The sequence below is a fragment of the Paenibacillus sp. UNC217MF genome, from assembly GCF_000686865.1.
GTDB classification, from domain to species: domain Bacteria; phylum Bacillota; class Bacilli; order Paenibacillales; family Paenibacillaceae; genus Paenibacillus_B; species Paenibacillus_B suaedae.
Genome location: NZ_JMLT01000016.1, coordinates 1 through 57,671 on the forward strand (window position 1 = coordinate 1; position 57,671 = coordinate 57,671).

52 protein-coding genes, 4 pseudogenes and 1 other annotated feature (1 of these 57 running past the window's edge) are annotated in these 57,671 nt (G+C 42.5%); of the genes and pseudogenes, 14 read left to right on the plus strand and 42 right to left on the minus strand.

All coding sequences use genetic code 11. The features are described 5' to 3' along the window. The 10 genes from BP95_RS0109715 to BP95_RS32985 all read right to left on the minus strand — a co-directional run. On the minus strand, positions 1-4,508 hold a 4,508-nt coding region (locus BP95_RS0109715; protein ID WP_036666927.1), incomplete at its 3' end, for a non-ribosomal peptide synthetase. Between the two features lie 667 nt (positions 4,509-5,175). After that, entirely contained in the window at positions 5,176-5,742 is a 567-nt protein-coding gene (locus BP95_RS0109725) for a DL-endopeptidase inhibitor IseA family protein (protein ID WP_036666920.1), read from the minus strand. 152 nt (positions 5,743-5,894) lie between these two features. Next, entirely contained in the window at positions 5,895-7,061 is a 1,167-nt protein-coding gene (locus BP95_RS0109730) for an alanyl-tRNA editing protein (protein WP_028532027.1), read from the minus strand. A gap of 38 nt (positions 7,062-7,099) precedes the next feature. Then, positions 7,100-7,531, minus strand: a complete 432-nt coding sequence (locus tag BP95_RS0109735) for a hypothetical protein (protein ID WP_028532028.1) — start codon at positions 7,529-7,531, stop codon at positions 7,100-7,102. A 340-nt stretch (positions 7,532-7,871) separates the two neighbouring features. Next, positions 7,872-10,250, minus strand: coding sequence for a YecA family protein (locus BP95_RS30000; RefSeq protein ID WP_036666921.1), 2,379 nt, complete (start codon positions 10,248-10,250; stop codon positions 7,872-7,874). Positions 10,251-10,562: 312 nt separating this feature from the next. Further along, positions 10,563-11,357 (minus strand): hypothetical protein, encoded by a 795-nt coding sequence (locus BP95_RS0109745; RefSeq protein WP_036666922.1) that lies wholly within the window; start codon positions 11,355-11,357, stop codon positions 10,563-10,565. A 202-nt stretch (positions 11,358-11,559) separates the two neighbouring features. Continuing rightward, positions 11,560-11,889, minus strand: a complete 330-nt coding sequence (locus BP95_RS0109750) for a hypothetical protein (protein WP_051614040.1) — start codon at positions 11,887-11,889, stop codon at positions 11,560-11,562. 179 nt (positions 11,890-12,068) lie between these two features. Continuing rightward, a complete protein-coding gene (locus BP95_RS0109755) occupies positions 12,069-12,845 on the minus strand; it encodes an alpha/beta fold hydrolase (protein WP_028532031.1) in 777 nt (258 codons plus the stop codon). Positions 12,846-12,902: 57 nt separating this feature from the next. Beyond that, positions 12,903-13,253 carry a hypothetical protein gene (locus BP95_RS0109760; RefSeq protein ID WP_231515085.1) on the minus strand — a complete coding sequence of 117 codons (351 nt, stop codon included), beginning with the start codon at positions 13,251-13,253 and terminating at the stop codon, positions 12,903-12,905. 103 nt (positions 13,254-13,356) lie between these two features. Further along, positions 13,357-13,596, minus strand: a complete 240-nt coding sequence (locus BP95_RS32985; RefSeq protein WP_155987220.1) for a hypothetical protein — start codon at positions 13,594-13,596, stop codon at positions 13,357-13,359. Between the two features lie 240 nt (positions 13,597-13,836). Further along, positions 13,837-14,062, plus strand: a binding site (T-box leader). 307 nt (positions 14,063-14,369) lie between these two features. Between BP95_RS32985 and BP95_RS0109765 the strand changes: the two genes are divergently transcribed. The 5 genes from BP95_RS0109765 (at position 14,370) to BP95_RS30005 (ending at position 17,678) form a co-directional block, all read left to right on the plus strand. Further along, positions 14,370-15,707 (plus strand): sodium-dependent transporter, encoded by a 1,338-nt coding sequence (locus BP95_RS0109765; RefSeq protein ID WP_021255879.1) that lies wholly within the window; start codon positions 14,370-14,372, stop codon positions 15,705-15,707. A 148-nt stretch (positions 15,708-15,855) separates the two neighbouring features. After that, on the plus strand, positions 15,856-16,353 hold the full coding sequence (locus BP95_RS0109770) for a MerR family transcriptional regulator (RefSeq protein WP_021255878.1): 498 nt from the start codon (positions 15,856-15,858) through the stop codon (positions 16,351-16,353). A gap of 5 nt (positions 16,354-16,358) precedes the next feature. Further along, a complete protein-coding gene (locus tag BP95_RS0109775) occupies positions 16,359-16,799 on the plus strand; it encodes an SRPBCC family protein (protein WP_021255877.1) in 441 nt (146 codons plus the stop codon). A 31-nt stretch (positions 16,800-16,830) separates the two neighbouring features. Then, positions 16,831-17,301 carry an SRPBCC family protein gene (locus BP95_RS0109780; RefSeq protein WP_021255876.1) on the plus strand — a complete coding sequence of 157 codons (471 nt, stop codon included), beginning with the start codon at positions 16,831-16,833 and terminating at the stop codon, positions 17,299-17,301. Positions 17,302-17,327: 26 nt separating this feature from the next. Further along, positions 17,328-17,678: an SRPBCC domain-containing protein gene (locus BP95_RS30005; RefSeq protein ID WP_331281219.1), complete on the plus strand. Its 351-nt coding sequence runs from the start codon at positions 17,328-17,330 to the stop codon at positions 17,676-17,678. Positions 17,679-17,953: 275 nt separating this feature from the next. Here BP95_RS30005 and BP95_RS0109790 read toward each other — a convergent pair whose 3' ends face one another. The 11 genes and pseudogenes from BP95_RS0109790 to BP95_RS0109850 form a co-directional block, all read right to left on the minus strand. Further along, positions 17,954-20,365 carry a penicillin acylase family protein gene (locus tag BP95_RS0109790; RefSeq protein WP_028532032.1) on the minus strand — a complete coding sequence of 804 codons (2,412 nt, stop codon included), beginning with the start codon at positions 20,363-20,365 and terminating at the stop codon, positions 17,954-17,956. 455 nt (positions 20,366-20,820) lie between these two features. Next, a complete protein-coding gene (locus BP95_RS31840) occupies positions 20,821-21,381 on the minus strand; it encodes a hypothetical protein (RefSeq protein ID WP_051614041.1) in 561 nt (186 codons plus the stop codon). A 186-nt stretch (positions 21,382-21,567) separates the two neighbouring features. Next, complete coding sequence (locus tag BP95_RS0109800) at positions 21,568-22,101, minus strand: SF0329 family protein (RefSeq protein WP_028532033.1); 534 nt, start codon at positions 22,099-22,101, stop codon at positions 21,568-21,570. Positions 22,102-22,780: 679 nt separating this feature from the next. Then, positions 22,781-23,545 carry a tetratricopeptide repeat protein gene (locus tag BP95_RS0109815; RefSeq protein WP_028532035.1) on the minus strand — a complete coding sequence of 255 codons (765 nt, stop codon included), beginning with the start codon at positions 23,543-23,545 and terminating at the stop codon, positions 22,781-22,783. 246 nt (positions 23,546-23,791) lie between these two features. Next, on the minus strand, positions 23,792-24,400 hold the full coding sequence (locus BP95_RS0109820) for a hypothetical protein (RefSeq protein WP_028532036.1): 609 nt from the start codon (positions 24,398-24,400) through the stop codon (positions 23,792-23,794). Positions 24,401-24,453: 53 nt separating this feature from the next. Next, a pseudogene (locus BP95_RS30015) lies at positions 24,454-25,104 on the minus strand (chromosome condensation regulator); the annotation flags it as partial. A gap of 173 nt (positions 25,105-25,277) precedes the next feature. After that, entirely contained in the window at positions 25,278-26,021 is a 744-nt protein-coding gene (locus BP95_RS0109830) for a hypothetical protein (protein WP_028532037.1), read from the minus strand. Between the two features lie 344 nt (positions 26,022-26,365). Continuing rightward, positions 26,366-26,629, minus strand: coding sequence for a CPCC family cysteine-rich protein (locus tag BP95_RS0109835; protein WP_028532038.1), 264 nt, complete (start codon positions 26,627-26,629; stop codon positions 26,366-26,368). 220 nt (positions 26,630-26,849) lie between these two features. Next, the gene (locus tag BP95_RS31845) at positions 26,850-27,419 is read right to left on the minus strand and encodes a hypothetical protein (protein ID WP_051614042.1); all 570 of its coding nucleotides are present in this window, start codon (positions 27,417-27,419) and stop codon (positions 26,850-26,852) included. A 231-nt stretch (positions 27,420-27,650) separates the two neighbouring features. After that, positions 27,651-27,953, minus strand: coding sequence for a hypothetical protein (locus BP95_RS0109845; RefSeq protein ID WP_028532039.1), 303 nt, complete (start codon positions 27,951-27,953; stop codon positions 27,651-27,653). A gap of 457 nt (positions 27,954-28,410) precedes the next feature. Continuing rightward, positions 28,411-29,328: a LysR family transcriptional regulator gene (locus tag BP95_RS0109850; protein WP_028532040.1), complete on the minus strand. Its 918-nt coding sequence runs from the start codon at positions 29,326-29,328 to the stop codon at positions 28,411-28,413. 110 nt (positions 29,329-29,438) lie between these two features. Here BP95_RS0109850 and hutG point away from each other — a divergent pair, with 110 nt between their 5' ends. Next, on the plus strand, positions 29,439-30,428 hold the full coding sequence (hutG, locus tag BP95_RS0109855) for a formimidoylglutamase (RefSeq protein ID WP_028532041.1): 990 nt from the start codon (positions 29,439-29,441) through the stop codon (positions 30,426-30,428). Beyond that, positions 30,412-31,602 (plus strand): sodium/glutamate symporter, encoded by a 1,191-nt coding sequence (gene gltS / locus BP95_RS0109860; protein WP_028532042.1) that lies wholly within the window; start codon positions 30,412-30,414, stop codon positions 31,600-31,602. The genes hutG and gltS overlap by 17 nt, the downstream gene beginning before the upstream one ends. A gap of 189 nt (positions 31,603-31,791) precedes the next feature. Here gltS and BP95_RS30025 read toward each other — a convergent pair whose 3' ends face one another. Both BP95_RS30025 and BP95_RS0109870 read right to left on the minus strand, forming a co-directional pair. Further along, positions 31,792-32,193, minus strand: coding sequence for a GNAT family N-acetyltransferase (locus BP95_RS30025; RefSeq protein ID WP_051614043.1), 402 nt, complete (start codon positions 32,191-32,193; stop codon positions 31,792-31,794). Between the two features lie 28 nt (positions 32,194-32,221). Further along, the gene (locus tag BP95_RS0109870) at positions 32,222-33,163 is read right to left on the minus strand and encodes an ankyrin repeat domain-containing protein (RefSeq protein WP_155987221.1); all 942 of its coding nucleotides are present in this window, start codon (positions 33,161-33,163) and stop codon (positions 32,222-32,224) included. A gap of 424 nt (positions 33,164-33,587) precedes the next feature. Here BP95_RS0109870 and BP95_RS0109880 point away from each other — a divergent pair, with 424 nt between their 5' ends. Both BP95_RS0109880 and trxA read left to right on the plus strand, forming a co-directional pair. Then, positions 33,588-33,959, plus strand: a complete 372-nt coding sequence (locus BP95_RS0109880; protein WP_028532044.1) for a MerR family transcriptional regulator — start codon at positions 33,588-33,590, stop codon at positions 33,957-33,959. Between the two features lie 2 nt (positions 33,960-33,961). Beyond that, positions 33,962-34,279, plus strand: a complete 318-nt coding sequence (gene trxA, locus BP95_RS0109885) for a thioredoxin (RefSeq protein WP_028532045.1) — start codon at positions 33,962-33,964, stop codon at positions 34,277-34,279. Between the two features lie 424 nt (positions 34,280-34,703). Here trxA and BP95_RS0109900 read toward each other — a convergent pair whose 3' ends face one another. The 8 genes from BP95_RS0109900 to BP95_RS0109930 all read right to left on the minus strand — a co-directional run bounded on the left by BP95_RS0109900 (position 34,704) and on the right by BP95_RS0109930 (position 43,443). Continuing rightward, complete coding sequence (locus tag BP95_RS0109900) at positions 34,704-35,093, minus strand: hypothetical protein (RefSeq protein WP_021255866.1); 390 nt, start codon at positions 35,091-35,093, stop codon at positions 34,704-34,706. Positions 35,094-35,196: 103 nt separating this feature from the next. Next, a complete protein-coding gene (locus BP95_RS0109905; protein ID WP_021255865.1) occupies positions 35,197-36,084 on the minus strand; it encodes a CPBP family intramembrane glutamic endopeptidase in 888 nt (295 codons plus the stop codon). Between the two features lie 70 nt (positions 36,085-36,154). Further along, entirely contained in the window at positions 36,155-38,089 is a 1,935-nt protein-coding gene (locus BP95_RS0109910) for a serine hydrolase domain-containing protein (RefSeq protein WP_021255864.1), read from the minus strand. A gap of 183 nt (positions 38,090-38,272) precedes the next feature. Beyond that, entirely contained in the window at positions 38,273-40,621 is a 2,349-nt protein-coding gene (locus BP95_RS0109915; protein ID WP_028532047.1) for an ABC transporter permease, read from the minus strand. A 1-nt stretch (position 40,622) separates the two neighbouring features. Next, positions 40,623-41,384 (minus strand): ABC transporter ATP-binding protein, encoded by a 762-nt coding sequence (locus BP95_RS0109920; protein ID WP_028532048.1) that lies wholly within the window; start codon positions 41,382-41,384, stop codon positions 40,623-40,625. 29 nt (positions 41,385-41,413) lie between these two features. Then, complete coding sequence (locus BP95_RS34500; protein WP_139170732.1) at positions 41,414-41,500, minus strand: DUF1543 domain-containing protein; 87 nt, start codon at positions 41,498-41,500, stop codon at positions 41,414-41,416. Continuing rightward, positions 41,501-42,760: a HAMP domain-containing sensor histidine kinase gene (locus tag BP95_RS0109925; protein ID WP_021255861.1), complete on the minus strand. Its 1,260-nt coding sequence runs from the start codon at positions 42,758-42,760 to the stop codon at positions 41,501-41,503. Then, entirely contained in the window at positions 42,757-43,443 is a 687-nt protein-coding gene (locus BP95_RS0109930) for a response regulator transcription factor (RefSeq protein WP_021255860.1), read from the minus strand. The genes BP95_RS0109925 and BP95_RS0109930 overlap by 4 nt, the downstream gene beginning before the upstream one ends. 115 nt (positions 43,444-43,558) lie before the next feature. Here BP95_RS0109930 and BP95_RS32995 point away from each other — a divergent pair, with 115 nt between their 5' ends. The 4 genes from BP95_RS32995 to BP95_RS34210 all read left to right on the plus strand — a co-directional run bounded on the left by BP95_RS32995 (position 43,559) and on the right by BP95_RS34210 (position 46,636). Beyond that, entirely contained in the window at positions 43,559-43,663 is a 105-nt protein-coding gene (locus BP95_RS32995; RefSeq protein ID WP_269321442.1) for a terminase gpP N-terminus-related DNA-binding protein, read from the plus strand. A 74-nt stretch (positions 43,664-43,737) separates the two neighbouring features. Next, on the plus strand, positions 43,738-44,454 hold the full coding sequence (locus BP95_RS0109935; protein WP_021255859.1) for a CAP domain-containing protein: 717 nt from the start codon (positions 43,738-43,740) through the stop codon (positions 44,452-44,454). Between the two features lie 233 nt (positions 44,455-44,687). After that, positions 44,688-46,184, plus strand: coding sequence for a sodium/proline symporter PutP (gene putP, locus BP95_RS0109940; protein WP_021255858.1), 1,497 nt, complete (start codon positions 44,688-44,690; stop codon positions 46,182-46,184). 329 nt (positions 46,185-46,513) lie between these two features. After that, on the plus strand, positions 46,514-46,636 hold the full coding sequence (locus BP95_RS34210; protein ID WP_021255856.1) for a hypothetical protein: 123 nt from the start codon (positions 46,514-46,516) through the stop codon (positions 46,634-46,636). 269 nt (positions 46,637-46,905) lie between these two features. Here BP95_RS34210 and BP95_RS0109945 read toward each other — a convergent pair whose 3' ends face one another. The 11 genes and pseudogenes from BP95_RS0109945 to sdaAB form a co-directional block, all read right to left on the minus strand. Beyond that, complete coding sequence (locus BP95_RS0109945) at positions 46,906-48,438, minus strand: vanadium-dependent haloperoxidase (protein ID WP_028532049.1); 1,533 nt, start codon at positions 48,436-48,438, stop codon at positions 46,906-46,908. A 109-nt stretch (positions 48,439-48,547) separates the two neighbouring features. Next, positions 48,548-48,750: pseudogene (locus BP95_RS33800) on the minus strand (IS3 family transposase); the annotation flags it as partial. 10 nt (positions 48,751-48,760) lie between these two features. Then, positions 48,761-49,104: pseudogene (locus BP95_RS33805) on the minus strand (IS3-like element IS655 family transposase); the annotation flags it as partial. 36 nt (positions 49,105-49,140) lie between these two features. Then, positions 49,141-49,761 carry a GNAT family N-acetyltransferase gene (locus tag BP95_RS0109950; protein WP_021255854.1) on the minus strand — a complete coding sequence of 207 codons (621 nt, stop codon included), beginning with the start codon at positions 49,759-49,761 and terminating at the stop codon, positions 49,141-49,143. Between the two features lie 37 nt (positions 49,762-49,798). Next, on the minus strand, positions 49,799-50,374 hold the full coding sequence (locus tag BP95_RS0109955; protein WP_028532050.1) for a TetR/AcrR family transcriptional regulator: 576 nt from the start codon (positions 50,372-50,374) through the stop codon (positions 49,799-49,801). 212 nt (positions 50,375-50,586) lie between these two features. Next, positions 50,587-51,222: pseudogene (locus BP95_RS30035) on the minus strand (alpha/beta hydrolase family protein); the annotation flags it as partial. Between the two features lie 64 nt (positions 51,223-51,286). Beyond that, entirely contained in the window at positions 51,287-52,516 is a 1,230-nt protein-coding gene (locus BP95_RS0109965; protein ID WP_021255851.1) for an aminopeptidase, read from the minus strand. A 264-nt stretch (positions 52,517-52,780) separates the two neighbouring features. Then, complete coding sequence (locus tag BP95_RS0109970) at positions 52,781-53,485, minus strand: helix-turn-helix transcriptional regulator (protein WP_028532051.1); 705 nt, start codon at positions 53,483-53,485, stop codon at positions 52,781-52,783. A 323-nt stretch (positions 53,486-53,808) separates the two neighbouring features. Beyond that, the gene (locus tag BP95_RS0109975) at positions 53,809-55,131 is read right to left on the minus strand and encodes an aromatic amino acid transport family protein (RefSeq protein WP_028532052.1); all 1,323 of its coding nucleotides are present in this window, start codon (positions 55,129-55,131) and stop codon (positions 53,809-53,811) included. Between the two features lie 293 nt (positions 55,132-55,424). Continuing rightward, complete coding sequence (sdaAA, locus tag BP95_RS0109980; protein ID WP_028532053.1) at positions 55,425-56,315, minus strand: L-serine ammonia-lyase, iron-sulfur-dependent, subunit alpha; 891 nt, start codon at positions 56,313-56,315, stop codon at positions 55,425-55,427. Positions 56,316-56,337: 22 nt separating this feature from the next. Beyond that, positions 56,338-57,036 carry an L-serine ammonia-lyase, iron-sulfur-dependent subunit beta gene (gene sdaAB / locus BP95_RS0109985; RefSeq protein ID WP_028532054.1) on the minus strand — a complete coding sequence of 233 codons (699 nt, stop codon included), beginning with the start codon at positions 57,034-57,036 and terminating at the stop codon, positions 56,338-56,340. A gap of 578 nt (positions 57,037-57,614) precedes the next feature. Here sdaAB and BP95_RS0109990 point away from each other — a divergent pair. Continuing rightward, positions 57,615-57,671: the 5' end (the start) of a helix-turn-helix transcriptional regulator gene (locus tag BP95_RS0109990; protein WP_021255846.1), read on the plus strand. It continues 609 nt past the right edge of the window; the window shows 57 of its 666 coding nt (coding positions 1-57); the start codon lies at positions 57,615-57,617; its stop codon lies off the right edge, out of view.

Consider the following 57,671-nt stretch of genomic DNA (forward strand, 5'->3'; position numbering starts at 1 on the left):
GGATGCTCCGCCACTTCATGCAGCCATCGCTCGAAGTGTGCCGCCATCCGCTCGATGGTTGACGCGTCGAACAAGTCCGTGCTGTATTCGAAGCTGATGCGCATCCCCTCTTCGGCTTCTTGCACTCCGAGCGTCAAGTCAAACTTCGAGACCGACATAAAGCTGCTTATCGTATCCATCCGGCGTTCCGAGTCCATCGGCAGCTCGCTCGGACGGCTTTGCAGCGTAAACATCGTCTGAAACAATGGCGCATAGCTCGCCGACCGCTCCGGCTGCAGCGCCGCCACGATCTTCTCAAACGGGATGTCCTGATGCTCCTGAGCTTTCCATGCTTTCCCGCGCACTTGCGACACTAACTCCCGGAAGCTTGGATTGGCTGACACATTCACACGGTACACAAGGGTGTTGACAAAAAATCCGATCATCCCCTCGATTTCCCCGTAATGCCGGTTCGCAATCGGACTGCCGACGGCGATATCCGTCTGTCCCGTATAGCGGGAGAGGAATCCTTGGTAGGCGGCGAGCAGCGTCATGAATAACGTCGCTCCCTCTTGACGGCTGAGCGCTTTTAGCTTGACGAGCAAAGCGGCCGGAAGATCAGTTTCATACCGCTCTCCCCGGTAGCTTTGCTGCGCCGGACGCGGACGATCCGTCGGCAGCTGCAGCACAGGCAGCTCCCCGCCCAGCTCTTCCTCCCAGTACGCCAACTGACGGTTCATCACGTCTTCGCTCATCCAGCTCCGCTGCCAATGCGCGTAGTCGGCATATTGCAAGGATAGCGGCGCCAATGCCGCTGGCTGCTCTCTCGCAAACGCCTCATACAGCGCGAGCCATTCCCGGACGAAAATGTCCAGCGACCATCCGTCAAATATGATATGGTGCAGCGTGCACAGCAGCACCCAATCGTTCTCTCCCATCGCGATGGCCTGCGCCCGGATTAACGGCCCCTCGGCCAGTTGGAAGGGCTTGTCTGCCTCCGCTTGCATGAGCGACTTCATCTCGCACTCTCTGTCCTCGCTTGCCAGATAGCGAAGATCCGTCACTGGCAGACGCTCGGGCTTGTGTTCGCGAATGATCTGCACCGGCTCGCCGTTCGCCTCGCCAATGACGGTGCGCAGCGCTTCATGACGCTGAATCAGCGCATGGTAGGCTTGTTCCAACGCGTCCAGCTTCCAGGCTCCCTGTAACCGCCATGCGCATGGAATATTGTACAGCGGACTGTTCGGTTCCAGTTGATCGAGGAACCAGAGCCGCTGCTGGGCATACGATGCTGGCATATTTACGCCTCGTTCCACCGCTTGAATCGGCGGTCGCTTCGCCCCTTCTCCCCCTTGCGCTAACAGCGTTAATCGACGGGATAAGCTTTCGATCGTCGGGTGTTGGAACAGGTCGCGCACCGCCACCTCCACGCCGAACACCTCGCGCAGACGCGAAACCGCTTGCGTCGCCAGCAGCGAGTGGCCTCCCAAATCAAAGAAGGAATCATAGATACCGATCCTTTCCACGCCAAGCAGCTGGCTCCATACCGCCGCAACAAGCTCCTCCGCTGGCGTTTGCGGTGCCGCATAGTCCTCGTGACTCCACGACGACACTGTCGGAATCGGCAGCGCCCTCGTATCGATTTTCCCGTTCGGCGTTATCGGTAAACTATCAAGTTGCACAAAAAACGTTGGCACCATATAGCTTGGCAATCGCTCGCTCAGGTAGGCCCGCCATTCCTGCACGCTGCCTTCTCCGACCAGATACGCCGCCAGTTGCTTTTCCCCGGGCCTGTCTTCCCGCACGACGACGGTCGCCTGCCGCAGAGTCGGATGTTGGTTGAGAATCGCCTCAATCTCACCAACTTCGATCCGGAATCCTCTGATTTTCACCTGTTTGTCCATCCGCCCTAAATAAACCAGATTCCCATCGGGCATCCACTTCACCCAATCCCCTGTCCGGTACATGCGCTCACCCGCAACGAACGGATTGGACACGAATTTGTCCGCTGTCAGGTCAGGCTGGTTCAAATACCCGCGCGCAACGCCGTCTCCGCCCAGACAAAGCTCCCCCGGCACGCCGACAGGATTTAAGTGATTGTGCTGATTGACCACATACGCCGTTGAGTTGCCGATCGGTTTACCGATAGGGATCTGTTCCTCATACGCACGGTCAATCAAGAAACACGTGGAGAACGTCGTATTCTCGGTCGGACCGTACCCGTTCCACAGCGACAATTCTGGAGAAGCACGCAGCACCTGATTGACATGAACCGGCGACAACGCATCCCCGCCGATGATGAGATGCTGAAGACCCGCGAACATAGCAGCGTCTTTTTGAACGAGCTGGTTGAACAATGGAGATGTCAGCCACATCGTCGTCAACTTATGACGATGTACAAATGCCGCCAGCGCGGGCGCATCCAGCAACGTTTCCCTTGGGATAGGATACAGCGATCCTCCGTTCAGCAGCGCGCCGAACACTTCAAACGTGCTGGCATCGAACCCGATCGCACCGGTTTGAGCCATTCTATCTTCGGCGCTGAAAGGGATGTAGCCCGCTTGTTTTACCAGACGAACCACGTTCCGCTGTTCTACAACGACGCCTTTCGGGTTTCCGGTAGATCCTGACGTATACATGACGTAAGCTGCGTTTTGCGGTGTCGTCATGATCGGCGGATTCCGATCGCACTCCTGTGACAGCATCTTCTGATCGGCAGCGCTGTCCAGAGAGATGCGCGTGATAGGCTCTTGCACCCATCCGCTTGCCTCGCTCTGGGTCACCAGAAACTCAATTCCTGCATCGTGGGCCATGTAAGTCAGACGCTGCTGCGGATACGACGGATCCATCGGCACATACGCGCCCCCAACTTTCAGGATCCCCATGATCCCGACGATCAGATCCGCCGAGCGTTCCATGCAGATTCCAACCAGCGTCTCCGGCTTCACACCTTTCTTTCGCAAACAGTGTGCCAGTTGGTTAGCCCGCGCATTCAGTTCCCCATACGTCAGCTGGCGCTCTTCGTCAACGACAGCCACCGCTTCCGGCCGTGCCGCTGCCTGTTCCTCGAACAGCTCCTGAATCACCTGATCCCGTGGATACGCCGTCTTCGTCCGGTTCCATGCCACCAGTTGCTGCTGCTCCTCATCCTGAGATAAAAGACGAATGTCAGCCATTCTTTCTTCAGCATTATCCAGAACCGTTTGAATAAAATGATCAAAATGACGAATCCATCTTTGAATTGAATCTTCATGAAAAATATCTTTATTATATTCAAAATTCGCTGCAAACGTTCCATTACTTTCCTGTTCAACAAATAAAGTCAGATCGAATTTGGAGACCTTCTTATCCAAAGGAAACGGAGCGAGCTTTAGCCCGTGCAAATCGAAAACATTTGTAGCATTGCCTAGAAAAATAGCCGCATCTTGCTTGCAAGCTTTTTGCAATACAAACCCCGCTTGGAAAACCGCTGGAATACTCATATCACGCTGAAGACTGTTTTCGCTAACCATAAGCGAGAAGGGATAATCCTGATGATTGGTACAATCCGTTAATTCTTCTTGTACTTGCAGAAGCAATTGTTTAAAAGAGTCATTTTCACTAAAACGCATCCGAATTGGAAGTAAATTCACAAAGTAACCACAAGAATGATGGAAATTTCGATTCTTTCTACCGTATCTGGGCGTTCCAACGATAATTTCGTTTTGCCCCGATAACCGATGTAAAAAAGCAGAGTAGAGAGCTAATAACACGCGATTCAAAGACTTGTCTACTTTGTTGCAAAATGCAGACAGCTTCTCGCTCGTTTTTGCCTCCAAGGCAAAAGGCGCCAGTCCTCCGGCAAAAGCAGGAACAGGCGGACGCTTCTTATCAGTTGGCAGTTCCAGCACAGGAAGTTCGCCTGATAGTTTATGTTTCCAGAACTGCGCTGATGTTTGCCCAGCTTCGCTCTGTAACAGGCTTTCCTGCCAACTGACAAAATCCGAATACGAGAACTCCACGCATTGCAGTTGGGTATTCTCTTGCAGATCTCCGTTATATAAACGTTTATACAATAAACCAAACTCATCTAATATCAGAGATAAAGACCAGCCGTCAAAAACAATATGATGGAGTACGATGTACAGCACATAATGTTCCTCGCTAAAACACAGCAACCTGACTTTAAACAATGGCCCATTGCTCAGGTCAAAACTCTCCTGAGACTCTGCCAACAGGTACTGGTTAACTGCCGACTCTCCCCAGTCCCCTACTGCGATTGACTTGAAATCGAGAACTGGTTCGCTATACACTTTTTGCACAGGCTCTTCTTCCATTATAAAGACAGTTCGGTAACATTCATGACGTTTTACGAATTCAATAAAAGCATTTTGTACAGTTTCTATATCCAGCTTTGAATAAATATGCCACGCAAACGATTCATTGTAGCAAGTGTTGTTTGGAAACATCGAATCATGCGATAAAAGCGGGATTTGTCCCTTTGACAACGGAATTGTTTTGATAAATGTTTTACTTGACAAGTAAACCATCCCTTTCCGAATATGATTTTTTACGTGTTCACTTACTCTGTTTCCTCACATACAGTACAGTTATTGAATTCATAATCAATGACGCTCTATTCAAGACGGAAGTCATCACTTCCTTCCCTTCAATTTGCTGGCACCTTGTCGCCCGAATCGTGGCGACAAATGGTACCTTTTGTAATTATATAAAGGAATTATTAAGAATCATGTCGAAATCCGTTAATTTTTTGTAACACAATACGAATTGTTGTTTTTTTGACATAATTGTAAAGTTTATGATCAATACCCAAAATGTGCATTGACCAATCCAAAATATGAGTTATGAACAGCTTCATTCCAGAAAAACGAAAGTAACACAAAGAAAGCCCGTACCTTAAAGGCACGAGCCGCCGACATTTATGTTCAAGCTTAACGATATTTAATCTTCAAATCACCGACACAGGTTAATGTACGTATCTGCTTGATGAAGGCTTCTACGAAACATCTGCTAGAGATCAAGGGCCGCATTGCCCGCATGCGAATATTGTGTTAGGCGATTGATCTGCCATCCACTTGCAAACCTCATGTTCGTAATGAAGAGCTCTTGGGGGACAATGGTATTAAACATTAACCATCCTCTTAAGCAGAGCTTTCGATTGTATGATCAAAAACATGATGGGAGTTTTCTGCCCTATTATTGCTTCATTTCTGAGAATAATAAACCGTTCGATGCAATCCTCCAGCCTGCGTTTTGTACATATTCATATTCTACTTTTGATGTATTGACGTCTCTTTCTCCGTCCAAGCCTACATACATATCGAGAATTGCTTTTGTTCTGTTCGCATTCTGTTCGATGGTAACTTTGCGTATAGAATCCTTTGATTTTTGGGAGTAACCTCCGTCGAATAGTTCTGCCAGAACTCCGTTTTTATCATGTTGTATACGGAAATTTCCCATGATTTCTTCAATATACTTCGGAGTGTAAAATGGATCCAGCTTGTTTCTAATGTCCGCTTCAGTTGTCGCATCACAAATATAAGTAAAGTAGTGATCTTCTGATTGAAAGCTATCACACCTGGGATCTAACGCTTTATTACGATCCATCTGGCCAAATACAACAATCGTCGATAACTGGTTTTCGCCTTCTATGGCCAATCGAATCGCTTCTTCTTTCGTTAATTCTTGCTCGACATTTGTCGTACAGCCAACCAGCAGAAAAAGCATAGATAACAACAATATCTCTAATTTTACTATTTTCAATTTGAATCGTCCCTTTTCATTGGCTTGAACATTTTATGTATTTGCTAGTCAATGCTCTCGATGACAGGTGTAAATACGTCGCAACCCAGCTTTAGATAGCTGGTATCTTAGGCTGGGCCGCGTGTTGTCTGTTTAAAACAAATCTATTTCCCTTATAGTGACTCTGCTGCAAATTGATAAAAAGCCTCTGCATCCTCTCGAGTGGCAAATCCAGCCTGTGCCATCTTGTCGCTGCCTCCTCCTTTGCCGCGATAATCAGCCAAATGCTGTTTGAAGAAGGCACCGCAGGCAAGACCATCCTCTCCTCCTCGGGCGAGCAGTACCTTATGATCAGAGTTGGACATGAAAAGCACGATAACGTCACCTTGTTCGGTGAGCTTAGCAGCCAAGTTCTGCATGTCCTTCAGCATCTTATCCGTGAATACATGCTTAACTAAGCTTCCCTGACGGTCTGCCAACAGCTTCTCAGCCAGATAAGCATCATTCTCAGCCTTCACCGCATTCAATTCAGCTTGCAGCTGTTTCTGCTCCTGATCCCATTTTTCAATCCGATCCAAGATCTCTTCCTTTCCCGTATTGAATCGGGCCGCTAGACTGCCGAGAATCTCCACACCGGCATTAAATTCGTTCAACGCACGGTATCCACACTTAAAATAGATACGCATATGCCCCTTCTGCTTCTCAGCTCTCAACAGCTTGATCATTCCAATCTCACCTGTTGCTGAGACGTGTGTGCCGCCACAAGCGTTATATTCGATACCTTCGATTTCAACGATTCGAATATGATCGGTTACTTTCGGCTGCTTCACTAGTGGCAGCTCGGCCGCTTGCTCCTGAGTCACAACATAATTCGTTACCTTGCGATTCAGGTAAATCTGATCATTAACCTCCAGTTCCAACATCATAAGCTGATCCTTCGGCAAATCAGGTCGGGCAACATCAATCGTGGCATAATCCTCACCTAGGTGGAAGCTGAGCGTCTCCGCCTGGCATGCTTCCAGACACATAGCTGACAGCAGATGCTGGCCGCTATGTTGCTGCATATGGTCGAACCTTCTATCCCAATTCAATCGGCAGTCGACCTCCTCCACCTCAGGATTACTCTCGACTTTGTGCAGAATTTCCCCTTCCTCGAGAACGACATCAAGAACCGGAATTTTATTGATCCACCCCAGATCACTGGGCTGTCCCCCGCCGTGTGGATAAAAGGCTGTCTCATTTAATACCAGATAAGTTCCATCCTCCCGCTCCACTCTGCGAGTGATTTGAGTCTTCCACTCCCGGATATAGGCGGATTCATAATATAGCTTCTTCGTCATCTTCATGTCCTCACTGTTCCTAGATTACATTTACTTTACTATAAAAGAGCTCTATATTCCTCTGGTATTAACTGAAGTCTTTGCTGAATTGTTAGTAATATACGATACGATTCTAAATCTCGGGTTTCAAGACCGAATCTAGAATCATCCATAATGACCGGCTTATCAAATTCAATAACTTCTACAACTTCCCCAGTATAAATCCCTTCTTTATATTGCTTATATGTAAACTTCTCTTCTTGCTTCACTCTTTCGATATGCGTATGTTTTCCGTCCATGAAGGAACATTCAAATCGTGTACTTATATACTCAGCGTCAGCATCTTTTCGATGCTTAAACACGATAATATCCTCACATACAAGATTGAAAAACATGATATAACCAATGTCCGTCCCTGTAAAAACAACTACACTGTCCTCAAAACAATCATAAAAAAATTTCCCTGACGACCAAATACCTAAAGTGTCCATACTGCATTCATCCTTCAAATGATTGATTATTCAACATGATTCCTCATTCTGAAGAATCTTTCTATATACAACACCATGAATATGTACAAGCTTTTTTTGCTTTTCTAATGCTTCAAATAAATTCAACATATCACCAAATGGATTATCAAAACGAAATTAAATGTTTAAGATTATCAGTTGATTTCAAAAAGTTATAAAAAAAGTGGGGATCGGCATCGCGACAGATTCACGAATAGTCTTTAACAGCCGTTTCTCGCTTTAGACTTTCTATTCCTTATATAAGCTCTTGAAAGATTGAGGCGAAGTTAGATCTCGCAACGTAGTACAATTATGTGTGATTCTATTTCATTAATTCATATTTCCTGCAACATTTCTTATACTTATTGCCACTACCACATGGACAAGGTTCGTTAACTTTCACATTTTTATACATCCGATTCCCAGCCTCTGTATAATTAATAAATAATTCCTTACTACTAATCTTGCCTGATAAATAATCGAAACAATGCCCAACATTGAGCATTTCTTTAGAGATTACTATGAATGATTTATCTAATTGTTTATTTAAACTCGTACCATAGTTCATTATTTCATATAATGCTTTACTAGTATTATTAAAAATTGATTTAACGTATTCTATTAGCCATTTTTCATCTGAATGGACTATGTATTCGTCTATTATCATTTCAATAAATTTTGTCTTATCCATTATCGCCCCAAATACTAATTGATTAGCTTGACCTGTTCGAAAAGTACGATTTTTCTCATCTACGATATCTTTCCATACAGGATATATTAGTTTATGAATACCTGTAAGAAATCTATTATCTTTACTTTCGTCTTCAGCAGAAGTTATATTGAAAACACTCTCTATTTTGGTTGTTAGCATATACATTAATATCCAACAATCTTTTTTTATCCCACTTTCATTTAGTGAATTCAACATATAATCAGTACGAACTTGAATATATCCAATTTTTATAGCATCCCGATCACTTACTTCGAGTTTTACATTTGTGATATAGGGTTTTGCCTGAACTAAAGGCACGAATATTGCACTAATTGACTCAAATGAAAAAGTTTCAGCTTCTCCCATAAATCTTCCGGATATCTCAAGAGTAGTATTATCGAAATTGCTTTCACTATCAATGATAATGCCAAATAGTCCAAGCAGACTATAGAAACCAAGGATTTGTTCTTTTTCATCTTTCTTTTCGAAAAATGCATCAACATTCTCTATTTTATCTTTGAAATTAATTAAAAATGCCGTAAAAGCAGCTATTGATGAATAGACCGTTTCAGATAAAAGATTCAATTGTTCAAAAAACTCGTCAAACTCATACTCCTTTGTTGAAATAAATTTTGATTTTTGTTGTTTGTTACGTAATACTACTTTCTTATTTGTGATATCAATATCATAATCAACATGGGCCTCAGAGTGCCTTATTATGCTATCAACACCCTCAACAAAGTAGTTTAGTTTTAACTTATTTAGTGAAGAAAACTGTCCACAAATATTTCCAAAACCAGTCCAATTAATCAACTCTTCAATATCAGAAGTTTTTTCTCTTTCAATATTACTTGCCAACATTAAGAAAGTCATAGAATCTCTATATATTCCCTCACATAAATCCTTATACCATTTCAGAGCGTTATTCATTAATACTTGATCCGAAGGATTGTTTCCAAACACAAATGCCATTGCGATTGATAACTCACTAAGCTTACTGAACATATATCTATATTTATTACTGTACCGCTCAAGAAAATCTTTAACTAAATTATCATCCTTCACAAATGCCTTTTCGTACAAGTTATATGCGATAGCAACCTTCCTAAGGAAGCTCTCATCATCAAATGCAATTATCCCAACGTGCCTGTAGATTGATAAATTTATCAAATCATCATTTGAATAGTACTCTTCATCCTTTGAAAGTATTGAGCGGAAATAATATCTTGTTTTTTGACATACATTAATAAGGCGATCTTCAATAGTGCCTTCACTAGAAGTTTGCCATACCATACTCAATATTGCAGAGTAGTTCATTTCACCATTCTGAAACAACTCGGTTATGTTCTCGATATTTCGCGCTCCAAAGATACTGCCTAATAGACCAATCTCATTAGCAGCATTATCTAACTTATTTTGAGATGACTCTTTAAGTTGATTCGCATCATCTAAGTTAAGTGCTACGGTAGACATTATGAGTTCAACGGCTGATTCCTTGAAAGAAATAATTGATAGAAGTAACCTTTTATAAACATTTCGAAACACTTTTGATGGCTCATACAAAGAAATTCTCCCCAGTAAATTATAGAGCTCTTCAAAAAATCTATTAATCTCTCTTACTTTTTCAATTGTTTCAATTGACTCTACACTCTTTTGCGTCATATCAATTGAAGTGAATATTTCAAAACTTAATTTTTTACTCAATGTGCTGATATATTCTGATATTATGTCCATTTCATTTTCATAGCTAATCTTTTCAAGTAGACCTTTCCTGAGATCCCTCTTTAGCTCTTTGTATTCTTTTTCTCCCTGTGTAATTGTCAATAGTACATTTTCTAGTAGTACTTTACGAGACTCCAAAAATGGATCTGAGGTAAGGCAAACATCATCAAGTGAAACTCCACATTCTTTACAAATAGTATTTGTACATTCATTTAAATGCTCTTCATCACATTCTATAACGTAAAAATCCAGAGCAATGTTAATCATTTTATATTAACTCCTTCTTCTCTTTTTTCTCCTGGAAGTTCCTATCCTTCAGATTTATATTTCTAATAATCTTTATAGGTATTCATCTAAATTCTGATTACAAGGAATTCAAAAATATCTCAACATTTTATACTACCTTCCCTTCTACTTCTAATCGAATTAAAGGAAAGTTTTCTTCTTTTCTCGAAATCGTTTTTATATACACGAAATGACCCAGCCTTAGATAGCTCTTATCTTAGGCTAAGTCATCATTCCTTCCACGATTATACAAATTACAATCAAAGGGCGATAGCCTTGATCGTGTTATTCTTGTTATTCTCCATTTACCGCGATCATCTGCACCACCGGTCGGCCGTCACCCTTCAGTTCGATGTTACCAGCGAGTAGTTGTGAAGAGCCGTCCCCGTCTAGAAATATGGCCTCATTCAACTCCCCAGCGGCAATACTTCCCTTAATCGCAGTACGAAATTTTTCTGCCGTACATTTGGTAGAAGTAACAACCAGGTATAATTTCCCATAATTATCATAGACCATACCACTGCGAAGGCGCTCGTCATCGGGAAACGGCAATCCTTCTTCTTGAACCGCAATTCTGTACCAGTTGCTATCGTCCTTTATATTCATACTGATTCCACCCTGAGCCCAGAACTTCGCAGCATCTGTGATATGCAGATCATCGACGCTTGCAGCTCGTTGCACGTCGACTATTTTTGTGACCCGATCATAAACGATGGTTCCCCGAGCATATTTGACATTAAACCAGCCTGATCCGTATTCTTTCGGACTTCCGCTTACGGGCATACCATCCACAACCGCGATACTTAACAACAGATTTCCCCAAAAGAATCCACCATTTATCCCATTGGTTCCCGATCTCACGACGTTGTTGTTTATGCTATAAAGCGAAATACGACTCGGCTCCGTCTTCAGCACATGAAGAACAACACCGTTTTCAGCAGTTATTTGAAAGTAGTTCACTTCTTTTGGATGATCGCCTTTACTTAAGTGCCATATCGTAACGACCTCTAAAATTAGATATAAAACACATAAATAAATCGGAAAAGAACGTCTTATAACGGCGAATCTTTCATTCGTAATTCCTTTCATATCCGCTCGTCCCCTTATACGTTACTTGCTAATAGATTTGACGTTCTTGGAAAATTTCGCTGCGTAGATGGTGTTAATAAGCGGTTGACGACTTCCATAATTATACATCTGACATTCAAGGAAAAATAGTCTTCTCTATACTTAAATATGGTGTTAGATGAGGCCATGACTCTCTTCGAGTTCCTATCGATTCCTGTAATCGCTAACATTCAAAAAAGGGAAACACAGCTATGTACGTATTAAATTTACCTTCCCATTCGTTCCAATCACCTGATCTTAGAGTCCCTGCAATCTGCAGCCCTGATGGCTCTACTGATGCCCATAGAAAGAAGTCAGTTTTACCTTCTTCACCAAACCAACATGGTTGACCAATATGATTTATAATTATTTGAGATGGGAGCAAAGAATAAATTTCAGCCAATCTATCCCATGAATCGTTAGTGAATTTCTCAAAATCCAAACAATATACACGATCAATATTAATAATTGGTTCGTCCTTAATCTCGGAATTATCGTAAAAACAAATTATCAATTTTGTCTCTCCTTATATACACTCGTAAAGATTAACTCGTTACTGTAATAAAAGCCTGATAAAAACCATATCCGCAATTTTAGCGACCAACCTTTCTTTGAGTAAGCAAACCTTTCTCCCGTAGGTAGGAAAACAGGTTGAACTGTAAATCAACGACTTTTCGAAGTACTGTCAATCCATTACCTTACAAGGGTAAGTCCGAACGGTAATTCTCGGTCATGAATCCAGGCTTCAACAAGCTTGTTAAATAACTCAGGTTGGGCAAGAGATACTCCATGACCAACATTAGGTATGATAACGCCTTTACAATGGATTGTGTTATCTACGATGTCTAATAAGGATTTCCTCATCATTTTCTTCTCTTTTTCCCCAACCGTAATTAAAATCTTTGATGCAGACTTACTGAAATCTGTTGGTATACGAAAAGACATGTTTTCTTCTAAAATCTGAATAAGAAGGTTCATATCCATGTTACTGGTTTCTTTATAATAGGTTTCAAACATTTCCTCACCAATGTATAACTGTTTAGCTTGAAGCTTCGAGAAAGTTCGATTTTTTGTTAGCCCATAAGTTAACCGGATGGCAGGTGGAATCATTTTATTAACGAATGGAACTGGTCTGACAAGTACACTATTTATTATTGAATAATCTACTATATCTGGGTTCATACTTAGTATTTCCATAGCAACTTGTGCGCCTAAAGAAAATCCGATTAGAATCACTTTTTTACCTTGTGCTTTAGTTAGAATCAAATTTAATATTTCTTCAGCACAATTATGAATAGAAAAGTCTGTGCAAGGACTCTTTCCATGTCCAGGTAAGTCCGGAACTAAGCAATGATAATCAGTAAAGTATTCAATTTGCTTCGCCCACATCCAACCACTCACTCCTCCCCCATGTAAGAAAACGATGAGAGAAGCTTCTGTATTTCCCGACTCTGTGTAATGTAGCTTCAATGGATTCCACCCTTTACTTTTTCACTTGATCTTACGAGTTGCGCAACAATGATCTAATTACACTTTTTGTTGTTCTTCCATCCATTCTTCAAGTGCCACTTTAATTAAAAATCGATCTTTTGAAGAGATGCTTTTAATTTGATTCCATTGTCCATCAACAAGTTGCAAATGGTAATGACCATTTATATCTGAATCCGGGTACCAACCTAAATCAAAGAGTAAAGCGTCTTCACTTTCAGGAATGTACCATTTTCCATTTTTAATTTTCAGTTTAACGATCTGTAATAAATCTTCTGTGAAGAATCCCCAGTTCTCAATTAGGTAATCATTACCCTCACTAAGGATAGGATCTATATCGTAGAGTTTGTTATAGGTTACGGCATAACCTGCTGGCACCTTAAGTTGCATTAGATTCAATTATCTCATCCTCTCATACATACTTTGGTCATTTGGATCAGCTACACTTAGTTGGACAGAAAAATAAGGGTTGTTTACTTTAGATGATGCCACGTTATGAATCATTGCCGATATTAAATACAGTTACTGTTATCCCAGTATTACTAGTGACAAAGTTGATTGACCACATGTGGCTTACTGACAATTTCCCACTAACTTTATCAAAAGTTCTTTTTACTAAAAACTTTTGATCTACGTTATAAATTACTGGATAAACTTTATCAAGGCCATGTTTAAGTTTAAGCTCTCTAGCCGTTTCACTTACAGATTCGCTACTTGCTTGAATCGGCTTCAATCCGAATTTCTCAACTAAATATAAGTTAGATTCAGTTATTTTTTCGGAATATTTCCCTGACTAAATATTACAATCGTTTGTGATTTTAAGTAAAGGAATATCACGGAAATAAGTCCAATAGTGTTCATTCAAAAGTATTTATAGCGAAAAACAAAAAATAATACATAGAAAATCAAAAATTAGTTGACACAATTTTTAATGCGTGATAAAAATGTTAATATCCATTTCGGAAAACTACATATTTGGGCTATGAAAGGATAAAGTAGTGGAAATCTCCCTATCTCAGAGAGCTGATGGTTGGTGTGAATCAGCATATAGATTATTCATGAAGTTCGTCCTGGAGCATCTTTCATAAATCTCACTTGTGAGGAAATGAAAGACGGTAGTGAATACCGTTATCAAATAAAGTGGTGAAGAATTTTGTTCACAACTAGGGTGGTACCGCGATATATATATCGTCCCTACGTATTTACGTAGGGACGTTTTTTATTCAGGTCTTACTTTTGTTGTATCTTCATAACTAGGGTGGTACCGCGATATTTTATCGTCCCTACGTATTTGCGTAGGGACGTTTTTATTTAGGTCTTACTCTTGTTGTATCTTCACAACTAGGGTGGTACCGCGATATTTCATCGTCCCTACGTATTTACGTAGGGACGTTTTTTATTTGAAAGGAAGTGGTTGTATGAGAAAGGATCCACGATAGAACAATTTGAATAAAGACCGAATCGTAATAGACAAAGAAACAGAAGAAGCAGAGAGGAGATAAAGAGATGGATTCACAGCAATGGACATCGAAATTAGGTTTCATTTTAGCTGCAGCAGGTTCTGCAATTGGTCTTGGCGCGATTTGGAAGTTCCCGTATATGGCCGGTATTGGAGGCGGTGGCGCGTTCTTTCTTATTTTCATCGGTTTCACTTTATTAATAGGTTTACCGTTATTATTGGCGGAATTTGTAATTGGAAGAAGTGCACAAAAAGAGGCTGTTGAGGCATATAGAGATATTGCTCCTAAGACGCTATGGCCGTGGGTCGGTAAATTAGGGATTGTAACCTGCTTCATATTGCTTTCATTCTACAGTGTTGTAGGAGGATGGATTCTATTATATTTGTGGAACGCAATTACAGGCAGACTATGGGAAGGAAATGGCGCGTACGAAGCAACTTTTGGTGAAATCATTTCCAATCCATATTTGGCGGTTGGAGCACAGCTATTATTTATTCTTATTACTATTTTTATCGTAAGTAAAGGTGTGCAAAACGGTGTTGAAAAAGTAAATAAATATTTCATGCCCGCACTATTTGTTTTATTCTTTGTATTAATTGTTCGAGCACTTACATTAGATGGTGCCGGAGAAGGAGTTCGTTTCTTCTTACAACCAGATTTCTCACATGTAACATCTGAAATTGTGTTATATGCGATGGGGCAATCGTTCTTCTCATTATCTGTCGGTGTAGGAGTCATGGTAACGTATAGCTCATACTTACCGAAAGAAGAAAGTTTACCGCGTTCCGCATTTTCTATCGTCGGTTTAACGCTTGTGATTACATTGCTTGCTGGACTTGCTATTTTCCCGGTTGTATTCGCATTTGGAATGGAACCATCTCAAGGGCCAGGTCTATTATTTATTGTATTGCCAGCGATTTTCAGCAAAATGGCATTCGGAAAACTATTCTTCATTATTTTCCTGTTACTATTTTTCTTTGCAACGATAACATCCGCAATTTCGATGTTGGAAATTAGCGTTGCCTCTTTAACGAAAAAAGGGAGCGGAAAACGGGAAAAAACGGCACTGATTGTTGGATTACTAATCTTTGTTGTAGGGATTCCATCGGCGCTATCATATGGCGTATTAAGCGATGTGAAATTATTTGGCAAAACCGTCTTTGATTTAGCAGACTTTACAGTAAGTAATGTTCTTATGCCACTCGGTGTATTATTAGTTGCGATCTTTGTACCGTTAAAAATGAAGAAAGATGTATTAATGAGAGAATTGGAAGTAAGTAAAAATAAAGGCTATAAATTATTCGTATTATGGTTATTCTTACTTCGCTATATAGCACCAATTGCAATTATGATCGTGTTTTTAAATGTAATTGGAGTGATTTAGAAATACAAAAGGCCCTAGCATAACGTTATGTTAGGGCCATTTCGTTATATTTTTTCCGTTACAAGAGATAACACTTGCACCTGACGTAACGTCATGTTTTATAGTATAGTTGCCGGCAAATAGATGCGCAGCACAAAAAGAGGTGATTATGGAGCAGCTTTGGAAAGTCGGAGATCTTGCTAAGCTCACAGGACTCACATTACGAACATTGAGATTTTACGATCAGATTGGCCTGTTTTCTCCTTCGGCGCATTCCGATTCGGGGCACAGGCTGTATAACCAGGCCGACCTATCGAGACTGCAGCAAATTTTGTCCTTAAAAGAGCTAGGCTTATCGCTTGAGGAGATTAAGTCCGTAGTAACCGGCGGCCATTTTAGTCCGCTGCAAATTGTGTCGCTGCAAATCGCCCGTCTAAAAGAAACGATCCAGATGCAACAAAAGCTTTTGGCCGGATTGGAATCCGTGTCCGAACTCATGCTTTTGAAACAACCAGTGACGGTTGAAGATTTTACAAAATTATTAGAAATGATGAAAAAGAGCCAAGAAAAAGTGATCCTCGAACGTTGGATGAATTGGGAGCATCGCCTGGATCAGCTGGGCGACCTCCTCGACAAGAATACCGACGAATCGAATCAAGGGAGCTGAAAATCATGAACGAACGATCTTCCATTCATCACACTTTCGTCGTTGAGCGAGTGTACAAAGCTTCGCCAGCAAAGGTTTTTGCCTACTGGGCGAATCCTCACATGAAAGAGCAATGGTTTTCGAAAGCAGATGAGTTTGACTTCCGGGTCGGCGGTGGAGAACGCACTCAAGGTGGGCCTCCCGGCGGAGCGGTGTTTACCTTCAATGCCCGGTACCACGACATTGTGCCGGACGAGCGCATCGTTTATACCTATACGTTGGATATGGGCGAGACGCGAATTTCCGTTTCCGCAACGACCGTCGAGTTCAAGCCAGAGGGAGAAGGCACAAAGCTGATTTTCACCGAACAAGGCGTCTTTCTCGATGGCCACGATACACCGGCTCAGCGCGAGCACGGAACCAAGGAGATGATGGATAAGCTGGGTGTGCAGTTGGAGATCGACTAACCTATTCAAACTATGTAAAGGAGGAACGAGCATGACAGAAAACCATGCGGCAAATAGCGAAACCAGCTCAGCGGAAGAATACGAATTGGTAACAACGAGGGTGATAAATGCATCCCCTGCTCTCGTTTACGAAGCCTGGACTAAACCCGAGCATTTGGCACAGTGGTGGGGTCCGAACGGGTTTACAAACACTTTTCACGAATTTGATTTACGGCCGGGAGGGACATGGGAGTTTGTGATGCACGGACCGAACGGAGTTGATTATCCCAATAAAAGCGAATTTGTCGAAATCGGGCCAGAACGGATCGTGCTGCGGCACGTATGTGAACCCCATTATCAACTCACGGCAACCTTCGAGGATCTTGGCGGTACAACCAGACTAACATGGCGCCAGCTTTTCGAAGACGCTGCCGTATTCAACGCCATCAAGAAAATTTCAACTCCAGCCAACGAAGAAAATCTTGATCGGCTCGAAGCGCAGTTGCAGAAGATGTCCATCTGAGAACCTAAGGCGAGGGAGGAACGGGCATGACGGAAAACCATGCGGCAAACTGTGAAATCAGCGTAGCGGAAGAAAAGGAGTTGGTAACAACGAGGGTGATAAGTTCATCCCCTTCCCTCGTTTACGAAGCCTGGACTAAACCCGAGCATTTGGCACAGTGGTGGGGTCCGAACGGGTTTACGAACACTTTCCTCAAATTTGATTTACGGCCGGGAGGGATATGGGAGTTTGTGATGCACGGACTGGACGGAGTCGATTATCCCAATAAAACGAATTTGTCGAAATCGGGCCAGAACGGATCGTGCTGCGGTACCTATATGACCCCCATTTTCAACTCACGGCAACCTTCGAGGATCTTGGCGGCACAACCAGATTAACTATGCGCCAGCTTTTCGAAGATGAAGCCATATTCAACGCCATCAAGGAAATCGCATCTATACACACCAAGGAAAATCTTGACCGGCTCGAAGCGCATTTGCAGAAGATGTCCATCTGAGAGCATGGGTACCTTTTCCGATAGACTCCTGCCGGCCGCGAGGCCGGTTTTTCCATGTATTCTTGTAAGCGTCACACAACCCAGCCTTACATAGCGCTATCTTAGACTGGGTCGTGTGTTGTCTTGGGAATCTATCGCATTTTTCTTCTCATTTTCTCATTCCGGCACTAATTTCAGTTCATTTCCTGCCTTTCGGTATTCATTCGGTTCGATACTCGTGACGTGGTATTGTCCGGTCGACCAGTCATCCACCTGGTCATGGTACCACTTGCTCAGCACATGTCCGGATTGGCCGGGCCCCACTACATTCATCGAACGGGTCGGATTGGACATATCGATGACCGTTCGCCACGGTGCCCCATGGGTGACTTCGCCGCTCTTTGCATCCCAACCTGCAGCCCCGACGGTGACACGGCCGCCGCCCATCGGAACAGACTTGGCATTAAAAATCAGATCCAACGGCTTCACAGCACCAAGAGGATGAGCAAAATCAACCTGATGGAACTTGCCCCATTGCCATTTGTCCGGATGTTTGCCCTGCAGCGAAACAGCCTGATCCACAGCCAGCTGGAATGCCTGCAGCGCCACCTTTTCGATTCCTCCTTTTTCGTCGATCCATGGCTCCCGCTCGCCTTGAAGCGCTCGGCGGAGCATTTCATCCTTAACAACCGATTTATTGTTAAACAGCTCCATCAAATCAGCGTTGATTTCGGATGTGAATAGCACATCATCAAAACCCTGCATCCACAGCTCAAAGCCAAGGGGTGCAGCCTGATCCAGATCATTCACTTTATTCCAGTCTTGTAAAAGCGAAAGCACGTCGCGATCAATTTGCCGCAAATCCGGCGAGTCTTTGATATTGGCAATCAACTCATCCACAAACTCTTCTGCCTGAAGGTTATGACGGTCAAATTGAAGCTTTTTCATATCCTCTACGGTCAGCTTATCCTTGGTAGACAGCACCTGTTGAATACGCGCTTCACGGTATGGCTGGGACCAGACGTCCGTGAGATGATACGGATAGCTGTCGCCGATCACTTTATTGTTCGCCGTAGCGATAAACCCTTCCTTTGGGTTCACGGTTGTGGGCAGTTCATCCCACGGGATATATCCCGCCCACTCATATTCATCCGTCCAACCCGGTACCGGAACCGAACCGTCGCCTTTTTTGCGGAGCGGAATCAGGCCGTTCCCACGATAGGCAATCGTGCCGTCCGTAGAAGCAAAAACAAAATTTTGAGCAGGTGCTTCAAAATGTGTCAACGCCTGCTTGAAATCCTCCCAATTCTGCGCTTTCGCGAACATCTGAACCGCTTCGAGCTCGGTTGTTGCATCCAAGGCGGTCCATTTCATCGCAAGCGCCGTTTCCTGCCGCTGATCATGCGCGAATTCAGAGATAATCGGGCCATGCCGAGTCACGACAACTTCATACGGCACTGGAGCCTCGCCTTTTACCTTAATTTCCTCTTGATAAACCTTGGCATCCTCCCATTTGCCCATATATTCGAATTGATGCGGATTGTCGGGGTTTCTTTTTTCAATGTAAAGATCCTGTACGTCCGGACTCAGATTCGTCACCCCCCAGGCTATCGTTTCGTTATGCCCGAGAATAATCCCTGGAACGCCAGCAAAGATCACGCCGCTCACGTTCAGCTCTGGTGCCGAGAGATGCGTCTCATACCAGATTGACGGCGTACTTAGGCCGAGGTGCGGGTCATTGGCCAGCATTGGCTTGCCGGATGCCGATTTTTCTCCCGATACGACCCAATTGTTGCTGCCGTTAAATGGATCCCGCGGAACCGCGGTAGCTGCCAGCGCTGTCAGATCGACCGGTTGTTCTTTTAACGCTTGAATGATCATTGCCCCATCCTTCGGATAGGTTGGCATAAGCGACTGAAATTTCTCGGTGGACAGCTTCTGCGCCATTGCGTACCTAAAAGCCTGCCCCTCCCAGTTGCCTGCCAGATCATAGGCCATGTATTTGCCAATCGTCAAGGAGTCAACAGGCTGCCATTCCGCGGGTTCATACCCCAGAATCGCAAATTCGACCGGAAGTGAACTGGCGGCTTTAGCATGCTTGATGTACTTGTTGACGCCATCCGCATACCATTGCAGCACCTGTCGGGACTCTTTCGAGTAAGCGCCGAGAGAAACCTCTGCCGCACGCCGCAAACTAAACGCCCGGAAAAATTTATCGCGGTCGATAGCCTTAGCCCCCACCACTTCACTAAGCTGTCCGGAAGCCTGTCTACGGCTCAAATCCATCTGGAACATGCGATCCTGCGCCGTTACATAGCCTTGAGCCATGTAGAGATCATGTTCGTTTTGCGCCTCGATATGCGGAACGCCGGAAGCATCCCTCCATACCGTCACTTCCTTTTCCAGTCCAGAAATATTGAGTTTCCCCTGAACGACAGGCAGGCTTTTATTCACGAACCAATATACGTATCCCCCTGCGCAGGCAAGCAAAAGAACTAAGACCAAAACAATGATTCCGGTAATGCGCGGCCAGCGTTTTTTCTTGTTACGTTTGACGCTCGGAACGGTTACAGCGGCCAATAGCTTCATGCAGAACCCCCTCTAGACTAATTTGGATATTTGTGGATTATCAACCATTATAAGTGGTTAAGCGCTTACAAACAAGCACATTATCTATTCATAATCATATTAATGAATACTTTATCTAATGTTCATATTTGCGGATAACGTGAAAGCCGTAAATCATCGGATAACCCGCTGACTTACGGCCTGGCTGTTGAAATTTCTAATGTACAATCCCGAGAGAGCCTTAAGGGAGCCCCACGCGACCGATGGTGAATCTAGCTTCGGAGCAAACAGACAACCCTAGATCTTATCGATTTAAGTTGATTTCTTCGATTTATTCTCTTTTAAAATCAATAATCAATATGTGATCTTGTAATGCATTGTCTCCGCAACTTATTGTCGCTCCCTAATCCACTATGCTTCTATCCTCCTAGGACTTGACTGTGATTAGCTGGTTTATTTGATGCCCATGCCTACTTCTAGAAACTTCCTACTGTTCGTTTGATTATTTCGAGAATTGCTTTTTTAGAAAAATAAACACTATAACATAGTAAAATAATTACAACAATGGGTGATGTCATTATAGTAAATAGTAATAGCGGCGAAGATAACACTTCATTCAATAAATAGTATAAATCGTCATAATACTTGACTTCAAAAACTGGTATCTCTCCGTATCCAATACCTTTATATTCGTCTGTTACTCCATTGAACTTCCCATATACAGTTAGATCTCCAATTTCTGCAGGATCATCAGCATTTTTATAAGGTGTTTCTCCTTTCAACTTAATGTCATATGTATCTATTTCAGGGTATATCTTTTTTAGGGTTTCTATTGATTTAGTATCATCCAAATAATACATTGGTCCAGTCGTGACTTGTAACTCTACATGTATTTTTTCCACATTTGGATTAAATCTATAGTAAACAAAATCAAAAGCCTTATTATTTGTCACTGTAATCACTAAGCACAAAACTGTATAAAATAATAGAAACGCCAGGGAGATATTTTTGAGAGTTATTATATTTTTTCGTTGCATTGACTTTGCCCTCGCTCTTAATTAATTGCATGAGTTTCAGTTAACGTAGCTATATCTACGAACCCGAAAAGCTTAAAGAAGTGTGCGACTGGGTCCAACGGACTTAACCTCGCAGGGTTGTCTGCTGAGTTCCACGAAATGCCTCTTGCAGACCAGGGCCACACGGCTCGGTGCGTAGATACGTTGTTAGACGAAGTTCTCCTCATCATCAATTAAACCTTCAACTTTAAGTCTTATATTTCTAAATTTATTCACTATTATGTTACTATCTGCTTCAGTACCTCTTAGTCTTCTCTTACCTAATCTCTTATCAAACCAAGATAAAGCTTTAATTATAGTATTTTGTGATTTCATGGCTTCATCAATCGATAGATGTAAGTATTCTTCGATTGCTTTATAAAATTCAAATTGATTATGTATACCTTGTATCTCCATTTCTTTATCCGCGATATTATACGCTTCATAATACGCTTTCTCCTGGTCTGGATCTCTCCAATCTAGAGAATTAGTTTTTTCTCGTATCCTTTTTGCTGTCGTATTAAATTTATATCTCAACTTAACAGTACAAAAATCATGAATGATTTCATTATCAAAAGTGACCCACGATCTTCCAACCCCATCGTGAGATCTCCTATATCTTGTACTATTGAAATTGACTCGATCTTTAAGAGATTCGCATAGTTTTGACTCAAGTTGTTCTTTCATCTTGCTCCATTGCAAGTACTTCACCTCGATTTCAAGGAAATTTCGTTTAGTGTTCTTGTATTCATGAACTCGAGAGCATTAATCCCTGACGGGGCGGTTCGCAGGGTTATTTCATCAATTTAAATCTCTTAAATATCCTTAATTCGGAATTTCATTGGTTGTATATAAATTATCCATAATTTATCTTCTAGCAATTAGTTACCCCACATAAATCTCTAAAAATATGTTTTGTAAAATTAAGTCCCAAAGTAATAAACGATATCAAGATAACTAGAATTAATATCAGAAACACTATAAAAACTCTCTTTACTTTTCTTCTTTGTCTATTTAATTTATAGTCTTCACTTTCTTTCCATCTATCATCTTTCATTAAATTAGAAGACCTCCCAAGAATCTAAATGACCTTGTTGAATGTCACATAACGTTGTTGTATTCACGAACCCGTGAGGCTTAAGGTGAGTACGCGTCGGGTGGCTTCGCCACTTATCCCTGCAGGATTGTCCGCTGATGACACTCGAAAATCCTCGGGAAGAACAAGGAGCGACAGCGACGCAGCTTAGAAACGCTATTATGAAGGTGCTGGCTTCGCTGGAATACAATCAAGTTATTTATTCGTTCTTCTATTAATCTCTTATAAGACCTTAAATTTCCTTTGATCCTTCATATACATCATCTCAGTTGGTGTCATTGCCTTCTAAGAGTTACTTAAACGGTTCTTTAATATTTCCATTAACTTTAGCGCTCTGGTATTTAACGAGTCTTTTTTGATTATTTTCTCTATCCAGTTTAATGCTTCAGTATGATTTCCAAGTTTGTAATGAATATTACTAAGTTCCAAATATAACTCTATATCGTATCCTTTAGCTTTATATAACCTATCGAAATATTTTAAGGCTTCGCTGTATTTACTCAATTGGACATTTACTAATCCCATATTCCATAAAGCATCTTCATTATCTGGATTTTGTTCAAAAATCTTATTAAACTCATTACTAGCCTGTTCAATCTGATTTAATTTCCAAAGAACAAGTCCATAATTTAATAAAGTTTCCTCTTGATCTCCAATAATATTTAGAGATGCTTCATAAGCTTCTTTGGCAGAAAGTAGATCATTAATATGCTGAAAATATACACCCAGATAATAGAAAGCATCTTCTGATTGATTGTTTATTTTTGTTGCTTGTTTAAACTGTTCAAAAGCTTCATTTAATCTTCCTTGCTTTAAGTATACTCGCCCTATATTAAAGATCGGTCTCTCCCAAGTTGGCTTTATCTTACCTAGCTTTATAAACCAATCTAATGCTTCTTCATAGTTTCCCAACATCAACTCGATGCATCCTAAATAATTCATCGAATCTGTAACATCTTCATTGTTTGTATATGATTGTAAAAAGTATCTATATGCTTCACTGTACTTACCCTCTGCATACAAATCATTTCCTTGATTATACAGAGACATGTAGTCCTCCTAAGCATATTTCTATTTTAATATTGCAATGATTTCCTAACGTTTGTGTATTCCCGACGACCTACCACCTTAAGGCCCGTAGGGCCGGCCGCGATGCGGTTAGATTCGCAGGGTTGTCCGTCCGCCTGCTCCCGCAGCTCCCTGAAAAAATTCCCCGGGCGGACCAAGGAGCGACGAATGTCGGCTCGCAGCGTAGATACGGTGTTATGTGATGCCAGGGACTTCGTTGAAATTACCTCAAAATATTTTTACTATTTGTCTATTTCCTTCTTCATCTTCATACTGAAAATTACTATTATCTATCCAGCCTATTATCTTCTCATAAGGTTTTATTCTCTTTATTTCTTTATATGGTAATTGAAGTGGATTGGAAAAATCATATAATACAATTTCGTATTCATCCGCCCAATAGCATCCCCCTACTACCAATACATCAATTTCGTTCGTATATTGTATTTCTGCCCAACAAAACCCCTTACCCTCGTAAAATTCCTCCGGTACAAAATCAATAACTTTCATGTCTTTTAAATTTACTATTGTATACCCTTGATAATCTTGCCCACATAGTAAATAACTCTCTTTGTCTTTCAGAACCCATTCGAACAGAAAAGTACCTATATTACGTATCAACACAATTTCATTTCCTGTGCTGCATTGTGTTACGATCCCCCTAGTATAATCCCATCCTTCATTTTCTTTAGAAATAAAATATTCAATCGTCAACTTATATTCCTTATCAGGCGAGTAGTAGATATCAACTTTATCATCTTTATATTTATTTTGTAGAGAAAGCAGTATCTGTTTCCTTTGCTCGAGGTACTTCACATCTTTTACTATATTCTTCAATGCCCATTCCCCCTAGATTTCATCTATCGTCTCTTGTAATTGCCGGGCAGTTGGATGCCGCGCCAGCCGTTTACATCACATTGGTTATGCTTATTCCAACCCACAGCCTCAACCGTTCCGTCAGATGTAAGACCGACGGTATGAAGGTAACCCGCCGCTGCCGCCACGATGTCGCGCCAGCCGCTTACATTGCATTGGCCATACCGATTATTACCCACAATCGTCACGGTGCCGTTTGATGTAAGCCCTACGGTATGCCAGTCACCCGCTGCTACCACCACAATATCACGCCAGTCGCTTACATTGCATTGGCCTTCATTATTTCGACCCACAGCAACCACCGTACCATCCGATTTAAGCCCAACGGTACGACGCCACCCCGCCGCTACCGCTACAATATCGCGCCAGTCTTCTACTTCACATTGGTTATGTTTATTCCACCCCACTGCCTCAACCGTTCCGTCAGATGTAAGACCTACTGTATGAGCATTACCCGTATTTGTCGCCATATGTACATTTCCAGCTGCAACCATCACAATATCGCGCCAGCCGCTCACATCACATTGGCCGTATTTATTATCACCTACAGCCGTCACCGTTCCGTCTGATTTAAGACCTACGGTATGACGACGACCCGCCGCTATGGTAACTTTAGGCCACGATTTCATCTTTGGAGCTGCTTCAATCTGTGAAGTGTAATCCATGTGTTACCTCCATGAACAAGAACTATTTTGGAAATACGTTGCTTCTGTCTTATGCTCATAGGGGCTCTCAGATAAGGTTTTTGTATCTACTACGAACCCGAACCCTGGAGGCTTAAGGTACGCATGCGCCGGGTCCGACGGACTTAGCCTCGTAGGATTGTCCTGCTGATATCTCAAAATTTGTATATATGTATATTTGTATAAAGTCCTTGATAAAGATGATCTTTTAAGATTTGTTCAATATTATCATTATTATTTATAGTGGTTGTATACATTTTTTCATTGTCCTGATAAGTATATGAAAATTGCAATTCATAAACCGGATAGGTAGATAAAAAATGTGCACCAACTTCAGAACACGTTTTAGCAAATTCCTCCTTTGATAATTTTCTTTTCCCTTCCCAACCAATATGAACAACCAGTACCAGATCTCCGCTACTGTTGTGAACATATTGAATATTTCCTTTGCCAAACATATTATAATAGGCATCTTCATCAATTAATTGATGAAGAATATCGACTTTAGCCGTAGGAATAATTTCTCGAACCTCATCATTAAATTGAACTTCTGCATCAGCTTGTAATGCCCAAAACAAAAAGTCATCATTCCTCAAACCATTAAACATATTTAGGTTAACATAGAATTTAATTTCTTGTTTTTTATTTTGGGTATATACGGGAATTTTATACCAGCCATCTAATATATTGCTTATAATACTCTGACTGGGCCAACCAATACTTATATCCATATCAGAATATTTCTTTTCGAGGTAACTTACTGCTTGTTGACGGGCTACCCAATAAAAAGAAAGGTGAATCACTAATATTAGTGTAGTAATAACTAGAACTATCAATATAAATGTTTTTTTAATTTTGATCACTACTTTCGCCAGTTTCTTATAAGTTCCTGTATCCACGACAACCTACCGACTTTAGGGTTTCGCCCGAAACTCGGCCGCGATGCGGTTAGTCGGTGCGGATGTGTCCGCGAATCCACTTCCCTGCCGATTGCTTCTCGGGGGCCGAGGAGCCGTCAGGATCCAATACGTGAATGCCGTGTTTAGGTGAAGTTCCTGTCTTCTTCGAGTAACCACAACCTATATCATTATTATTCTCTTTGAAAAGAGAACTAAAAATGAATTGAAAACCGTATACTTTCGGCTCATAATTTGTAGTATTGTTAGATACGCTGTTATGAAGGTGCTGGCTTCGCAGAAATACAATTAAGTTATTTGTTTTTCTATTAATCTCTTATAAGATCTTAAATTTCCTTTGGTCCTTCATATACATCATCTTTATTTGGTTTTCTTACGAATTGTTTACATCTCTCTTCACATGCTCCGAACTTAAGGAAATTATATTGTCCCTGTCTTAATGAAGCTACATTAGCCCCACCTTCATAGTCAGGATCATCAAATTGAACTCCATCATCTTCCCAAAAACAAATCTTACAGATGGCATATGTTCCTGGCGGTTCTTCATCAAGTGTTCTATAACCACAACATGGACAAGTATATTTGTTCATTTTTTCATTTCCTTTCAATGATTTCAGCACTTTTACCTAACGTTTCTGTATCTACGAACCCGAAAGGCTTAAGGCACGTACACGCTGGGTCCGATGGACTTAGCCTCGCAGGGTTGTGAGCTGAACGCACTTCTTCGCGTACACTTCTTTCGAACCAAGGACGCAGCCCGCAGCGTGAAAACAGGGTTATCTGATGACACATGTCATCCTGAGTTACATACTAATAATCTCGTTCCTGTAAAGGCGTTTTATGCCAATTCATTTTACTGAGAATCTCTATTTCCTTCTCGTCAAATTCCGCATGATAACAATGTGCATGGGGGGAGGGAAGATACAAAGGTTCATTGTAAGCCGTAAAACCCATTAGTATTAATTTGTTTTCATATACTTCTATATCACCATAAATATAAATAAGGTTATCTTTATCATATACAATAGTTGCATTGTCTTTAGGTGAATGGATCCAGATATCATGTCTACTATCCCTCTCCAAATAATCAGCAAACTCATATAAGAATTCTTCAGTATCTGACGCACTTAACTCCATACTTTGATAACGTGCTGGTTCCTGACCACATCTGCTAACATTCAATATGTATAAAATTAAATAAGGTTCTTTCATTTCCATTACAAAATTAATCGACGTATGAATTACCTTGTTTGTCCATACAACTATTCTTGAAGTATCATCCTGAATATACACATTATAAACATTCTCGTTAACAAACCTTTCAAAGCGTTCGTAATCATCTTTGTCTTCATCACTGAAAAACACTAATTTATTTTGCATTTTATTCTCCTTTTTTTGATTTACACGTTTTTTCAGATAACGTTCTTGTATCTACGAACCCGAGAGGCTTACGGGCGGCTTACGCCCGGGTCCGACGAACTTTGCCAGTACATGGTTGTCGCCTAATTTTTCTTCTTCGAAAAACCTCATGGTGACCGAGGGCCTCGATAGAGGCCCGATGTGAATACTGGTTAGATCAAGTACCCACTTACTTGTGCAATCTTGCCAAACTTATTTATCTCTTAATGTGTATTCAAATAGTTTGTTATAATCTGTACTTTTTGGAAAATTATTTATAAGAAAATCGATTCTTCTCCATATCTCTTTCTCATTTATATCAGGGGGATTCTCAGTAAGTTGTAACGCTAAATTATGAAACGTATTGGCAATATGAAAAACATGTTTGTTAATCTCGGTATTATTTGTTTTATCAGGTATCTCTGTTAAAAATGCTTGTTGAGATGCTAGTACTCTAATATCTATTAACGCTTGGTATACTAACGTCTTATATGCCTTTATTCTTAATTCATCCACGTTATCACCTACATATTATGAACTCTTAGGGTATTTCATATAACGTTCTTTTACCTACGAACCCGAAAGGAAACTGGGTGGCCCCGCCACTTAGCCTCGCAGGGTTATCTGCCTGATCCTACTTCTCCGAACCACCTCGGGCAGACAAAGGGGGGGTTGTCCCCCGTAGCGTAGATACGTTGTTAGATGATTTCATCGTCTCCCATGAGATACTTTCTAATTTACTCATGATTTCTTTCATAGTACCCTTTTCTAAATACAATTACTGCTTCAACATGTTCATCTTTATTCTCGACTTCATCATAATTAGGTGCATATAGGCCAATTCCAAGTTTTAATGATGTTACCCCTACATGCCTACAGACAGATAGAAGTGTCTCTGAAAAGAACGATGTACGCACATCCTTTTTTTATTGACGATTCTTGTGCGCTTTTGTTTGAACTCATTTAAAATCCTTCATATCTCTTCAATAAGATCCGTTGCTTTATGCCTCAGCTCAAAGTTACGTTGAATCTCTTCCAAAAAGCATTGAACCGCAGGTGCCAAATACCGATTCTTCATAACCATCAAATAGACGGTACGTTCCAACGCAGGCGAATACAACGTTTTGCGGACAATCGATTCATCCTTCGGTTCAACTAAATAATTTTCTGGAATAATAGCAAGCCCAAGATTCTCTCTTACCAATGTCAAAGCGGTCTCGAACCGCTCGATTTCGAATTTGATGTTCGGTGATGCTTGCTCAAGCGCAAAGGCTCTCAAAATATCTTCTCTCGTCTGGAATCCTTCCATGCTAATAATGAAGGGTTCTTTCTCCAACTCTTTGAATGTAATGGAATCCTTCTGGGCTAAAGCGTGTTCCCGATGCAGCACTAGGACTAACCTTTCTTTATACAAAGGGAGCGATTCAATATCGTCTTCATGGATGCACTGGTTCGTAATGACGAGGTGGGTATGGTATTTCCGCAAGGAATCGACCACCGCCTTTCTGCTCAGTACCTCGAACAGCTTAATATGCATCGAAGGAAAGCGGCTGTGATATTCACGGATCACTTGGGGCACCCATTGCCTTACGGACTCGATCATGCCAATCACGAGCTCCCCTCTTCCGGTCAGCTTTACTTCCTCCATCTCTTTTTTCAAAATGTTCATTTGGGAGAGCAGGCGAATCGACTTCTCATACAACACGCTGCCCGCGTCCGTCAGTTCGATTTTTCTCGTGCTTCGTTCGAACAACGGTGATCCGACCTCATGCTCCAAGTTTTTAATAGCGTTACTTAAAGATGGCTGTGATATATGCAGTTTTTGCGCGGCTCTGGAATAGCTCAACTGATCGGCAACCGTCACAAAATAATGGAGTTGTTTGATATCCAGAACGATCTTCCTTTCTCTATTTATAGCTAAAAGCTATTAATATATTTGTATTATATATTTAAATTTATAAGAATGTCATCATATAATGAAACAACAGAATACGAGAAAGGGTGGGGTCATTGCGAAAATCGATTGGAGCCGATGTATGGGTCGGCCGAACGGATCATGCAGAGAGAAGAAGCAGCTTCCGCTACCATCAAATTGTGGAGCGGATGGAGCTGGATGCACCATGGGAAACCTTTTCTCCAAACACTTGCGCCATCATCGGATTTGAATGCGAGGAAGGCGTTCGGCGCAATCAAGGGAGATTAGGCGCAGCGAACGCTCCGAATGCGATCAGGCAAGCGCTCGCAAGTCTCCCCTGGAGTACAGCGGAAGATCATCACCTTGTCGATGCAGGAAATGTGACTTGTTCCAATGACAAGCTTGAAGAAGCCCAGGCAGCATTGGGCCATGCCGTATTTGACCTCTTTTCCAAATCCGCTACTCCCATTATTTTAGGCGGAGGACATGAGACGCTATATGGACATTATTTAGGTGTCCGTCAGCATATCGGACCAGATGCTTCACTAGGAATTATCAACATTGACGCCCATTTCGACCTACGCCCCTACGACACTCAGCCATCATCAGGAACAATGTTCCGCCAAATAGTAGAACAGGATCACAACAGCAGCTACTTTGTGCTTGGCATCCAGCGTTTCGGGAATACACAAGAATTGTTCGACAAGGCGGACGAGCTCGGTGCCCGCTACATTCTAGAAGAAGACATGCATGAAGGACAGATGGATAACATCCTTTCATCCTTACGTACGTTCATCGAACAACAAGATTATGTCATGCTCACCCTTTGTACCGATGTTCTCAATGCGGCATTTGCGCCAGGAGTCAGCGCTCCCTCTCCTTTCGGATTAACGCCGATGGTCGTTCGTACCCTTATTCGCACAGTCGCCGCTCATAAGAAAACGCTCTCTTTTGATATTTGTGAGGTGAATCCGGTTGTTGACGAGAACGGGAGAACCATAAAGCTGGGAGCATACTTGACGAATGAAGCAATCATGACATTTATGGGGAGGAACACTGATGACGCTGGCGCTTAATCAAGTGAATACGATATTTTTAGCTGTAGCCCTGCTTGTACTTGGAATCTTTTTTGTCAGAAAATCGGGAGTACTGCAAAAGTTTTGTATTCCAGCGCCTGTTGTCGGTGGACTGCTGTTTGCTATCCTAGCTACGATCCTGAAAACGACAGGTCTATTAGAAATTACCTTGGATACTTCGCTCCAAAGTCTATTCATGCTCACGTTCTTCACCACGGTAGGATTGGGAGCAAGCTTTCAACTCATCAAGTTAGGTGGCAAATTGCTCGTCATTTACTGGCTTGCCTGCGGATTCCTCGCTTTGGCGCAAAATGTAATCGGGGTTTCCCTCGCCTCCTTATTCGACATTCATCCGCTTATTGGGATGATGGCAGGAGCCGTGTCTATGGAAGGCGGACATGGAGCGGCAAGCGCATTTGGACAAACCATTGAAGATCTGGGAATCCATTCGGCATTGTCTATTGGGATCGCGTCAGCTACCTTCGGTCTTATCGCAGGCGGTCTGGTTGGCGGCCCGACGGTAAAATATTTGATAGCGAAATACAACCTGAAGCCGACGGAAACAAATGAAGAAGCAGCAGCGAGCGTAGAAGCATACGTTCAACCGATAACGACAAATTCCTTCTTCATCCAAGTGCTGCTCATTACATTCTGTATGGCGCTTGGCACGTATTTGGGAGAGCTGTTCACGTCAGCGACAGGCTTTGTCCTTCCTGGATATGTCGGAGCCATGTTCGTGGCTGTTATCGTCCGCAACATCGTGGACAAATTTAATCCGAATGCCATCGACATGAAGAGCATCAACCTAGTAAGCGACGTTACACTTGGCATCTTCCTGTCCATGGCGCTTATGAGCATCAAGTTGTGGGAAGTGGCGGATCTTGCCCTTCCGATTCTCGCCATCGTGCTGGTCCAAGTCCTCTTTATCGTTCTGTTCGGGATATTTGTTTTGTTCAGGTTGCTGGGCAAAGACTATGACGCCGCCGTGATGGTTGCCGGGTTCACCGGACATGGCCTCGGCGCCACGCCTAATGCAATGGCCAATATGGCCGCGGTAACGGAACGTTTCGGTCCTTCCCGCAAAGCGTACCTGATCGTTCCCATTGTAGGAGCCTTTCTTATCGATGTGTTTGCCATGCCGATCATCATTACGACGCTGAATTTATTTAAATAGGTTACTCAGTGCTCTTTTAGGGATCACCATTCAAAACAAAAAGACCTCCAGCCCACGATGTGGAACTGGAGGTTTTACTGTATTTGCGCAAATGCCATTACTGTTGGTTTGGAGTAAATTTTTCCTTCTGAATTTTTGTGTTTATTATGAGTCAAGACGTTGAAAGCTTGCATTTCTTTCCGAGAGATCCTATTCTACTATGGATTCTGTTATTTTCTCATCTAGATTTTTAATTGCCAACATCGAATTATTCTGAATGATGCCTGTATCTACAAAACCAAATGATGCGTATAATGTTTTAGCTTTGACATTATTTGTTCGATAAAAGAGGGTTACATATTCTGCTTCCCCATACGGCATATTTTCAATATCCATCAACATTTTTTCAAAAGCAAGTTTGCCATATCCTTTCCCTTGATAACTCTTATCAATCATAATATGCCATATAAAATAGCTCTTCTTCCCGTAAAAATCTTTATTTTCAAATGATTCATGATCCAACGTATCATAAATATACATCAAAAATCCAACCGCAACTCCATTGGCATAAATGGCAATGGGAGCCGCCGGTATCCCATCTGCGTTCAACATATGCGCGTCTGTAGACTTCCTCGCTTCCCTATGTCTCGATTTCAGAATCATACTCGAAATCAATTATACGGTCGATATATATTCCTGGATTGCGTAAGAAGCTTTCCCAAGTCATATCATGCAAAATATATACCCTCTCATGTTCAATGTCCACACTGACAAACTTGTTCAAACTTGGGCACCATGTGAAAAAGCCAAATGCGTCATAATTATCTACCTCTAACACGAGATTATACAATTCATAGTCATAATACACGAAACGCACAACATCAAAAATGGTACCTAAAATAAGATACTCGCTGTAATTATCTGATTCAAAATCAATTCGCTTCCCTACGGTTCCTAATTCCTTAATAACTTCTTTAGGCAAGCCACTATTCAATAGTTGTTCCGTTCGTTTTTGATAGTCATGATATTCGGAAGGCTCATGTGACTTGAGGTATTGTTCTAACTCAGCGTATTTGTAAGTTCTTGAATAGTTGTATGCACGGCACCCTAATTGATCAGTTATTGTAGTGTCAGCACCATTTTGAATGAAATATGTAACGGCCTCTAATTGCTCACCCTGCACAGCAGCAATTAGGGGTGTAACGCCATGACAATATGAATGGCTATCCGTTATGTAACAGTTGATGTCCACACCTTTACTTACAAGAAGTTCTATAAAATGATTTCTGCCGTCATAAGCACAACCGATAAGCGTGCTCTCACCTGTAATTCTTAGATCGATTCCTAAGTCAATTAGCGCGTAAGCACCTGTTTCATTGTTGAATGCAAGAGCCCTGCTAAGTGCAGAGTGTCCAACATGATTAATTGCATTTATATCCGCACCCTTAGAAAGCAAATATTCAAATAGACTACGATCTGCACATCTAGCAGCATTGACCATTACATCACTCGAGAGTATCGTGCCGAAATCAATGAATAATCTTGCAATTTCAATTTGTTCATAATCAAAAGCACATTCCAAGTAAGAATCATAACAGCTCACGGACTGATTGGGTTTAATCCATCTTGTAAAAGCAATCGAATACGTTCTATGTCACCTTCTTTTATGAGCTTTCCTACTAGCTCGGATTGTTCCATATTATCATTCATCTCCTTATTCATTAGACACAGACACAAAGATATTCATTTCTCTACTCTTTCTTAATTTCCAAGCCTCTCGCTCTCAGACTCCCATTGCTTCTCACACGATCTGAAGCTGTCCAATCCTAAGTATAACTACCGATCATGTTATTGGAATAACATTATCAATCGGGACTTAGTATTTACGATGGCCATTAGCTTGGTAAAACAACTATTTTGGATACATTACATCAAGTAGTGGTTGACCTTAACACTAGTGTCAGGGTTTATAATGAAGAAGAATCATTCGTGAAGGGGATTTGAACATGAGAATCGGTGAACTTTCCGCCCGAACTGGGGTTAGCCTTCGCTCACTACGTTATTATGAGCAGCAGGGATTACTTACTCCCGCTAGGCATACGAATGGCTACCGCGAATATTCAACGTTTGCGGAAGAACAAGTTCGCACCATTCAGTTTTATTTAAGCCTTGGACTTACAACGGAGCAAATCGCCGGATTTCTGCAATGCGTCCTCAAGAATGAAGAAGCCTTCTGTCAAGAAGTGCTCCCGATATATGAGCAAAAGCTTGCGGAAATCGACGAGCAAATCCATCTTCTTCAATCTATAAAGTCCAATCTGCAAGAGCGCATCCGCTTCATTATGAAGGAAAGACAAACAACGAACCGGGAGGAATAACGATGAGTATATACGAAGTTAATGAACAATCATTTCGCGAATCTATTCGCGAACAAGGGGTTACACTTGTTGAATTCGGAGCAACTTGGTGCCCGCCATGTAAAGCGCTTCTGCCAATTCTTGACGAGTTGGATCATCAATATGGGGAACGGGTAAACGTAGTCAAGGTAGACTGTGACGACTCCCCTGCCATCGCGTCTGAATACCGCGTTATGTCTATGCCGACCGTCATTATGTTTCATAACGGCGAGCCGGTAGAGAAATTAGTCGGACTCCGTCCAAAAAGTGTGTATGAAGCGCTGATCGAGCGATACGCTTAATTTCAGGAGCTCCATTTCTTATGGAACAAAGAAGGGCATTTCTGTCCTGTTTTTATCCATGACTGAGCCGATCCCCGTAAAATAGACAGTAGAATAAAATGCTTTAACAGTCTTAGCTCGTGCTTCCATCGGGCTAAGGCTGTTTCGTTTTTGCTGTAACCCGCAGTGATATCTGCTTTTTCCACTACTAGATCCCTCATTCAATTCTCCAACCATGTATATCATCTTGGAACGCCGATATGCCGCTGCGTAATTTCACCATGCCTGTCTTCGTAAATAATTTCAACCTGCCGCCAAAGTAATTTTCCTGATGCATATTCACCATCACAACATCAAGGGCTCAAGCATAAAAATATACCCCCGTAAAAAACTACGTGGGGTATATTTTTTCAACAAAAAGTATTCTATTTGAGGTCTGATCCATTTAATTAATGAAATTTTGAGGAACACATTCACGAACACCAGCATTTTTCAATGAGTTAAATAAAGCTGCATCGATGATTAATATAACATTGTTGTCACTTCCATTTTCTAAATCATAGATTACCCAGTATGCGTTATCTACTGTAAAAATACATTTTCGTTCTAATTTAAATCCAGGTGGTACAATTGGAAGTGTCGCAACTGGTACACACTCGTTCGTATCTCCTTCAGCACTGATAAAATTGAAAGTTTGCTGGTCAATTTCATAGATATTAACCGGATCAATCTCCACACCTTTATCTGGAACTGTAATTTCATCTTCGACTAATAGGAAAAAGCGTTCGTTTCGAAAATTGAAAAGACATCTCGCCCCAATTTCAAATGATGCCATTATATCCATCCCCTTTTCGCAACATTTGTATAGATTTCACGTTGCTTTACATAATATGCTATATTAATAGATTCGATAACGGCACGTACCAGTCAGAAGAAAATCAAGGTTTACAACTACCTTCCAGACGCGATCCGGTGCGGCACGATCGGCGCACAAGTACGAACACCAGCAATACACAAGCAAGCCCAAGTACAAATGTAGTAATTGCGCTTCCCTCCAGGCCAAAACTGCCTCCGCTTAACCATTCGGCGCCATGCAATTCCACAACATAAATGCCCTCCGCCGGATGGCCACTTACCGCTACGCCGAATACATAGCCCTGGAACAAATTCCATGCGGCATGAAGTGCTATGGCAAAGTAAAGATTCCCGCTTCGGATCGTCATACCAGAAAAAATCAGCGAAACGAGTGCGATGTTAATTGCGCTAATCCATGTGTAGCCGCCATTCGTCATATGGCCGAGCGAGAATCCGGCCGAAATGATAAACGCCGCCCAATAGGGAGACAAACGGCTCGAGAGAAGGTGCTGGATATATCCCCTGCACAAGACTTCTTCTGAAATCCCTGCCAGAATTGAAACGATGAAGAGTTGGATGATATCGACCCGGCTCCATTGCGGATTCGACCAATCTCCTTGTAAATGTGCGATATTCAAAGTCAGCAGAATCATAATGACAGTGGTCAGCAATAAGGTACCGCATATGAAACCCGTGCACAGCCTTTTGCCATCCGGACGGGTAAGTCCGATGGAGGCTAGCGGCTGTTTATGGACAACCTTGACGGCAAACCATATGACAAGCAGAATATATAGGCCAAGTCCCTTGAACACACTTATCCATCCATCCGGGTCAGCCCCAAACCCGGAATCCTCCAACAGTGACAGGCCAAGCGTACAGACTCTCTTCCATACAAATATCGCCGCCACCACAAGCAAGATGTCCCATCCTGCCCGCAATTGATTGGATCTATTTTTAAACATATACCGCATAACTAAGCTACCTTCTTCCTAAAAAATCACACTTGTCAGATGAGATCATTGATCGCCTACCCGACTGGAACTATGGGATGAAATAAAAGAAGTTCCAATTGGCTAACAACAGGGCAAAACTGGTGAACAGCACTCCCACGACGATCCGGAACCCTTTGTGCCCTTTGGACATCACTTGATGTCTGCCTTTAAAGATAGAGAGTACAAACAGAGCTGCGGCGAGTGTTGCCAGAACCCAATTCAAGGAGACGCCAACATTCATCTGACCTACCGTTACGTTTTCATTAATCATGGCATTCACCAACAAGTATAGGATGTTGACAACTAAAATCGTCCCACACCATATAACAGCCATTAGCAGGCGGCTGGATGGGGCTGTAGATGTGGATGCGGATGGACTTCCCTTTCTTTTCCGAAAGAGCCAGCGAACCAACAGCACAAACGGAGTCAGCAGAAAGAATGCAATCGCGATCACGGCCAGTACCAGATAGCTGGTTAGTGCCGGAAGCGAACGGCTTCCTTGGAGCGGCAGTATATCTGTAGCAATTCCTTTGCTTAACCGCACGACCTGGCCATCCTTCGAAATTTTCGCATACAGAACCGGCGCCAAGCGTTCGAATCTTGGATTATCGGACTTGGCGTATTTGTATACATTCGGCTTGATTTGCCTCATCTCTCCCGACATCCCCATCACGCTAAGAGTAAGATCATGCTTGCCCTTAGCTTCTACCTTGATTAACCCCAGATAATTGATAACCTCATGATACGTGGTGAAGGTACCGCCCGATTGCACATAATATCCGTTCAATTCGCTGGACGGCGCCAAATCATCTGCCGGGGTCACGGCCTCCTGCGTCTTGTCCTGAATCAGCAGATTAATGATGCCGGAGGTGAGTTTCTGCTCAATCTCCATATTCGTCAAGACAACGATGCCTAGCTGTTCATCGGGGACGACGGCAAAATTACCGGAGAACCCCTTCACATTTCCACTGTGACCAACGGTATGCGGCTTAGCTCGGTACTCCCAGAATCCATGCGCATTGGACAGAATCTCCGCATTCGGCGTATAGCTCTGGGACAGCATCGTCTGTACGGTCTCCGGCCGGGTGAAGAGCGGACTGGATGGGGCATTCAGTGCTATAGCGAACCGAGCCAGATCCTCCGCTGTTCCTTCCATGGCACCTGCTGGATACATGGGAACAAAATAGTGCGCTCTTGCCTCGAAGCCGCCCTCAGGCTTCATCGCATAACCTGTAGCTTCCGCATTCTGCAATTCAGGGCGATCCTCCAAGGTCGGATGGCCGGAGGTCAGGTTCATTCCCAGCGGGCGCAGAATATGGTTCATTTCATAGTCCGAGAAGGACTCCCCGCTTACCTTCTCCACGACCAGTCCGGCCAATGCGGTGGCAAAGTTGGAATAGGCGATCACCTTGCCAGGTTCATAGATTTGCGCTGGCTGGCTAGATATCAGTGTCTCTTCCAATGAAGTCAGATTATCCTCCGACATAGTGAAAGTGCTCAGCGGATGCTGCTCAAAACCAGCGGTATGGCTCATTATATCCAGCATCGTAATCCTCTTCTTAATCGACAGTCTCTCGGCAAGCTCTTTTTGAAGGTAGGCTCTGATGTCTTGATCCAGCTTCATCTTGCCCGCTTCCACCAACTGCATCACAGACGTCCAGACAAACGCTTTGTTGATGGAGCCGTAGGCAAATACAGTCTTGGCTGGATCAACCTCCGTTTTCTTCTCGATATTGGCGTAACCGTAGCCTTTAGAGAAAATGATCTTGTCGCCCTTGGTCACCACAACTGCAGCGCCGGGAGTTGCTTTTCCAACATGGGCGTTTACATAACTGTCGATCTCCTGCTCCAGCCGTTCGTAGGGAATCCCCGAAGGCGTGTTCCCTGCGTTTGTTGTATCCGTCGCATAGGCCGGAAGTAAAAAAACAGGAAAGAGCATACTTATCAGAAGTATAATGATGGGGTTTCGTATTTTTGTATGCATATTGTTCACCTTTCTTTTATAGATATAATAGTTATTTAATATCTGTAATTGTTTTTGCTTACTGCTCTGCCATTCCGCAGCTTATTGATTCAACACTAGAATGCCGTCAGCCAAGGACGGCGCTCAGGCACTACTTATTCCTGTTCATCTATAATAGTGCTGAACCAATGAACTGCCGTCCGGCTACTCTGTTATTAAACAGTATGGAGTAATTTTTCTTATCCTGTATGCTGCCAGTAAGGACACCAGAAATGATAAGGCAATGATAGCCATGCAAAGAAACGCAACGAGCGGCACATGAACAACGAAGCGTACCTTGGAAATGCCCGCATCCGTAAGCAGCAGCTCTAGTATGACATTCGTATACAGGCCGCCCAGCACACCGCCGCAAATGATACCGACAATAGCGATGGGCATAATGCTCAGCGTAACCTGGGTCATCAACTGGAATGTTGTGTAGCCTGCCGCTTGTAGAATACCAAGCTCTCTCCTGCGCTTAAGAACTGCCGTTCTGATGACCAGATAAAGAATGAGGACAACCACCAGCACCGTAATTGCCAGAATAATTGTCATAACGGCGAATACAGCCGAGTTATAAACCTGCATCCCACTTTCCTGTGACTCATCCACATTAGTTACTGACCAGATCATATCCCCGTATTCCGCTTTGACGTTCTGAATAAAATCCGATTTGCTGACGCCTTTCAGGTATACATTAACTGACATTTCTTTGAGTCCGGGGATAAGATGATGCACTCCAGATAGAGTTAATGAAGCTTCTTTTCCTCCCGCACTGAACGATTGGCTCAGCCCTGTGATCAAAAATGAATAGGAGGTATCTCCCGCTTCTAACTTGATTGAATCGCCGATCGTTTTGCCGAGTAGTCTGGCCAGACCGCCGGTAATGGCCACCTCATTGTCATACAGCGGATAGCGGCCCTCATAGACCGTTTGGTTGTTCAGCATTTCGAACTGATCGGAAATTTCCGTATTTACGATTTGACCCTGAATTGCCATTATAATCGAGTCCATAATAACGGCCTTGCTCACACCGGTCATCTGTCGGATCCCTGCAAGCAACTGCAAGCTGTCTTTTCCGGGCTGAACTTGAATCCCGACATCTGGCATTTCTGAACCAAGCACTTGGTAAAAGGCCACTTTATCCCCGGCAATGTTGGAATACAGCACCACTGAAAATACCGACGCGAAAGTGATCGCGGCCATAATGCTGCCGATCAGCAGAATTTGCCGTCCATTGGCCATCATGGCTTTACAGGCATGCACCCATTGGAGTCTGCCTTTGGTCTGATCCAGTGGGAAGAAGTTCCGTTTGAAATGATGGGTCATGAGCCCGCCTCGCAGAGCTACGGCGGGATGGAGTCTGCGGATGCGCGCTGCGGAGAGCAGCGCCACCGTGCATACCAGCAAAGTCACAGTTGCAATACTGGTCAGACTTACGCCAGCAATTGCGCCGCCCCTCCATATCAGCCCCGTCAGAGTAGATACGACCTGCCCATATGCAGGTAGCATTGTGCAAGAGACGACCACACCTGTGGCACTCCCTGCCAACGCAATCAACGAAAACTGCACGACATAGGATAAAATAATCTGCAGACTAGTGTAGCCCATCGCTTGGAGGACACCGATGTTTACGATCCCATCTTCGATACTGTCCCAGATGCGGAATGCAATGACAATGAGTGACACTAGAACAATCACAGCCGCGAACGCAGCCAAGATCATGGAAATAAAATTAACGATGAATGCCCCGCCGTCCTTCGCCGTTTCCGTGTCGGCAGCCCAAAAACTGGGGATTATGACTTCATTCGAATGGGGAAACTGTCTGTGATAATTCTTTAATACCGCACCTGATTGCTTGTTGTCCGATAAAATGGCAGACATCAGCGTTCCCTGGGCCTCGGGGCCGACTGCCCTGGTAAATTGGCGGTAGGCTGCATCCGGCAAATAAAACTTCAGCATATTCATCCTAGAGGAACCCATTAAAGTCGACTCAAAAACTCCAGTTATTCGGTAGGTGTACGCTTTACCCCGATAAGTAATGGTTAAGTTGTCCCCCAACTGGTAGCCGTTCCTCACCTTCCAACTGTAGGGAACATATATACCTTCTCCCGAACCCGTAGATGCAGACTCAATAAGCTTAACTGGTGCGATACTTCGCGCGGCGTCCGCATTCAGCAACATGGTGCGGATACCAAAACCGGAATCATTTTCATAGAAAGGGATCGTAGATGTGGATAGCAGAATCACCTGTTCCGTCTCCATCTCCCGAACGCCTGAATAGGACGCAAGAAAATCTCCGTAAGCCACTTTGAAGCTGGCACTATTCATCGCAATACTGACATGTGGATCGCGCAGCTCGCGTACCTTGTTTTCGTAAAAATGATTCATAACGGACATGGCCGTCAGTCCGATATTCAATAGCAGCCCCGCAATTAGCATCAAGATAAACAGGAAGAGGGCGGCGCTTTTTGATTTTTTGAGATTAGCAGCTGCCAGCTGTAACACATTCACTTTACCACCCCATTTCGGCCAGAAATACCTTCAGCCTTTCTCGGCGGTTCCGGTCATGTTCTCCCTGAAAAGTGCCTAGCATCAAATCTCCGCAAATGACGCCATCGTGCAGATATAGGATGCGGTTGCCCCGCAATGCCGTTGTCAGATCATGCGTTACCACCACGATGCTCTGCCCGCCCCGGTTCAGCCCGGTCATGATATCCAGCACACTGTCGCTGGATGCGGAATTGAGCGCGCCGGTAGGCTCATCCGCGAACAGCATTCGCGGATTGTTCATAATGGCGCGGACGATTCCGGCCCGCTGTGCCTCGCCACCGGATAACTGGGAGGGAAATTTACTCCACGAGGATTCCGGCAAACCTACATTTCCCAGAAGTTGTCTGGCTTTGGCGGCGACAGCCTGCCTGTTCTTGTTGACCAGCAGCCCACTTGCCAGTGCGTTGTCCAGCACGCTCATATTGTCCAGCAGGTGGATTTGCTGGAACACGAAACCGCAATGAGTTCTGCGAAAAAGAGCCAGTTGATCATTGCTGAACCGCGAAATATTCTCCCCTTCAAAATAAATTCCGCCAAGCGTTGGTCTATCCATGCCCGAGAGTGCATAAAGCAGTGTCGATTTGCCAGATCCAGAGCTGCCCATAATAATCGTAAAGTCCCCTTCCAGCAGCTCGATGTCCAGATTTTTCAGCACATGCTGCTGAATTCCGCCGGTAGAGAAGGTTTTGCATAATTTCTCTGTTCGCAGTATCGTCTTTTGCACGAAAACGATCATTCCCTTGTCGACAAATTTCATAATCGGTATCCGGTACACATTTCTATCATACAAAATGAATCCTTATGTAATCTTTGCCCACTCCTTAACCATTCCTTAAATATTCAGGCAAGCTTGATCCGAAGAGTCACCGTAAACCCGTCATTGCGATTATGGCATTGAATATCGCCCTGCATGCTCTGCATCAGATATCGGGAAATAAACAGTCCCAACCCCGCTCCGGACTGACCTTGGATATTGCTTCCCCGGTAAAACTTGTTGAAAATCAGAGGCAGTTCATCCGGGCTAACTCCTGTTCCGTAATCCATAATCTCGACTTGCAGGTGGGTGCGATCAATAAAAGAAGTAATTTTAACGGAGGTGCCGGAATATTTGAAGGAGTTGCTCAGGACATTGTCGATGACTTGCTGCAAACGCATGGCATCGGTCAAAATAATGCATTCCGGAATGGGGTCACACACAATCTGATCATCATAATTCACATTCATGATCATTTCTTTCATAATCGCGCTGAATTCCTCGGCAACGTTCACCTTAAGCTCCTGCAATTCTTCTAGCGACGCATGGAACATATCCGTAACCAGAAGGTTGATCTGCTCGGCCTTGGCATAAATCATGCCAAGCTGCTTGATCGTCTTCTCATCGTCTGTTCGCATCAGCATCAGCTCGCTTACTGCCTTGATAGAGGCGACCGGCGTTTTGACGTCATGGCTTAAGCTGGCTACAAGTTCCTTCTTGCTGCGGTTGGCTTCGTATTCACTCTGCCGCGCTGCCGCCAGTTCCTCGCGCATAATGTCGAAGCTTTCGGTAAATGCGCCGAACAGGTTATTTTTGTCCATCTTCAACGGGAAGTCTAGATTGCCCCGCGCCACATGGAGAGCGAAGTTTTGCAGCTTGCGAAAAGGCCGGATAATGGAACGGTTCAGAAATACAACATAAAGCGCGCATAGTACCGTCACTATCGTAAACGTCGTCAGCATCACGATCATCAATTGCCGTTTTATGTTCTGAATGGATTGCCTATAATCATCATGGATGATCAGCTTTCCAGCAAGCTGCCCCTCTATTGTCACATCCAGCACTGCGTCCCTATTCCTGATCGCATCATATACGGTCTCGGACAGTCCGCTCGCTGTCCGATAGCGAACATTCCCGCTCTGGTCGAGCACGACAAATTGCTGGGTAATACCACTGTAATCACCTTCCCCGATTTGCGGCCAATGGCTTTCGACCGTCTTCAGCACCTGATTCGCCATGACAATATCGACCCGGGTATCGACTTCGGCTTCGATCACCCGCACCGACAGTACGATGCCGGCTGCCATTACCACAAGCAGCAAGAGGAGCATCCCCTTAATTCTCATCGCTCGCCGTCCTCCAGGACATATCCCGTCCCCCATACCGTTTTGATATATCTCGGACGATTGGGATCGACCTCGATTTTTTCACGCAGGCGCCGGATGTGCACGTTCAGGGTTCCGTCCCCCGTGAACGAGTCGCCCCATACCTTGGCAAACAGCTCTTCTTTAGGTATTACCCGGTTCTTATGCTGGGCCAAATAGCTGAGCAGACGATATTCCAGCGCTTTGAATTTGACCTCGGCACCGTTCAGCCGTACCCGGCAAAGTGCTAGGTCGATCTGTACTCCCCCGAATTCCAGCATGTCCACGCCCGGTCGCTGTTTTCCATAGCGTCTGAGCACGACCTTCACCTTGGCCAGCAGGATACTAAGTGTATACGGCTTTTGAATATAATCGTCGCCACCGATGTTGAGAGCGATCAACACATCGTCGTTGCTGGAACGGGCGCTGATGAATAGAATCGGAATTTCTGTCGTCTTCCGCAGCTTTTTGCACAGGTCAAACCCCGAGCTGTCGCCAAGATTGATATCCAGCAGGATTAACGAGGTGTCATTTTCCTGCAAAAACCGTTCGCACGCCTCCGCACTGGTCACATAAGCCGATTTAACCTCAAACATATTCAAATATTCGCATGTCGTTTCCGCAAGCACCGTCTCGTCATCCACAATTAAGCAATCAAAGTTCATACTGTTTCTCCATGGTTCCCCAGAATATAATAGATTCGTTCTCCCCTAAGATACCACGAAACCGGGTGGGTCGGTAAAACTAAGTAATGATAAAGTGCAGAGATGAGGTGATAGGATTCATGAAAAGTACAGAACAGCAGAAATCGCGCGTAGCATTGGAATCCATCCTAATACTGTGCGCCTTTATGAGGAACTTGGTCTTACGCCAAAACCGTACTGAGGAATAAGTAAAAGGCTTGCAGGAAAACCTAAATCCGGTAACTTCATTAATTAACGGATCTAGGAGGTTGGCTAATGGCAAAGTTTTTTGTATTAGCAGTATTATTATTGGTGGCAGGTTGTTCGTCCCATAACAATATGATGCAAAAGCAAGTGACTCCTAAGCAAACACGAACTTCAACTCATGATCATACTACTGCGCCAAGCTCTGTCCTCACACAGGCATCATCAACAGCTACGTCATGGAAAGAGCGATCTTCCATGACAACAAAAGAAGCACAAAATGGAATTCCATTGGATTTGATGGATCTGATTCGAACACCGGATGGAAATCCAGCAAACCAGGTACCTACAGGGAATCCTGAAAATAAGGAGCCAACAGGTTCAACAGGATCAGCACAGGAAGGTACTGTGGATAATCATTTATCCGAATTCGAGCAGCAGGTTCTAGATCTAGTAAATCAAGAAAGGTCCAAAGCAGGATTAGGTTCCTTAAGTAGGAGTGGAGAATTGTCAAATGTGGCTATGGTCAAGGCACAGGACATGTACAACAACAATTACTTTGATCATAATTCTCCCACACATGGATCCCCCTTCGATATGTTGAAGGAATTCGGGATTACATTCAACACCGCTGGAGAAAACATCGCAAAAGGGCAAACTACCCCTACCCAGGTTATGAAGGATTGGATGAATAGCCCCGGCCACAGAGCAAATATACTGAATAATAACTATACCCATATCGGTATTGCTTTTTATAACAACACATGGGTTCAGGAATTTACTGGATAACGCCTTTCATCTCCCAACAATAACGATTCAAAAACCCGCAATTTATGCGGGTTTTTGGCACTTCAAGCTGACCCCTCTCCGTCTATTGGCAAGTTAAAGTTCTCTGATGCTCCCAGATAACGATGTACGAACATCCCACTTATTAGCGTTCAACTCACTTTTGAAATCCGTGTCAATATGTTGATTTAATGGTAATATATTGAATAATATCATCTTTTAAACGAGGTGGAACAGTGTTGGAGGATATTTCAAAAATGATTGCCATCGTGATATATATGGCAACTATGCTAGGTATAGGGTGGTATGCTTTCCGAAAAACAACAAACTTGACGGACTATATGTTAGGGGGACGTTCCTTAGGGCCTGCTGTAACCGCTTTAAGTGCTGGCGCTGCCGATATGAGCGGATGGCTGTTAATGGGTCTTCCGGGAGGGATTTACCTGACAGGACTGTCAAATATGTGGATTGCCATTGGCTTATCGGTTGGCGCCTATCTGAACTGGCTGTTTATTGCTCCACGTTTGCGCACATACACGGAAGTTTCCGGGAACTCCATTACCATTCCGTCATTTTTGGAAAATCGATTTAAGGATAGCACCAAACTTCTGCGGATTGTTTCCTCCATTATTATCCTCATTTTCTTTACGTTCTATATTTCCTCAGGTATGGTGGCAGGAGCCGTCTTTTTTGAAAACTCCTTCTCCCTTCCTTACATAGCGGGGCTGCTCCTCGTATCCGGAGTGGTTGTTGCCTATACATTGTTTGGGGGCTTTCTTGCTGTCAGTTGGACGGACTTTGTCCAAGGACTTATCATGCTGCTTGCTCTTATCCTTGTACCGGTGTTAGCAATGAGCGAGACGGGTGGGTTTGCCAACACCGTTGATACAATCAGAGCCATAGATCCGTCCCTCCTAGATTTATTTAACGGAACTACTGTGCTCGGCATCATCTCTGCAGCTGCCTGGGGACTTGGCTATGTTGGCCAACCGCATATTATCGTCCGATTTATGGCCATCCGCTCTGTACAAGAGACCAAAACTGCGCGACGTATTGGTATGGGCTGGATGGTTGCCACATTACTTGGCGCTTCATTAACAGCATTAGTAGGTCTTGCTTTTTTTGCACAAACAAATTATACATTGTCTAATCCAGAAGCTGTCTTCATTCAACTTGGACAAATTTTATTCCATCCGTTTATTGCTGGACTTGTCCTTGCTGCCGTATTGGCTGCAATAATGAGCACGGTTTCTTCTCAGCTCATTGTAACATCTAGTGCATTGACAGAAGATTTATATAAGCTGATTCTGCGTAAAAATGCCTCTGATAAAGAACTTGTGTTCTTTGGAAGAATGGCTGTTCTAACGATTTCAGTCATCGCCTGCCTGCTCGCGTTGGGCGGTGAAAATAAAACCATTTTAGGTCTCGTCGCTTATGCCTGGGCCGGTTTTGGCGCTTCCTTTGGCCCCGTTATCCTGTTAAGCCTATACTGGAGAAAAATGACCAATTGGGGTGCCATTGTCGGAATGTTAGCAGGCGCAACAACAGTGATTATTTGGAAAAATATTGACTTGCAAATTACTAGAGATGTATACGAAATCATTCCCGGATTTATCGTCAACCTTATCGTCATTATTGCCATAAGTCTGTTTACCTATCAACGGGACGAAGCTATCGAGAAAGAGTTTGATACCAGCTTGAAACGGTTACACACGAATGTAGAAGAAGCATGATCAATTTTGGCTTACATCCCTGCAATACGCCGAGAACAACGCTCGAATGATGCTCACTCACCTTGGAGAAATGAAAACGAAATTTACAACAAACCCTACACTTTAACACCAGACTTTGCTCTGGTGTTATTTTATTTATGCAAAGAGAGCATTAAGGAGGGATCTGATCACGTAGAAACAACGATCAAGGTAGAAAACTTGAGCAAGTCTTACGCCAATGTCAAAGCAGTTGTTCATCTAAATCTATCGATTTGTCGTGGTGAGGGTTTTGGCTTATTGGGCGCAAACGGTGCTGGCAAAAGCAAAAGGTCGGTGGACTGGCGCCAAACATGAAAATAGCAAGTGCTGTAGCCAGCCAGCTCTATTTCCCAATGCTTATTTTCTCTGGTGCTACCTTGCCTTATGAAGTAATGCCTGCGGCGCTTCAAAAGTGGCCGATATATTACCGCTAACACAGGGCATTAAGATGTTAAAAGCCGCTTCACTTGGCCTGCCAATGGATAGTGTCATCATTCCCGTGGTTGTAATGATTGTACTTACAGTAATATGTATGAGTATGTCTCTGCACTTCTTTAAATGGGATTAATAGTGATATAAACAGTGACAGTCTAGGACTTAATTTTTGCGTCCATACTGTCACTGTTTCCTAACCACCTTTATTTCCATACAACACCTTGCACTACTTTTCGTGGAAAGTCCGAGGCTGCTTTATCCCCAGCGGTCATTTTACAATTATAGTTGTGCCGTCGAATTTCGTAAGCTTAAATCCTTGGAATGGCTCGTTAAACGTATGCTTGTAGTTGCGAAGCAAACCGATGGCGGTAGCCTCGCCCAAATTCATGCCGTGAAAACAATCAGAACGATAATGAATACCTGCAAATGCCCGAGCGATGGCCAGGTTATTGGCAAGCTTATTCAATTCACCGCCTATTGTGAGCGGCGCTCCGTTAAAGGGCTCAAGGTACAGACCGTCATCGCTCACTGTAACTGGGTTCGGGAGAACAAAATCTTCGTTGAAGAACGCCTTTAACATCGTAACACCTGCACCGGCAATTACGGCATGACCTGCCGGATAGGACGGATGTGCCGGGCACCCTTCCGGATAAGCCTGTGGCAGCAAATAGGTTCCGTATTTATTGAAGGTTAGATCTACTGCAGGAGAATTCAGAAGCTGCTCATGAATCGGATAATTTGCGTTGTTCGTTATTTTCTGTTGAACGAGACCGCCAAACTCCTCCGGCCGCAGTCTCCGATGCACAAGAAATTTCTGATACCAGGCAGACTCCATCGAGAAATTCGCGGCCCGTGCGACCAAATCCAAAATATACGGAGATCCAAAGGTAACAAATCCAGTTTGGGTACGCGAATGGAAATACGGATTGGCCGGATCAAGTGCAGAAGATCCCAAGCTCAACAAATATAAACAGGCCATTAACACACCTTGATAAGAAAAATCTTTATGCACCCATTCACTCAGATCTCTTCCGTTTCTTAAAAAACGAGGTTCAGGATCATATACGATGGAAGCAGACGGAGCAGCGCCATTTTGAATGCTCAACCATGTTTGATAATCCGTTAAGAAATGTTGACCCGCCAAAGGGACTTTGTATTTTTGAATAATAGAAGTGGCGCCAAATGGAATATCTTTGTATAAAAATTGCGAGATATACGGCCCTACCAGATCGCCTTGCGTAACGCCGCGAAATAAAGTTTGCGGTGTTACTTGTCCATTTATTTTAGGCCCGTAAAAATCCTTCAGATTCGAAAGGTTCTCCGCTGCTGCAGCCGCTAATGGATCCCTGTCATAGCTGTTGAACGGAACATCCCGCAACAACGATTGCCAGTATAGTTCTACCATATCGCTGGCAGCGGCTGCACTGTTTATCGAAGACGGAGCCGGAATCGTTAAGGAATGTCCGTCGGGCCCGGCAAGATCATACACGTAAGCGCCTTGCGGATTAACGAGCTTGAGCGTTCCACCGAGTGGAATTTCCTCGAATTTACTTGGCTTTCCGCTATTCAATGCTTTGAGATATGCTTGGTATGCATGTTGATCAACTTCTCCAAGACCGTTATGCAGCAGTCCCTTCGTGAAGTTTCCGATTTTGTTCGGATACTTTCTTTCATCGTGATTGCAGGGCTGAGGTAGGATTTTGCGCGACTTTTCTTCTTTAGCGGCTTGTTTCCGAATTTGATATGCGTTACGTTGCCTTTCCTCCGGATCTAAAGGGCCGAGTACACATGAGTCATCCATACGATTCCTCCTTGAGCGATCAGTGAAAAGCACATAGTTCTTTACAGTCTATTCAAATATATCGATTTAGTATGGATATATGTAGAGGACATGACCATAAAAGGAAACCTATTTGGAATACAGTCAACGTTTCATCGATCAACTTATTCTTAAACTCACTACCACGATCGGTATGGAATAATTGGATCTGACGTAGAACATTTCGTGCTAAGCAAATGCCCGCATTTCGAGTGCAGCATCTTTGTTAGGCCCCGCACTGAATCTATTAATTTCTCGATTAAAGAGATCGACAAACATACAGATGTAGTGCCATCTGGTGCTAAGCAAATGCCCGCATTTCGAGTGCAGCATCTTTGTTAGGCCCCGCACTGAATCTATTAATTTCTCGATTAAAGAGATCGACAAACATACAGATGTAGTGCCATCTGTTTTTGACTCTAACATAAGTCAGGTCGCTGACTACAACGCGTTTAGCTTCATCTTGCTGGAATTGGCGATTCAGTTCATTTGTTTGCTGGGACTGATTTCATACAGTCTTATGAGGTTTATAACGAGGAACTGTGTAGGAGATACAAGGCCTTGTGCCTTCATGATACAGCCAATTCGTATCCTGGATACGATAAGTCCACGTTCGTGAAGTTTAGCTTTAAGCTTTCTTGTGCCATATGCTTTAATCAAAAGGGGTAATTCGGTAACTTTTTATTAACGGTTGTAAGGTTCTACATTTTTGACCATTCTGTACAACGATAACTTGGGTTTATTGATTTCACCTGAAATCTGGTAGCCTATCCTCTGATACAATTTAATGGCAAGATGGTTCTCTTTCTTTACCGTCAGAGAGCATTTGGCAAAGCCTTGCAGGCAAGCCTGTTCCTCGGCAAACTCAAGCAGCCTGGTCCCCATCCCTAGTCCCCGGCTTTCGGGCAATAAGGCGATTGTTCCGATGTGAAACTCGTCATCTTCTCCCTCCTTCATGGTGATCATGGAATATAACATTTTGATATTCAGAATATTATAAACAACAAGACCCAGCTTTCGGAATGAAAGCAGCTGTTTAAATGTGGGCCATGCAAGACGATTTAAAACAGGTACGGGATAGCAAGTAATCATCCCTAAAGTTTTCCCGTCCATTTGAGCTTCGTAAGCGTATTGATGACTAAAACGATTGTTCTCCTGCTGCCATAGCGTACGAAATGTCCCTTCGACCGTGTTCTTCTCCTCAGATCCTGCAAGTGAAAACGCCATGTATTCCAATGCCATTACATTTAGCTTAGCGCTGACCATGGATCGATGATCAGCCTTTACAATAGAGATTTGATTCATTTCCTAGCACTCCTTTTTTCTTTCTATATTATTGATGTTAATTATCACCCTTCGCTTTGAAACCATAATAAAACGTATTTAAAAAAAGCTCTGCAGCCGATTTTTTAGGCACATTACCTTCATGTACCTGCTCCCATGTATGGAAAAGCAGGGCATAAAGCGTATTCAAAATCCATTCGCTGCTAACCGTTTGCTGAAAGTAACCTCTTTGTTGTAACAACTCAATAACGCGTCGTAAGGGTTCCCTCAGCTTCTCTTCGGCTTCACCTAATTCTTTGTTGTTAAATACAGATGCATCATGACCTAGAAAATAGATTTTGTCACCTAAGGGGATTAACGCTTCAATAAGTTCCGGGATATAGTTTTCGCTTCTTTCCTCATCCAGTGGAATCTGGTTTACGGTATCACTTACCAGTTGTATAGCCCGATGGCCCAAGAACAGCATCAATTTCTCTCTGCTTTCGACGTAGCGATGAAGTGTAGCAATACCAATTCCCGCATATTCTGCAATTTCATTCATCGAAGCAGTAGGATTTTCAACAAGCAATATAGTAGCCGAATCAAGAATTGCATTAAATCTCGCTTCCTTCAACGCTGACAAGTCTTTCTTCATCGTCAATCTCTCCCTTTTTCTGTATAAAGTCGTCTTTTTTTGATAGATAAATATATCATTTGATATTATCATAAATCATTTAAAACAAAGTGTCCAACTGTTGAATGTAGCTTTTCATGACGAAGTTACAGTAATTTTTCTACTATTATCGAACTCCGATTGTACTTCATTTTGCAGAATATTTTTTTAATGAAGTTGATTTCTGCATAAGGTTATCGGTTTACTTTAGAATTCACTTCTGGGTATTTGGTTATCAGCCTTTTAAGGGGTGAGCCGTCGTCCTTCTGTTTTACATACTGGTCAAAAAATGCCAGGCTGAATTCGTTGATCATGCGATGAACTTCTTTTGGATTTTCACCTGGGCTCCACAACAGTGGGGAGAACAAATGAAAATCAGTGAAGCTTGTATGATCCGTATGGGGAATGACTATTGACATCCCACCGCCAGCTAACCCACTTTCAGGCAAAACTCCCCCATACAATGTGCCATCCATATCGATGGCTGCTTTGACACGAGAGTCTTCTGCAAGTATTTGTGCTGCGGTAGCCCCACCGTAAGAGTGCCCAAACATTCCAATACGCGAGGTATCAATCTTTCCTGTAAAGAATCCTGTCTCATCGTTTTGATTAAGCTTCTCTAACTGGTCAAGTACAAAAGTGACATCTTCTTTCCATAATTTGATGTGGCAATCGCGTTCGTCAAAATCAGTTAAATTGACGGATTGTACGTAAGCAGTTCGACCATCTGGAAAGACGGTAGCTGCAGCATCAAAGGTATGATCGATACCTAGAACAATATATCCTTGACTAGCCAACTCCTCAACTTCAAATGTGTTTTGACACCTATATAGTTGCACCAATTATGCTTAGTAATCGTTTCATCTACTCTACTCCTTTCTTCAAATCAAAAACTTAAAATGCCCAGCTACCTTTACGGAAAATTGGCTCTACAGTTCCATCTGGTAGAATACCGTCGATGTCCATCTCACTGCTGCCAATCATAAAGTCCTCATGTGTTACTGAAATATTTGCACCTAACGCTTCAAGCTGATCGTTTTCTAAATCTCTTCCACCCTCTAAGCAAGTTGGATAAGCATTACCAATCGCTAAATGGTTCGATGCATTTTCATCAAACAATGTATTAACATATAAAATCCCCGATGCTGAAATTGGCGATTCATGTGGTACAAGTGCTACCTCACCTAAATAGCAAGAGCCTTCATCCACATTCATAAGCTCCTGTAATAAATCATGTCCTATCTGTGCTTCAGCTTTAACAATTTTTCCTTCTTCAAATGTCAGTTTAAAGCCGTCGATAATATTCCCTTGGTAAACTAATGGTTTTGTATTGCTTACATAGCCATTTACACCTTGTTTCATCGGTAACGTATAAACCTCTTCTGTCGGCATATTAGCCATAAAGATAGTATCATCTGGCGTTTTACCACCTCCAGTAATCCATTTATGCTGTGGTGCTAATGCAATTGTTAAATCAGTACCTGGCGCTGTATAGTGAAGCTTCGCATATTTTTTATTGTTCAGTAGGACCGCACGAGATTCTAAATTTGATACATGTTCACGCCATTTTTCAACAGCATTGCCTTCACCGATACGAACAGCTTTAAAAATAGCCTCCCATAATGCTGGTACTCGATCTTCAGCTGCTAAGTTCGGGAACACCTTCGATGCCCACATTGGTGAAGGAACTGCTACCATCGACCAAGCTATTAAATCCTTCATTACGGCGTTACGATTGTTTCTCAGAGCAGCTCCTGATACCTTTTGATAGGTAGCTAGACGATTGGCTGAAATACCTGTAAATTTATCAGGGTCTGCAGCATCTATCATTAATAGTGCTCCTTTACGTTCGATCAGCTCATCATTCATTTTGACTATCCACTCTGGGAAACGATTAAATTCTTCATCTGAGGCATGCTCCAAGTAAGCACGATCCATTTCATCATCTGATAAGTTAACATGAACACGTCCTGCACCAGCCTTATAGGCCTCTTTCACAACTAAACGGGCGAAATCCAATGCATCCACCGATGTATTGACTAATAAGTATTGCCCTGGCTGAATATTGACACCGACTTTTACCGCAAGTTCTGCATATGCTTGTAATTTTTCTTCAAAAATCATATTATTTACCTCGCTTCTGTCCAATTGTTTTTTACCCTCCGCTTGCTTGTATCCATTTTTGATAGATCAACATATCAATTGATATGAATATAAATCATTTTAAAAGAATTATCAAGCCGTTGAACCTCATTTTTTCAAAAGTGTGGTAAAAAATGTGTAAATCTAGGTTATAGAGTAAATAAAAAAGAATCCATTTTGACAAGAGATTAATCAAAATGGATTCTTTTCTTTTTGAATGAACATTCCTTTTTATAAAAAGTTTGGTCAATTAAATGAGCCTTGTTTACTGGTTGTACAGGTTTCCTTCTCGTTTCTGGGAGTATGATTACGCAAATGCAAATAAACGGTATGTTTCGTAATTTTCAACATATTTGCCACGATTGTAGCCGCATTTCTCATATTAAACACTCCCCGATCATACAAAAGACCGATAATGTGCTTATTTCGATTTGCATACGATATGTCAGGAGAAGCATCCACCGCTTCAATCGTCAGCTCTATCATTTCAAGAATCATATCCTCAATGGATAATGAAAAATTTTCCCCCTGTACTTTTGTTTCAAAACCCGCTTGCGGTAAAAAAGTCTGAAGAAATCCAGAAAACGATTCATCCAAGTTTATGTTAATGCACATAAAACCAATAATTTTGCCAGCTTCACCACGAATGGCTATCATGCTTGATTTCATTGAGTGGTTGTCCTTGCTTTTGGTAAAATAACTGATCGCTTGCTTTGCGTTAGAGTACTTAGCCTCACTCAACATCTGCAAAGCCATATTCGTAATCGGGGCTCCTAATTCTCTGCCCGTATGATGCCCGTTCGCGATTTTGATAACGGTATTTTGATAGTCTTCCAAGCTATGCAGCACAATCTCGCTGGCATCTCCCAAATAATCGGCCAAGCCTTCCACGATGGAGTCATAGGATTGCAATATGGCCCGATCATATTCTGTAAAATTCTTATTCTTCATAATTTGTAATCCTCCTTTCTATGTGTATAGCTGCCAATAGAACTGATTGACTCAACATTTGTTCATTTAATTAACCAAGTAAAAGAGGCTCCAAAAAAGTCAGCTTGGGCAGAGCCTCTTGTCTAAGTTATTCCCTTACACAGCAGCATGAACGAGTACACCTGAAAAACTCCAGCTAAGACGGGATAATCATGCGACTAGGTTAAATCATAGCCCCGATTCATCTTATGATTGAAATCACGAATGAGTCGACTAATCAATAAAAAGAGAGCTTTCTTAGGTGCCAATGACAAGCCACCTGAGAAAGCTCAAAAAATATTTAATTAGAATAATGCTTTCAAACTTGCAAGGACAGTGAGAACGCCCACAACAGTGACAAAAATATTGCTAAGTTTTCCTTTATATTTAGCTAGAGCAGGAACTTTATTGATCGCATACATTGGTAAGAGACATAAAATAGCAGCAACTAGCGGTCCGCTGAGAGTATCTATAATTCCAAGAATGCTTGGATTTGCATAAGCGGCATACCAGCATGTTAATACTACAAAAACAAGGATCGCTCTCTTAACTGTTTTTTCTTTTAGGTTTTTTCCACGTGCTTTACCGGCCGAGATAATCATGTCACGCATTACCTCGTATACTCCTACATAATGGCCAAGAAAGGACTTTGTTACGGCCACAAACGCAATAATAGGAGCTGCAATAGTGATTAGAGGCGAATTAAGCCGATTGGCAAGGTATGAAAGTACTGATAAATTCTGTTCTTTTGCTATTACAAGATCATCTGGAGTCAAACTCAAGACACTACTCCAAACAAAGAACATAACGACAATGAAAGTCATGATATAACAAACTTTTTGTATTTGAGAACATTTGGCGTCTGTAGCTTGTATTCCATAAGTTTGTCTCTGTTTCATAACAAATGACGATATCATAGGAGAATGATTAAACGAGAATACAATAATTGGCAATATCATCCATATCATATTGAAGTATCCTCCTACTCCTGTTGGAGCAGTAGAAACACTTGAAAAACTAAGCATCGACGTATTCCACTGTGGAATTAAAGATATTGAGATAAAAAGCAGCGAAGCTATAAAAGGATATACTAGCATACTCATTACCTTTACAGTAATATCTTGACCGAAGTTCAGTATAGCTATAAGACCGAGTACTAATACAAGCGATAAAATGGCTCTTGGCGGCTCATTCATGTGCAATTGATTCACCATAAAACTACTTGCAGTATTTGTTAGTGCAACCGAATACATCAGCACGATAATATAAATCGATAAGAAAAATACGAGGTTAAAAATTATACTTGCCTTATTACCGAAATACTCTCTTATCGTACCTGTAATCCCCTCATCAGCAGATTTGGAAGCATATATCATTTTAGCAAGCGCCCTATGCGAGAAGTACATAACAGGAAATGCAAGTATTGTAATTAACAGTAACGATAATAAACCTCCTGCTCCCGCATTTATAGGTAGAAAGAGTACGCCTGCTCCAATTGCTGTTCCAAAAAGGCTCAATGCCCAGGTGGTATCTTGCTTGTGCCACTTTTTGGGATCTGGATATTTTTCGTTTTTCCCTGTAGTATCTACAGCAGTAAATTCAAGTTTTTCGGCTGTATTCCCATTCATATTATAATTCCTCCTTGTATACTGGTTAACTACTTTATCATTTCCTCTCTTTTAAAACTGTTAAAATTGTTTACGTTTACAAAACTATTTAATGCATACTATTACATTATATGGCATTAATAGATATCGATATACACTCCTCTCATCCTTGATAGAGAATTGGAGAATGAACCTTAATAACTGTGATTTTTTTCACAAAGCATGAGTTGAAATTCCATTATTTTGCTATAACGCTTACATTTCTGTGTAAATATTGTAATCTTTTATTACTATAATTATATATTATTATTATCTTATTTTCTAGTAACCTTATCTTCGAAAATTTTGTTTTTAATAGCAATTGCTGTGGGAGTGGCTGCAATTCCACCTAAACCTGTCTCTCTTAATTCGCGAGGCATCTGTCTTCCTACTACGAACATCGCTTCAATTACTTCATCAGCATTGATGATGTTGGTTACGCCTGCTAATGCAATATCCGCTGCTACTAAGGCATTAGCCGTTCCAATAGCATTTCTCTTTACACAAGGAACTTCTACCAAGCCTGCAACCGGATCACAAACTAGACCAAGTAAATTTTGCAGTGCAGTTGAGAAAGCGTCAGATGATTGCTGAGGTGTTCCTCCGGCAGCTTCTACTGCTGCTGCTGCAGCCATTGCTGAGGCACTACCTACTTCAGCTTGACATCCTCCGAAGGCTCCGGAAATACAAGCGTTATTTGCTACTACCATTCCTAATAAAGCTGAAGTGAAGAGAAAATGAACCTTGTCTTCATGACTTAACTGTAAACTATCTTGGATACTAAACAGTACTCCCGGGATTGTCCCACTTGCACCTGCAGTTGGAGTTGCACAAATAACTCCCATCGACGCATTTACTTCATTAACTCCGATAGCGTTTTGGACCCCGAGCATCATCAAATCTCCAGAAAGGGTTTTTCCACTTTCACGATATTGTTTTATTTTAACAGCATCCCCTCCGGATAAACCGGTCGGAGAAAATACTCCGTTGCCCTCAGCGCTTTTCTTTACAGCATTCTCCATAGTCACTAAATTTCTTTCCATTTTTCTCCAAACATCTTCATAAGAAGTTTTAGTTTGCTCGATTTCCTGCTCAATTGCTAATTCATAAATTGGCTTTTGTCTTTGATTAGCTGCATCAATAATTTCCTTTATAGTCATGTACATAAACTTTTCACCCCTAATCTAATTAAAGAATAATGATATTAGCTGCACTGCTAGAATTTCTCAATTCCTTCTGAACATCACTAGATAATTGAGAATCCACATCAAATTGATATAAATATTTTCCTGACTTCTCCAAACTATTAAAATTGTTAATTTCCACATTATATTGTTTAAAGATCCTGCGTAATATAAATTCAAGGTCATCTCTCTCGGAAATCGCTATAATAACCGGCAATGGCCCTTGAAGATGTAAGCTAAACCCGTCAATTTCTATATGTTTAATTTCAATTAATCCGCCACCGACTGAAGTTCCCATTGTTTTAATATTTCGATTTCCATCCTCCAGATAAATATCTGCAGTATTCGGATGACCTGCAGGACTATCACCTGCTTCTTCTAAAAAGGTAATGTCAATTCCTTTAGATTCTGCTATTTCAATAGCACCAGGCACCCTACTATCGTCGGCAGCAAATCCTAATATACCGGCAATAATTGCAAAATCAGTTCCGTGTCCTTTATGGGTTTCAGCAAATGATTCATAATACCTTACCACAACTTTTTTGGGAAGACCTTGAAATAGTTTATTGGCAACTGTTCCAATAGCTAAGGCACCTGCAGTGTGTGAACTGGAGGGGCCGATCATAACCGGTCCAATCACATCAAAACAACTTTTGTAATTAACAACCCTTTTTTCTTTAACAGGTACTAATTTCATATTCATATTAGTTTCCTCCCCATAGTTGCCATACTAGTCACCCGCCCACCATGTAAGGGTTTTCAAAAGTAACACTAAGAATCATCAAACCCTTTCTTAGTACGAATTGAATACTTGGATAAATTATCGTTGTAATCATACTCGTTGCAATCAATGCCATCAAAACAACGATGTTTTCTGATCCTTCTCACATAATTTGAAATAATTTATTATAGTAATTATTTTTTATTACTACACAGACAGAGTACCACATAGATATTCATGCAGTCAAACAAATGATAATAAATTATTTTTATCGGAATTTTTTATTACAAATTTAATGTTTCTCCCTTTTAAAATTCTAAAAAACTTGTTATAAGTTATAATAGGGTTGTCTATTTTGAATGCTGGCTTCTTCATTAAACGATAAAAGACCCGAAGTTGGGTTGTCTATAGCTGAAAAAAGAAGAACGCATCTATGTACGAGAAGTAAAGCGCATCTTTTATTGAAAGAGATTTTGCTCAACCTTGGAATTGAATATGAATTCGCGAGCAATTTCATAGTGAATGAAATTCAGGAATAACTGATTAGGAGGAATACTTAAATGGATAATGAACTATTTCGACACTATCAAAACATAATGAATTATTTCGGGGAAATT

Bases quoted from the DNA above. Each gene is read 5' to 3' on its own strand.
- BP95_RS0109730 (WP_028532027.1), bottom strand. From the start codon at position 7,061: ATGACGAAGAAGCTATATTATGAATCCGCCTATATCCGGGAGTGGAAG.
- BP95_RS0109735 (WP_028532028.1), bottom strand. From the start codon at position 7,531: ATGGACACTTTAGGTATTTGGTCGTCAGGGAAATTTTTTTATGATTGT.
- BP95_RS30000 (WP_036666921.1), bottom strand. From the start codon at position 10,250: ATGATTAACATTGCTCTGGATTTTTACGTTATAGAATGTGATGAAGAG.
- BP95_RS0109745 (WP_036666922.1), bottom strand. From the start codon at position 11,357: ATGAAAGGAATTACGAATGAAAGATTCGCCGTTATAAGACGTTCTTTT.
- BP95_RS0109760 (WP_231515085.1), bottom strand. From the start codon at position 13,253: ATGCAACTTAAGGTGCCAGCAGGTTATGCCGTAACCTATAACAAACTC.
- BP95_RS0109765 (WP_021255879.1), top strand. From the start codon at position 14,370: ATGGATTCACAGCAATGGACATCGAAATTAGGTTTCATTTTAGCTGCA.
- BP95_RS0109770 (WP_021255878.1), top strand. From the start codon at position 15,856: ATGGAGCAGCTTTGGAAAGTCGGAGATCTTGCTAAGCTCACAGGACTC.
- BP95_RS0109775 (WP_021255877.1), top strand. From the start codon at position 16,359: ATGAACGAACGATCTTCCATTCATCACACTTTCGTCGTTGAGCGAGTG.
- BP95_RS0109780 (WP_021255876.1), top strand. From the start codon at position 16,831: ATGACAGAAAACCATGCGGCAAATAGCGAAACCAGCTCAGCGGAAGAA.
- BP95_RS30005 (WP_331281219.1), top strand. From the start codon at position 17,328: ATGACGGAAAACCATGCGGCAAACTGTGAAATCAGCGTAGCGGAAGAA.
- BP95_RS0109790 (WP_028532032.1), bottom strand. From the start codon at position 20,365: ATGAAGCTATTGGCCGCTGTAACCGTTCCGAGCGTCAAACGTAACAAG.
- BP95_RS31840 (WP_051614041.1), bottom strand. From the start codon at position 21,381: ATGCAACGAAAAAATATAATAACTCTCAAAAATATCTCCCTGGCGTTT.
- BP95_RS0109815 (WP_028532035.1), bottom strand. From the start codon at position 23,545: ATGTCTCTGTATAATCAAGGAAATGATTTGTATGCAGAGGGTAAGTAC.
- BP95_RS0109835 (WP_028532038.1), bottom strand. From the start codon at position 26,629: ATGAACAAATATACTTGTCCATGTTGTGGTTATAGAACACTTGATGAA.
- BP95_RS31845 (WP_051614042.1), bottom strand. From the start codon at position 27,419: ATGCAAAATAAATTAGTGTTTTTCAGTGATGAAGACAAAGATGATTAC.
- gltS (WP_028532042.1), top strand. From the start codon at position 30,412: ATGACGCTGGCGCTTAATCAAGTGAATACGATATTTTTAGCTGTAGCC.
- BP95_RS30025 (WP_051614043.1), bottom strand. From the start codon at position 32,193: ATGTTGAACGCAGATGGGATACCGGCGGCTCCCATTGCCATTTATGCC.
- BP95_RS0109880 (WP_028532044.1), top strand. From the start codon at position 33,588: ATGAGAATCGGTGAACTTTCCGCCCGAACTGGGGTTAGCCTTCGCTCA.
- trxA (WP_028532045.1), top strand. From the start codon at position 33,962: ATGAGTATATACGAAGTTAATGAACAATCATTTCGCGAATCTATTCGC.
- BP95_RS0109900 (WP_021255866.1), bottom strand. From the start codon at position 35,093: ATGGCATCATTTGAAATTGGGGCGAGATGTCTTTTCAATTTTCGAAAC.
- BP95_RS0109905 (WP_021255865.1), bottom strand. From the start codon at position 36,084: ATGCGGTATATGTTTAAAAATAGATCCAATCAATTGCGGGCAGGATGG.
- BP95_RS0109910 (WP_021255864.1), bottom strand. From the start codon at position 38,089: ATGCATACAAAAATACGAAACCCCATCATTATACTTCTGATAAGTATG.
- BP95_RS0109925 (WP_021255861.1), bottom strand. From the start codon at position 42,760: ATGAGAATTAAGGGGATGCTCCTCTTGCTGCTTGTGGTAATGGCAGCC.
- BP95_RS0109930 (WP_021255860.1), bottom strand. From the start codon at position 43,443: ATGAACTTTGATTGCTTAATTGTGGATGACGAGACGGTGCTTGCGGAA.
- BP95_RS0109935 (WP_021255859.1), top strand. From the start codon at position 43,738: ATGGCAAAGTTTTTTGTATTAGCAGTATTATTATTGGTGGCAGGTTGT.
- BP95_RS34210 (WP_021255856.1), top strand. From the start codon at position 46,514: ATGAAAATAGCAAGTGCTGTAGCCAGCCAGCTCTATTTCCCAATGCTT.
- BP95_RS0109945 (WP_028532049.1), bottom strand. From the start codon at position 48,438: ATGGATGACTCATGTGTACTCGGCCCTTTAGATCCGGAGGAAAGGCAA.
- BP95_RS0109950 (WP_021255854.1), bottom strand. From the start codon at position 49,761: ATGAATCAAATCTCTATTGTAAAGGCTGATCATCGATCCATGGTCAGC.
- BP95_RS0109955 (WP_028532050.1), bottom strand. From the start codon at position 50,374: ATGAAGAAAGACTTGTCAGCGTTGAAGGAAGCGAGATTTAATGCAATT.
- BP95_RS0109965 (WP_021255851.1), bottom strand. From the start codon at position 52,516: ATGATTTTTGAAGAAAAATTACAAGCATATGCAGAACTTGCGGTAAAA.
- BP95_RS0109970 (WP_028532051.1), bottom strand. From the start codon at position 53,485: ATGAAGAATAAGAATTTTACAGAATATGATCGGGCCATATTGCAATCC.
- BP95_RS0109975 (WP_028532052.1), bottom strand. From the start codon at position 55,131: ATGAATGGGAATACAGCCGAAAAACTTGAATTTACTGCTGTAGATACT.
- sdaAA (WP_028532053.1), bottom strand. From the start codon at position 56,315: ATGTACATGACTATAAAGGAAATTATTGATGCAGCTAATCAAAGACAA.
- sdaAB (WP_028532054.1), bottom strand. From the start codon at position 57,036: ATGAATATGAAATTAGTACCTGTTAAAGAAAAAAGGGTTGTTAATTAC.